Source organism: Georgenia satyanarayanai, assembly GCF_009193135.1.
GTDB classification, from domain to species: domain Bacteria; phylum Actinomycetota; class Actinomycetes; order Actinomycetales; family Actinomycetaceae; genus Oceanitalea; species Oceanitalea satyanarayanai.
This window is the reverse complement of the sequence record NZ_VUKC01000001.1, coordinates 167355-223874: the sequence shown is the minus strand read 5'-3', so window position 1 is coordinate 223874 and position 56520 is coordinate 167355. Positions and strand designations below refer to the sequence as shown.

The 56520-nt window shown below is 73.8% G+C and carries 56 protein-coding genes (2 of these 56 running past the window's edge); 12 read left to right on the top strand and 44 right to left on the bottom strand.

Annotated features, from left to right (window positions below; all coding sequences use genetic code 11):
* The 6 genes from GD632_RS01110 to GD632_RS01085 form a co-directional block, all read right to left on the bottom strand.
* Positions 1-705, bottom strand: partial view of a lipopolysaccharide biosynthesis protein gene (locus GD632_RS01110; protein ID WP_152187760.1) — the 5' portion only. It extends 564 nt beyond the left edge of the window; 705 of the gene's 1269 nt are visible here — the first part of the coding sequence; it begins with the start codon at positions 703-705; its stop codon lies beyond the left edge, outside the window.
* A gap of 20 nt (positions 706-725) precedes the next feature.
* Positions 726-2111: a polysaccharide biosynthesis tyrosine autokinase gene (locus tag GD632_RS01105; RefSeq protein WP_152187758.1), complete on the bottom strand. Its 1386-nt coding sequence runs from the start codon at positions 2109-2111 to the stop codon at positions 726-728.
* Between the two features lie 180 nt (positions 2112-2291).
* Positions 2292-3842, bottom strand: a complete 1551-nt coding sequence (gene aspA / locus GD632_RS01100) for an aspartate ammonia-lyase (RefSeq protein WP_152188353.1) — start codon at positions 3840-3842, stop codon at positions 2292-2294.
* A complete protein-coding gene (locus GD632_RS01095) occupies positions 3839-5236 on the bottom strand; it encodes a class II fumarate hydratase (protein ID WP_226924388.1) in 1398 nt (465 codons plus the stop codon). The genes aspA and GD632_RS01095 overlap by 4 nt, the downstream gene beginning before the upstream one ends.
* 48 nt (positions 5237-5284) lie before the next feature.
* Positions 5285-5554: an HPr family phosphocarrier protein gene (locus tag GD632_RS01090; protein WP_152187756.1), complete on the bottom strand. Its 270-nt coding sequence runs from the start codon at positions 5552-5554 to the stop codon at positions 5285-5287.
* 8 nt (positions 5555-5562) lie between these two features.
* Positions 5563-6696: a GuaB3 family IMP dehydrogenase-related protein gene (locus GD632_RS01085; RefSeq protein ID WP_152187754.1), complete on the bottom strand. Its 1134-nt coding sequence runs from the start codon at positions 6694-6696 to the stop codon at positions 5563-5565.
* Between the two features lie 38 nt (positions 6697-6734).
* On the opposite strand from GD632_RS01085, the gene GD632_RS01080 reads away from it, so the two are divergent.
* Positions 6735-7154 carry a QcrA and Rieske domain-containing protein gene (locus GD632_RS01080; protein ID WP_152187752.1) on the top strand — a complete coding sequence of 140 codons (420 nt, stop codon included), beginning with the start codon at positions 6735-6737 and terminating at the stop codon, positions 7152-7154.
* 82 nt (positions 7155-7236) lie between these two features.
* On the opposite strand, the gene GD632_RS01075 is transcribed toward GD632_RS01080, so the two are convergent.
* The 4 genes from GD632_RS01075 to GD632_RS16125 all read right to left on the bottom strand — a co-directional run bounded on the left by GD632_RS01075 (position 7237) and on the right by GD632_RS16125 (position 12076).
* Positions 7237-7971, bottom strand: a complete 735-nt coding sequence (locus tag GD632_RS01075) for an exonuclease domain-containing protein (protein ID WP_152187750.1) — start codon at positions 7969-7971, stop codon at positions 7237-7239.
* A 109-nt stretch (positions 7972-8080) separates the two neighbouring features.
* The gene (locus tag GD632_RS01070; RefSeq protein WP_152187748.1) at positions 8081-9583 is read right to left on the bottom strand and encodes an NAD-dependent succinate-semialdehyde dehydrogenase; all 1503 of its coding nucleotides are present in this window, start codon (positions 9581-9583) and stop codon (positions 8081-8083) included.
* 23 nt (positions 9584-9606) lie between these two features.
* Positions 9607-11115, bottom strand: coding sequence for an IMP dehydrogenase (gene guaB / locus GD632_RS01065; protein WP_152187746.1), 1509 nt, complete (start codon positions 11113-11115; stop codon positions 9607-9609).
* A gap of 43 nt (positions 11116-11158) precedes the next feature.
* A complete protein-coding gene (locus GD632_RS16125) occupies positions 11159-12076 on the bottom strand; it encodes a MerR family transcriptional regulator (RefSeq protein ID WP_226924386.1) in 918 nt (305 codons plus the stop codon).
* A 240-nt stretch (positions 12077-12316) separates the two neighbouring features.
* Here GD632_RS16125 and GD632_RS01055 point away from each other — a divergent pair, with 240 nt between their 5' ends.
* Positions 12317-12607: a WhiB family transcriptional regulator gene (locus GD632_RS01055; protein WP_152187744.1), complete on the top strand. Its 291-nt coding sequence runs from the start codon at positions 12317-12319 to the stop codon at positions 12605-12607.
* A 73-nt stretch (positions 12608-12680) separates the two neighbouring features.
* Here GD632_RS01055 and groES read toward each other — a convergent pair whose 3' ends face one another.
* Positions 12681-12977 carry a co-chaperone GroES gene (gene groES / locus GD632_RS01050; protein WP_152187742.1) on the bottom strand — a complete coding sequence of 99 codons (297 nt, stop codon included), beginning with the start codon at positions 12975-12977 and terminating at the stop codon, positions 12681-12683.
* Between the two features lie 196 nt (positions 12978-13173).
* Here groES and GD632_RS01045 point away from each other — a divergent pair, with 196 nt between their 5' ends.
* Both GD632_RS01045 and GD632_RS01040 read left to right on the top strand, forming a co-directional pair.
* Positions 13174-14382 carry a class I SAM-dependent methyltransferase gene (locus GD632_RS01045; RefSeq protein ID WP_152187738.1) on the top strand — a complete coding sequence of 403 codons (1209 nt, stop codon included), beginning with the start codon at positions 13174-13176 and terminating at the stop codon, positions 14380-14382.
* 55 nt (positions 14383-14437) lie between these two features.
* A complete protein-coding gene (locus GD632_RS01040) occupies positions 14438-15574 on the top strand; it encodes a glutamate--cysteine ligase (protein ID WP_152187736.1) in 1137 nt (378 codons plus the stop codon).
* Positions 15575-15678: 104 nt separating this feature from the next.
* Here the strand turns inward: GD632_RS01040 and tsaD are convergent, their stop codons facing one another.
* Entirely contained in the window at positions 15679-16722 is a 1044-nt protein-coding gene (tsaD, locus tag GD632_RS01035; RefSeq protein WP_152187734.1) for a tRNA (adenosine(37)-N6)-threonylcarbamoyltransferase complex transferase subunit TsaD, read from the bottom strand.
* Between the two features lie 96 nt (positions 16723-16818).
* Here tsaD and GD632_RS01030 point away from each other — a divergent pair, with 96 nt between their 5' ends.
* Entirely contained in the window at positions 16819-17427 is a 609-nt protein-coding gene (locus GD632_RS01030) for a malonic semialdehyde reductase (protein ID WP_152187732.1), read from the top strand.
* 4 nt (positions 17428-17431) lie between these two features.
* Here the strand turns inward: GD632_RS01030 and rimI are convergent, their stop codons facing one another.
* The 8 genes from rimI to glmS all read right to left on the bottom strand — a co-directional run bounded on the left by rimI (position 17432) and on the right by glmS (position 25020).
* Positions 17432-17893 (bottom strand): ribosomal protein S18-alanine N-acetyltransferase, encoded by a 462-nt coding sequence (gene rimI, locus GD632_RS01025; RefSeq protein WP_152187730.1) that lies wholly within the window; start codon positions 17891-17893, stop codon positions 17432-17434.
* Positions 17890-18594 (bottom strand): tRNA (adenosine(37)-N6)-threonylcarbamoyltransferase complex dimerization subunit type 1 TsaB, encoded by a 705-nt coding sequence (gene tsaB, locus GD632_RS01020; protein ID WP_152187727.1) that lies wholly within the window; start codon positions 18592-18594, stop codon positions 17890-17892. Before tsaB ends, rimI begins: the two co-directional genes overlap by 4 nt.
* 31 nt (positions 18595-18625) lie before the next feature.
* The gene (locus tag GD632_RS01015; protein ID WP_152187725.1) at positions 18626-19420 is read right to left on the bottom strand and encodes a hypothetical protein; all 795 of its coding nucleotides are present in this window, start codon (positions 19418-19420) and stop codon (positions 18626-18628) included.
* Positions 19417-19944 (bottom strand): tRNA (adenosine(37)-N6)-threonylcarbamoyltransferase complex ATPase subunit type 1 TsaE, encoded by a 528-nt coding sequence (gene tsaE, locus GD632_RS01010; protein ID WP_152187722.1) that lies wholly within the window; start codon positions 19942-19944, stop codon positions 19417-19419. Before tsaE ends, GD632_RS01015 begins: the two co-directional genes overlap by 4 nt.
* Positions 19941-21089 carry an alanine racemase gene (gene alr / locus GD632_RS01005; protein ID WP_152187720.1) on the bottom strand — a complete coding sequence of 383 codons (1149 nt, stop codon included), beginning with the start codon at positions 21087-21089 and terminating at the stop codon, positions 19941-19943. Before alr ends, tsaE begins: the two co-directional genes overlap by 4 nt.
* A 31-nt stretch (positions 21090-21120) precedes the next feature.
* Positions 21121-22662, bottom strand: coding sequence for an NAD(P)H-hydrate epimerase (locus tag GD632_RS01000; protein ID WP_152187718.1), 1542 nt, complete (start codon positions 22660-22662; stop codon positions 21121-21123).
* A gap of 157 nt (positions 22663-22819) precedes the next feature.
* Positions 22820-23173, bottom strand: a complete 354-nt coding sequence (locus GD632_RS00995) for a holo-ACP synthase (RefSeq protein WP_226924385.1) — start codon at positions 23171-23173, stop codon at positions 22820-22822.
* Positions 23170-25020, bottom strand: coding sequence for a glutamine--fructose-6-phosphate transaminase (isomerizing) (gene glmS, locus GD632_RS00990; RefSeq protein ID WP_152187716.1), 1851 nt, complete (start codon positions 25018-25020; stop codon positions 23170-23172). Before glmS ends, GD632_RS00995 begins: the two co-directional genes overlap by 4 nt.
* Before the next feature lie 92 nt (positions 25021-25112).
* Between glmS and coaA the strand changes: the two genes are divergently transcribed.
* Complete coding sequence (gene coaA, locus GD632_RS00985) at positions 25113-26084, top strand: type I pantothenate kinase (RefSeq protein ID WP_152187713.1); 972 nt, start codon at positions 25113-25115, stop codon at positions 26082-26084.
* Here the strand turns inward: coaA and GD632_RS00980 are convergent.
* The 6 genes from GD632_RS00980 to GD632_RS00955 form a co-directional block, all read right to left on the bottom strand.
* Positions 26081-26785 carry a DedA family protein gene (locus tag GD632_RS00980; protein ID WP_193311279.1) on the bottom strand — a complete coding sequence of 235 codons (705 nt, stop codon included), beginning with the start codon at positions 26783-26785 and terminating at the stop codon, positions 26081-26083. The genes coaA and GD632_RS00980 overlap by 4 nt on opposite strands.
* A 96-nt stretch (positions 26786-26881) precedes the next feature.
* The gene (glmM, locus tag GD632_RS00975; protein ID WP_152187709.1) at positions 26882-28234 is read right to left on the bottom strand and encodes a phosphoglucosamine mutase; all 1353 of its coding nucleotides are present in this window, start codon (positions 28232-28234) and stop codon (positions 26882-26884) included.
* A 203-nt stretch (positions 28235-28437) separates the two neighbouring features.
* On the bottom strand, positions 28438-28929 hold the full coding sequence (rpsI, locus tag GD632_RS00970) for a 30S ribosomal protein S9 (protein ID WP_152187707.1): 492 nt from the start codon (positions 28927-28929) through the stop codon (positions 28438-28440).
* Positions 28930-28973: 44 nt separating this feature from the next.
* The gene (gene rplM / locus GD632_RS00965) at positions 28974-29417 is read right to left on the bottom strand and encodes a 50S ribosomal protein L13 (RefSeq protein ID WP_110851899.1); all 444 of its coding nucleotides are present in this window, start codon (positions 29415-29417) and stop codon (positions 28974-28976) included.
* A 224-nt stretch (positions 29418-29641) separates the two neighbouring features.
* Positions 29642-30109: a DUF5709 domain-containing protein gene (locus tag GD632_RS00960; protein ID WP_152187704.1), complete on the bottom strand. Its 468-nt coding sequence runs from the start codon at positions 30107-30109 to the stop codon at positions 29642-29644.
* A 45-nt stretch (positions 30110-30154) separates the two neighbouring features.
* Positions 30155-31039 (bottom strand): tRNA pseudouridine synthase A, encoded by an 885-nt coding sequence (locus tag GD632_RS00955; RefSeq protein ID WP_152187702.1) that lies wholly within the window; start codon positions 31037-31039, stop codon positions 30155-30157.
* Positions 31040-31068: 29 nt separating this feature from the next.
* Between GD632_RS00955 and GD632_RS00950 the strand changes: the two genes are divergently transcribed.
* The gene (locus tag GD632_RS00950) at positions 31069-31866 is read left to right on the top strand and encodes an ROK family protein (protein WP_226924384.1); all 798 of its coding nucleotides are present in this window, start codon (positions 31069-31071) and stop codon (positions 31864-31866) included.
* Here GD632_RS00950 and GD632_RS00945 read toward each other — a convergent pair.
* A complete protein-coding gene (locus GD632_RS00945) occupies positions 31844-32581 on the bottom strand; it encodes an alpha/beta fold hydrolase (RefSeq protein WP_226924383.1) in 738 nt (245 codons plus the stop codon). The genes GD632_RS00950 and GD632_RS00945 overlap by 23 nt on opposite strands.
* A 171-nt stretch (positions 32582-32752) precedes the next feature.
* Here GD632_RS00945 and GD632_RS15835 point away from each other — a divergent pair, with 171 nt between their 5' ends.
* On the top strand, positions 32753-32917 hold the full coding sequence (locus GD632_RS15835; protein WP_193311278.1) for a hypothetical protein: 165 nt from the start codon (positions 32753-32755) through the stop codon (positions 32915-32917).
* Between the two features lie 12 nt (positions 32918-32929).
* Here GD632_RS15835 and GD632_RS00940 read toward each other — a convergent pair whose 3' ends face one another.
* Complete coding sequence (locus GD632_RS00940; RefSeq protein ID WP_152187700.1) at positions 32930-34066, bottom strand: nucleotidyltransferase domain-containing protein; 1137 nt, start codon at positions 34064-34066, stop codon at positions 32930-32932.
* 290 nt (positions 34067-34356) lie between these two features.
* Between GD632_RS00940 and GD632_RS00935 the strand changes: the two genes are divergently transcribed.
* Genes GD632_RS00935 through GD632_RS00925 form a run of 3 tightly spaced genes read left to right on the top strand, consistent with a single transcriptional unit; the run spans position 34357 to position 37090 of the window.
* Entirely contained in the window at positions 34357-35691 is a 1335-nt protein-coding gene (locus GD632_RS00935) for an asparagine synthase-related protein (RefSeq protein ID WP_152187698.1), read from the top strand.
* Positions 35688-36137, top strand: coding sequence for a lasso peptide biosynthesis B2 protein (locus GD632_RS15830; RefSeq protein ID WP_193311277.1), 450 nt, complete (start codon positions 35688-35690; stop codon positions 36135-36137). The genes GD632_RS00935 and GD632_RS15830 overlap by 4 nt, the downstream gene beginning before the upstream one ends.
* Entirely contained in the window at positions 36134-37090 is a 957-nt protein-coding gene (locus tag GD632_RS00925) for a phosphoenolpyruvate carboxykinase (ATP) (RefSeq protein ID WP_152187696.1), read from the top strand. The genes GD632_RS15830 and GD632_RS00925 overlap by 4 nt, the downstream gene beginning before the upstream one ends.
* Here the strand turns inward: GD632_RS00925 and GD632_RS00920 are convergent.
* From GD632_RS00920 to GD632_RS00850, 15 genes are all read right to left on the bottom strand, one after another.
* Positions 37078-38952, bottom strand: a complete 1875-nt coding sequence (locus GD632_RS00920) for an ABC transporter ATP-binding protein (RefSeq protein ID WP_152187693.1) — start codon at positions 38950-38952, stop codon at positions 37078-37080. The genes GD632_RS00925 and GD632_RS00920 overlap by 13 nt on opposite strands.
* Before the next feature lie 19 nt (positions 38953-38971).
* Positions 38972-39223 carry a PqqD family peptide modification chaperone gene (locus GD632_RS00915; protein WP_152187691.1) on the bottom strand — a complete coding sequence of 84 codons (252 nt, stop codon included), beginning with the start codon at positions 39221-39223 and terminating at the stop codon, positions 38972-38974.
* Positions 39224-39461: 238 nt separating this feature from the next.
* The gene (rplQ, locus tag GD632_RS00910; RefSeq protein WP_405002511.1) at positions 39462-40022 is read right to left on the bottom strand and encodes a 50S ribosomal protein L17; all 561 of its coding nucleotides are present in this window, start codon (positions 40020-40022) and stop codon (positions 39462-39464) included.
* Positions 40023-40109: 87 nt separating this feature from the next.
* Positions 40110-41129, bottom strand: a complete 1020-nt coding sequence (locus tag GD632_RS00905) for a DNA-directed RNA polymerase subunit alpha (RefSeq protein ID WP_152187686.1) — start codon at positions 41127-41129, stop codon at positions 40110-40112.
* Positions 41130-41270: 141 nt separating this feature from the next.
* The gene (rpsK, locus tag GD632_RS00900; RefSeq protein ID WP_152187683.1) at positions 41271-41678 is read right to left on the bottom strand and encodes a 30S ribosomal protein S11; all 408 of its coding nucleotides are present in this window, start codon (positions 41676-41678) and stop codon (positions 41271-41273) included.
* A gap of 73 nt (positions 41679-41751) precedes the next feature.
* Positions 41752-42126, bottom strand: a complete 375-nt coding sequence (gene rpsM, locus GD632_RS00895; RefSeq protein WP_110851946.1) for a 30S ribosomal protein S13 — start codon at positions 42124-42126, stop codon at positions 41752-41754.
* Positions 42127-42261: 135 nt separating this feature from the next.
* Complete coding sequence (gene rpmJ / locus GD632_RS00890; protein ID WP_110851912.1) at positions 42262-42375, bottom strand: 50S ribosomal protein L36; 114 nt, start codon at positions 42373-42375, stop codon at positions 42262-42264.
* Between the two features lie 58 nt (positions 42376-42433).
* The gene (gene infA / locus GD632_RS00885) at positions 42434-42655 is read right to left on the bottom strand and encodes a translation initiation factor IF-1 (RefSeq protein WP_110851913.1); all 222 of its coding nucleotides are present in this window, start codon (positions 42653-42655) and stop codon (positions 42434-42436) included.
* Between the two features lie 329 nt (positions 42656-42984).
* Positions 42985-43737 carry a hypothetical protein gene (locus GD632_RS00880; RefSeq protein WP_152187681.1) on the bottom strand — a complete coding sequence of 251 codons (753 nt, stop codon included), beginning with the start codon at positions 43735-43737 and terminating at the stop codon, positions 42985-42987.
* A complete protein-coding gene (locus tag GD632_RS00875) occupies positions 43734-44438 on the bottom strand; it encodes a hypothetical protein (protein WP_152187679.1) in 705 nt (234 codons plus the stop codon). Before GD632_RS00875 ends, GD632_RS00880 begins: the two co-directional genes overlap by 4 nt.
* Entirely contained in the window at positions 44435-45049 is a 615-nt protein-coding gene (locus tag GD632_RS00870; protein WP_152187677.1) for a hypothetical protein, read from the bottom strand. The genes GD632_RS00875 and GD632_RS00870 overlap by 4 nt, the downstream gene beginning before the upstream one ends.
* The gene (locus tag GD632_RS00865; RefSeq protein ID WP_152187675.1) at positions 45046-45624 is read right to left on the bottom strand and encodes a signal peptidase I; all 579 of its coding nucleotides are present in this window, start codon (positions 45622-45624) and stop codon (positions 45046-45048) included. Before GD632_RS00865 ends, GD632_RS00870 begins: the two co-directional genes overlap by 4 nt.
* Before the next feature lie 84 nt (positions 45625-45708).
* A complete protein-coding gene (locus GD632_RS00860) occupies positions 45709-46344 on the bottom strand; it encodes an alternate-type signal peptide domain-containing protein (protein ID WP_193311276.1) in 636 nt (211 codons plus the stop codon).
* 87 nt (positions 46345-46431) lie between these two features.
* Positions 46432-48648, bottom strand: a complete 2217-nt coding sequence (locus GD632_RS00855) for a DUF7507 domain-containing protein (protein ID WP_152187671.1) — start codon at positions 48646-48648, stop codon at positions 46432-46434.
* Positions 48649-49188: 540 nt separating this feature from the next.
* Positions 49189-54633, bottom strand: coding sequence for a DUF7927 domain-containing protein (locus GD632_RS00850; protein ID WP_152187669.1), 5445 nt, complete (start codon positions 54631-54633; stop codon positions 49189-49191).
* A gap of 241 nt (positions 54634-54874) precedes the next feature.
* Here GD632_RS00850 and GD632_RS15825 point away from each other — a divergent pair, with 241 nt between their 5' ends.
* Entirely contained in the window at positions 54875-55795 is a 921-nt protein-coding gene (locus tag GD632_RS15825; RefSeq protein WP_193311275.1) for a glycosyltransferase, read from the top strand.
* Here the strand turns inward: GD632_RS15825 and GD632_RS00840 are convergent.
* On the bottom strand, positions 55749-56520 hold the 3' portion of the coding sequence (locus GD632_RS00840) for an O-antigen ligase family protein (RefSeq protein ID WP_226924381.1). 698 nt of this gene lie beyond the right edge of the window; the window shows 772 of its 1470 coding nt (coding positions 699-1470); the start codon falls outside the window, past its right edge; its stop codon occupies positions 55749-55751. The two genes, GD632_RS15825 and GD632_RS00840, sit on opposite strands and share 47 nt — an antisense overlap.

Below are 56520 nucleotides of genomic sequence, written 5' to 3'. Positions count from 1 at the left end.
GACGGAGCGGGCGAGGTTGAGGGTGGTCGGCCGGACGAACTGCTGCAGCGCGCGCCAGGAGCCGTACCCGACCACCGCCCGCCAGTTCCCGGCGCCGCGCAGCCGCAGCCGGCGTTCCACGGCCGGGAGCCGGGCCACCGCGAGCAGCCCGGCCACCGTCTGCCCCACCGCCAGGGCCCCGAGGACGTGGTCGAGGGTGAGTCGCCCGGTGAGACCGAAGCCGGCGAGGAAGGCGAGCAGCGCGACGAGCCCGGCGGCGTCGACGAGGACGAGGCTCCAGAACCGCAGGGTGGCCATGAGCAGCCGCCGGCACAGGTCGGCGAGCACGAACGCCGTGAGCGCCAGGGCGAACACGAGCGCCGTGCCGGCGCTGAGCACCGGGAGCGAGGCCGCGAAGCCGGCTGCCGCGAGGACGGCGACGAGCAGCAGCCCGATCCGGGTGAGGGAGGCGCGGACCCCGGGGTCGTGCCGGTCGAGGACGGTGAGCGAGTCCCCGAGCAGCCCGGTGGTGACCGCCGTCGCCATGACGACGGCGCCGAACAGCAGCGCGTACGTCCCGAACCCCGTCGCACCGAGAGTCCGGGCGGCCACGACGGACAGCACGAAGCTGCCCAGGGCGAGGGTGACCTGGCCCGCGAGCGCGCCGAGCGCCCGGTGGGGCAGGCGCGCGAGCCTCCCGCGCCACCTGCCCGGTGCTCTCGCCATGTCCCCGGCCGCCCGTCCCGTCACACGCTCGGGCTGAGCTCGCTGCGCGGGTGCGCCGGACGGCGCCGGCCCTGGGCGCCGTTCCCGCCGCGGTCGGCGCGCCGCCTCACCCGCACGCCGGCCCGGACCGTGCCGAGCACGGTGAGCCGTGCCGCGCGCACGGTCTCCAGGCAGTCCGCGAGCTCGTCCCTCCTCGTCGTGCCCGCACGGACGACGACGACGACCCCGTCGAGCGTCCGCGCGGTGACCACCGCGTCCGCCACCTCGGTGGCCCCGACGTCGTAGACGACGAGGTCGAACCGGGACCGCAGCTCGGCGGTCAGGAGCGCCATCGCCTCCGAGCCGAGCAGCTCGGCCGGGTCCTCCGGCGTGAGACCCGCGGGCAGGACGGTGAGCACGCCGTCCCGCCAGGGGGTGAGCGCCGTACCGAGCTCGACGTCACCGACGAGCACGTCGGCGAGGCCGACGCCATCCCCGACCTCGAGGAGCCGGGAGAGCGCCGAGTGCCGCAACCCGGCGTCGACGAGGCACACCCGCGTCCCGGCCAGCGCCCAGGTGATCGCGAGGTTGGCCGTCTCGCCGGCCCTGCCCTCCCGCTCCGTCGGGGAGGTGACGGCGATCTGCCGGAGCACCGCCCGGGGGTGGCCGACCTTGAGCGCGGTCCTCACGGCGCGGTACCGCTCGGCCGCCACCGACCGCGGCTGCAGCGCGGCGAGCGGCTCACCGTCGCGGGGGGCGAGGGTGGACCCGAGAGGGGTCGCGCCGGTGACGGCGAGGACGTCGGCGACGCTCCGCACCCGACGGTCCGCGTGCTCCCGGACCAGGGCGAGGAGCACACCGGCCGCCGCCCCCACGAGCCCGCCGAGGATGAGGTTGAGCCGCGTGCGCGGCGAGGACGGTTCCACCGGGACGGCCGCCGGGTGGGTGAGCACGACCTCGACCGAGGAGGCCGCGAGACCGCGGGGCGTCTCGAGCTCCTCGATGAGCGTCGCGAGCCCGAGCGACATCGCGTCGGCGACGGCCGCCGCCAGCGCGGGGTCGGCGTGCTCGACGGACACCTCGAGCATGACGGTGCCCGTCGGGCTGGTGACGTCGACCATCTGGCGCAGCTCGCGCGGGGTGACGTCGAGCTCCAGCTCGTCGATCACGCCGTCGACGACGGTGGGGCTCGTGCTCAGGGCGGCGTAGGAGACCATCCGCTGGGTGACGAACTGGGACCCCTGGAAGACCTCCCCCGCGCCGGCGGCCTCCTCGTCGGCGACCGTGACGAAGGAGGTCGCCACGGCCACGTAGCGCTCCTCGGCGAGGAGGCTGAGCCCGAACCCGAGCAGGAGCCCGATGACGATCATCGATACCCACGCCCGCCAGCGCCGCTGCAGCAGCGCGAGGTACTCGAGGAACGTCATCGCTCTCCCTCCTCAGCGGTCCGTTCCGCTGACAGGCGGGCGCCCGGTCGTGGAGGGGGCGCCTGCGCCGAGGGTACTCCCGACTCTCCGGCCCGAGCGGGTGTTTGCGGGGGATCAGCACCTGACGCCGCGCTGCCACGCGGGTGAACGGGCCCGACGGTGGCCCCGGGTGGCAGGGGCTCAGCCCGTGGCCGCCGACCCCTCCTCGAGCTCGCCGCCCTCGGTCTCCTCGACGTCCGCGCGCAGGCCCGCCCGGGCGCCGCCGTCGGACGTCACGTCGTCGGCCGTGGGGGCGATGACGGCGGGGTCCTCCCCGTAGAACGCGCCCCGGTAGCGCGGACGCATGAGGTTCTCCACCGAGAGCAGGTCGTCGAGCTCCGCCTCGGTGAGCAGCCCCCACTCGAGGACGATCTCGCGGACGCCACGGCCGCTGCGGGCGGCCTCACGCCCGACCCTGTCCCCGTTGTGGTGCCCGATGATCGGGTTGAGGAAGGTGACCAGCCCGATCGAGCTCATGACGTTGCGGCGGCACACCTCCTCGTTGGCGGTGATGCCGGCGACGCAGCGCCGGTCGAGGGTGTCGCAGGCGCGGGTGAGCAGCGAGATCGACTCGAAGAGCGCCGTCGCGATGACCGGCTCCATGACGTTGAGCTGGAGCTGGCCCGCGGCCGCCGCCATCGTCACGGTCGTGTCGTTGCCCATGACGCTGAAGCACACCTGGTTGACGACCTCGGGGATGACCGGGTTGACCTTCGCCGGCATGATCGAGGAGCCCGCCTGCATCTCGGGCAGGTTGATCTCCCCCAGGCCGGCGCGCGGGCCGGAGGACAGCAGGCGCAGGTCGTTGCAGATCTTGTCGAGCTTGACCGCCACCCGCTTGAGTGCGGCGTGCATCGACACGTAGGCGCCGGCGTCGGAGGTGGCCTCGATGAGGTTCTCCGAGCGCACGACCGGCAGGCCGGTCACCTCCGCGAGGTGGGCGACGGCGCGCACGGTGTACCCGGGCGGGGTGTTGAGCCCGGTCCCGATCGCCGTCGCCCCGAGGTTGACCTCCAGGAGCAGCGCCTGCTGCCGGGAGAGGTTGAGCAGCTCCTCGCCGATGAGCGCCGCGAACGCGCTGAACTCCTGGCCCAGGGTCATCGGCACGGCGTCCTGCAGCTGCGTGCGGCCCATCTTCAGGACGCGGGAGAACTCGTGCCCCTTGCGGGTGAAGGTCGCCGCGAGCGCCTCGAGGCGTGCCTTGAGCCGGTCGACGGCCTGGTGGGTCGCGATGCGCAGACCCGTGGGGTAGGCGTCGTTGGTCGACTGGCTCTTGTTGACGTGGTCGTTGGGGTGGACGACGTCGTAGCGGCCCTTGGGCAGGCCGAGCCGCTCGAGGGCGAGGTTGGCGATGACCTCGTTGACGTTCATGTTGACCGAGGTGCCGGCCCCGCCCTGGTAGACGTCCACCGGGAACTGGTCGAGGCAGCGGCCGGACTCGAGCATCTCGTCGCAGGCCCAGACGATGGCGTCGGCGATGTCCACCGGCAGCGTGCGCAGGTCCCGGTTGGCCAGTGCGGACGCCTTCTTGACCAGGACCATCCCGCGCACGAGGTCGGGCAGGTCGCGCACCCGGGTGCCGGACAGGGCGAAGTTCTCCACCGCACGCAGCGTGTGGACGCCCCAGTAGACGTCGTCGGGGATCTCGCGCTGGCCGAGGAGGTCCTCCTCGGTCCGGGTGGTGGCCATCAGTTCGGGCGGGTCATCGCGACGACGTCGAGGGAGCTGTCCAGCTGCTCGGGGCTGACCTCCCCGCGCTCGACGTAGCCCAGCTCCTCGACGGCCTCGCGGATCGTCGTGCCGTTCTTGACGGCGTGCTTGGCGATCGCCGCGGCGGCCTCGTAGCCGATGACCCGGTTGAGCGGCGTGACGATGGACGGGGAGGACTCCGCCAGGGCGCGGGCGCGGTCGACGTTGGCGGTGACGCCGTCGACCGTGCGCGTGGCCAGCGCGACGCTCGCGTTCGCCAGCAGGGTGATCGACTCGAGGAGGTTGCGGGCGATGACCGGGAGCATGACGTTGAGCTCGAAGGAGCCGGAGGCGCCCGCGAAGGCGATCGTCGCGTCGTTGCCGATGACCTGCGCGCACACCATGAGCGTGGCCTCGGGGATCACCGGGTTGACCTTGCCGGGCATGATCGAGGAGCCGGGCTGGAGGTCGGGGATGGCGATCTCGCCGAGCCCGGTGTTGGGGCCCGAGCCCATCCACCGCAGGTCGTTGCAGATCTTGACGAGCGAGACCGCGACGGTGCGCAGCGCGCCCGACATCTCGACCGCGCTGTCCTGCGCGCTCTGCGCCTCGAAGTGGTTGGTCGCCTCGGTGAGCGGCAGGCCGGTGTTCTCGGCGATCCTCGCGATCGCCGCCGGCGCGAAGCCGGCCGGGGTGTTGATCCCGGTCCCGACGGCGGTGCCCCCGAGCGCGAGCTCGGCCAGGCGCGGCAGGGCGGCCTCGACCCGGGCGATGCCGTAGCGCAGCTGGGTGGCGTAGCCGGCGAACTCCTGCCCCAGGGTCACCGGGGTGGCGTCCATGAGGTGGGTGCGGCCGGACTTGACGACGTCGGACAGCTCCTCGGCCTTGCGCTCGAGGGACACCGCGAGCGTGTCGAGCGCGGGCAGCAGGTCGTGGACGACGGCGGCCGTGGCGGCGATGTGGATCGAGGAGGGGAAGACGTCGTTGGACGACTGGGAGGCGTTGACGTGGTCATTGGGGTGGACGCTGCGTCCGAGCAGCGTGCTCGCGATGTTCGCGACGACCTCGTTGGTGTTCATGTTCGACGACGTGCCCGAGCCGGTCTGGAAGACGTCGACCGGGAAGTGCTCGTCGTGCTCGCCGGCGATGACCTGCTCGGCGGCCTCCGCGATGGCCCGCGCGAGGTCCTCCTCGAGGACCCCGAGCTCGGCGTTGGTGAGCGCGGCGGCGCGCTTGACCTGCGCGAGGGCAGCGATGTGGTGCCGCGACAGCCGCGTCCCGGAGATCGCGAAGTTCTCCACGGCGCGCTGCGTCTGGGCGCTGTAGAGGGCGCCGCGCGGGACCCGCACCTCCCCCATGGTGTCGTGCTCGATGCGGAAGGCCTCGTCCTGCGTCACTGCTGCTCCAAAGCTCGGTTGGCGGCGGGTACTCGTGGTGCGGTGGTGCTACTTCTCGTCCAGGTCCTTGCTCAGCAGCTCGGCGAGGGAGTCGAGGACCTCCTCGGCACGCTCCCCGTCGGCGGTGAGGACGACGTTCTCCTGGTACTTCGCGCCCAGCGTCATGACCCCGAGGATGCTCGCCGCGTCGACCGGTGCGCCACCCTCCTTGGCGATCTTCACCGGGATGCCGGCCTCGCCGGCGGCCTTGACGAAGAGGGAGGCCGGGCGGGCGTGCAGCCCGACCTTCGAGCCGATGGTGACGGTGCGCTCTGCCATGGGAACTCCTACCGGTTGTTGTTGGGCGTGTAGGGGGAGACGACGACCTCGACCCGCTGGAACTCCTTGAGGTCGGAGTACCCGGTCGTGGCCATCGCCCGACGCAGGGCGCCGATGAGGTTGACGGTGCCGTCGGGCGTGTCGCTGGGGCCGTGGAGGATCTGCTCGAGGGAGCCGACCGTCCCCACACGCACGCGCTCGCCGCGCGGCAGCTGCGGGTGGTGCGCCTCCGAGCCCCAGTGCCAGCCGCGCCCGGGCGCCTCCTGGGCGCGGGCGAGGGAGGAGCCGAGCATGACGGCGTCGGCCCCGCACGCGACGGCCTTGACGAGGTCGCCGGAGCGGCCCACCCCGCCGTCGGCGATGACGTGGACGTAACGGCCGCCCGACTCGTCGAGGTAGTCGCGGCGCGCGGCGGCGACGTCGGCGACGGCGGTGGCCATCGGGGTGTGGATCCCCAGGGAGGTGCGGGTGGTGTGGGCGGCCCCGCCGCCGAAGCCGACGAGGACGCCGGCCGCGCCCGTGCGCATGAGGTGCAGCGCCGCGGTGTAGGTGCCGGCGCCGCCGACGACGACGGGCACGTCGAGCTCGTAGATGAAGCGCTTGAGGTTGAGCGGCTCCGCGGTGGAGGAGACGTGCTCGGCGGAGACGGTGGTGCCGCGGATGACGAAGAGGTCGACACCGGCCTCGACGACGGTGCGCCAGTGCTGCTGGGTGCTCTGCGGGGAGAGCTTGCCGGCCACGGTGACCCCGGCGGCGCGGATCTCGTGCAGGCGCTGGGTGATGAGCTCGGGGACGATCGGCTGGGAGTAGATCTCCTGCATCCGGCGGGTGACCTCGGCGCCCTCGAGGGTCGCGATCTCCTCGAAGAGGGGCTCGGGGTCCTCGTAGCGGGTCCACAGGCCCTCGAGGTCGAGGACCCCGATGCCGCCGAGCTTGCCGAGGAGGATCGCCGTCGCCGGGCTCATCACCGAGTCCATCGGCGCCGCGAGGACGGGGATGTCGACGTAGTAGGCGTCGATCTGCCAGCCGACCGAGACGTCCTGCGGGTCGCGCGTGCGGCGGGAGGGCACCACCGCGACGTCGTCGAAGGAGTAGGCCCGTCGTCCCCGCTTGCCTCGGCCGATCTCGATCTCGTTGCTCACAGGCGCCAGGTTACCCGGCGGTCGGTAGATTGCGGCCCATGGTCTGCGCGCACCCCCTCGGCCCCTCCCGTCGGCAGGTCCTCGCCTGGGCGGGGGTGGGCGCCGCCGCGCTCACGGTTGCCGCGTGCTCCGGCGAGGAGGACACCTCGCCGCCTCCCGAGCCCGGGGAGGCCCTCGCCACGCTCGAGGACATCCCCGTCGGCGAGTCGGTCCAGGTGCGCACGAGCGCGGGCGCCGAGGTCGTCGTCACCCGGGTGAGCGAGGAGGAGGTCGTCGCGCTCAGCGCCGTGTGCACCCACCAGGGCTGCACGGTCCGCCGGGAGAGCACCGAGCTCGCCTGCCCGTGCCACGGGTCGCGCTTCGCGGTCGCCGACGGTGCCGTCCTCCAGGGGCCCGCGGAGGAGCCCCTCCCCCGCGTCGAGGTCCGCATCGAGTCCGGCACCGTCGTCGCCGTCTGACCGGTCCCCGCCCCGTCCCCCTCCCGGCCGACCGCAGACTTGTGACCCGGGACCAGCTCGGCACTCGAGGCGTGGCGCAGCGCTAGGCGGGCAGGGTCCGGGCGGCCGCGTGGTCCACGGACGGGAGCCACTCGACGTCGACGCCCGGGCGGTCGAGCCCCTCGGCGGCCCGCCGCGTGTTGACGGCGGTGGCCCAGTCGCGGTGGCACTCGCGCTGCCACTCGTGGAGGTCCGGCAGCTCCCGGGCGCCGAGCTCGGGGAAGGCGCCGACCAGGCAGTCGAGCAGCTGGAGCGTGGCGAGCACGTCGACCTCGGCGGTGTGGAGGCTCTCGCGGACCTCCACCCGGTAGTGCCCGCACAGGTCCCCGAGCCTGCGAGTGCCTTGCCGGTCGTGGTCGAGGGCGCGGTCGATGACGAGGGGGTCGAGGACCGGGCCGGGGGTGCGGCCGAGCCGCTCGGCGAGGGTGGGCAGGTGCCACCGCGCGAGCTCGTGCTCGAGCAGGGTGAGGTCGAAGCAGGCGTTGTAGGCGACGAGGGGCACGCCGTCCTCGACGGCCCGCACGAGCTCGTCCGCGATCTCCGCGAGCGCGACGCCCGGCGCGGCACCCTCGGCCCGGGCACGGTCGGTGGTCACGCCGTGGATCGCGCTGGCGGGCTCGGGGATCTCGACCCCGGGGTCGAGGAGCCAGGTGCGCTGGCGGGTCCCGCGGGCGTCACGGGTGACGAGCGCCGCCGTCACGATGCGGTCGTGGCGCGGGTCGACACCGGTGGTCTCGGTGTCGAAACCGAGGAACGGGCCCGCCGTCCAGGTGCGCATGGCCGCTCCTCCCGGGGTGCCGCGCGGCCGCGCGGCGTCGTCGTCGATGTCCCCCACGGTGCCAGACAGCACCGACATCCCGAGCCACGCGCACGGCGCCCGGCCGGGATCACACCGGCAGCGCGACGTAGACGGTCTCGAGGTACTCCGCGATGCCCTCGGCACCACCCTCGCGGCCGACACCCGAGTGCTTGACCCCCCCGAAGGGTGCGGCGGCGTTGGACAGCAGGCCGGTGTTGACCCCCACCATGCCGACCTCCAGGCGCTCGCTGAGTCGCAGCACCCGGGAGAGGTCCGCGGTGAACAGGTAGGCGGCGAGTCCCACGTCGGAGGCGTTCGCGAGGCGGACGACCTCGTCCTCGTCGCGGAAGGTCGCCACCGGGGCGACCGGGCCGAAGATCTCGTGGGCCATGACGGGGCTGTCGGGAGCGACGCCGGTGAGCACGGTGGGCGGGTAGAAGTAGCCCGGGCCGGCGACCGGCTCCCCTCCCGTGAGGACCCGCGCCCCGGCGTCGCGGGCGGCGGTGACGAGCCGGTGCACGCCGTCGCGCTGCCCCTCGGAGACGAGGGGGCCGACGTCGGTGCTCTCCTCGACGCCCGGGCCGACGGTGAGGCCGGCGAAGTCCTCGGCGAGCCGGCGCGAGAACTCCTCGGCGACGGACTCGTGCACGAGGAAGCGGTTGGCCGCCGTGCACGCCTCCCCCATGTTGCGCAGCTTCGCCTGGCGGGCGCCGACGAGGGCGGCATCCAGGTCGGCGTCGGCGAAGACGATGAACGGCGCGCTGCCGCCCAGCTCCATCGACGTGCGCAGCACGTTGTCCGCGGCATCCCTCAGCAGCGCCCGCCCCACCTCCGTGGAACCGGTGAACGAGAGCTTGCGCAGCCGCCGGTCCCGGAGCAGCGGGCCGGTCACCGCCCGGGCCGCGGACGTCGGGAGGATGTTGACGACGCCGTCGGGGACACCGGCGTCCAGCAGGATCTGGCCGAGCGCCAGCGCGGTGAGCGGGGTCAGTGCGGCCGGCTTGAGGATGACCGTGCAGCCGGCGGCGAGCGCCGGGGCGATCTTGCGCGTGGCCATCGTCAGCGGGAAGTTCCACGGGGTGATGAACAGGCACGGACCCACCGGCCGCTTGGCGACGAGGATCCGCAGCGTGCCCTCGGGAGCCGTCTGGTAGCGGCCGTTGACGTGCGCGGCCTCCTCGGAGAACCACCGCAGGAACTCCCCGCCGTAGGTGACCTCGGCCCGCGCCTCGGCGAGCGGCTTGCCCATCTCCAGCGTCATGAGGGTCGCGAGCTCCTCTGCCCGCTCCCCCACGAGGTCGAACGCCCGGCGCAGGACCTCCGCGCGCTCACGCGGCGACGTCGCCGCCCAGGCGTCCTGGGCGGCCGCGGCGGCGTCCATCGCGGCGGCACCGTCCGCGGCCGAGGCGTCCGCGACCGCGGCGATCACCTCGCCGGTCGCCGGGTCGTGGACGTCGAAGGTCGTCCCGCCGTCCGCGTCCCGCCAGGCTCCCCCGACGAGCAACGACGTCGGCGTGGTCTGCAGGATGGCGGTGGCCGCGCGGGTGAGCGTCACGGGGCACCTCCTCGTCGATCGGGGTCGTGCTCCCATCGTAGGCGGGCGCCCCGCGGCGGTCAGCGGGTGTAGTTGGGCGCCTCGACCGTGAGCTGGACGTCGTGCGGGTGGGACTCCTTGAGCCCGGCGGAGGTGATCCGGACGAACTTGCCCTTCTCGGCGAGCTCGACGAGGTCGTGCGCACCGACGTAGAACATCGACTGGTGCAGCCCGCCGATGAGCTGGTAGGCCACGGCGGACAGCGGCCCGCGGTAGGGCACCTGCCCCTCGATGCCCTCGGGCACGATCTTGTCGTCGGTGTCGACGTCCGCCTGGAAGTAGCGGTCCTTGGAGTAGGACACCCGTCCGCGGGAGGCCATGGCCCCGAGGGACCCCATGCCGCGGTAGTGCTTGTACTGCTTGCCGTTGACGAAGACGAGGTCGCCGGGGCTCTCGTCGCAGCCGGCGAGGAGCGAGCCGAGCATGACGGTGTCCGCGCCGGCGACGAGCGCCTTGGCGATGTCCCCGGAGTACTGCAGACCGCCGTCGCCGATGACCGGGACGCCGGCCGGCCTGCACGCCTGGGCGGCCAGGTGGATGGCGCTGACCTGCGGCACCCCGACGCCGGCGACGACGCGGGTGGTGCAGATCGAGCCCGGACCGACACCGACCTTGACGGCGTCCGCGCCGGCGTCGACGAGCGCCTGCGCACCCTCACGGGTGGCGACGTTGCCGCCGATGACCTGGACGTGGCTCGTGGCGGGGTCCTTCTTCAGCCGCGTCACCATCTCGAGCAGGAGCCGCGCGTGCCCGTTGGCGGTGTCGGCGACGAGGACGTCGACGCCCGCCTCGACGAGAGCCGTCGCGCGCTCCCACGCGTCACCGAAGAAGCCGATCGCCGCGCCGACGCGCAGCCGGCCCTCGTCGTCCTTGGTGGCGAGCGGGTACTGCTCGGACTTGACGAAGTCCTTGACGGTGATGAGGCCCTGCAGCACGCCGTCGCCGTCCACGAGCGGGAGCTTCTCGATCTTGTGCCGGGCGAGCAGCGCGGCGGCGTCGTCACGGCTGATACCGACGGGACCGGTGACGAGCGGCATCGGTGTCATGACGTCCCGCACGAGGCGGCCGTCGAACTCCGCTCGGTCGATGAAGGCGGTGTCGCGGTTGGTGATGATGCCGAGCAGGACACCACGCTCGTCGACGACCGGGAGGCCGGAGACGCGGTAGCGCGCGCACAGCGCGTCGAGCTCGGCGAGGGTGGCGCCGGGGCCGACGGTGACCGGGTCGGTGATCATGCCCGACTCCGAGCGCTTGACGGTCTGCACCTGCTGCGCCTGCTGCTCGATGGAGAGGTTGCGGTGCAGGATCCCGATCCCGCCCTGCCGCGCCATGGCGATCGCCATGCGCGCCTCGGTCACGGTGTCCATGGCGGCCGAGAGCAGCGGCACGCGCAGGGAGATCTCCTTGGTCAGCCGCGCCGTCGTGTCCACCTCGGAGGGGATGACGTCGGTGGGTCCGGGGAGCAGGAGGACGTCGTCGTAGGTCAGGCCGGTGAAGCCGAAGGGGTCCGTCACGTGGGAGTCGCTCACCCTCCGATCCTACGTGCGCGGACCGGTGCTGGTGCAGGTGGGTCTAGTCACGGACGGTGGCGGCGATCTCCGCCACCGCCGCCGCGGGCGTCCGCACCCGGTGGACGTGCGGCAACCACAGCGAGGGGCTCTCGTCGCCGAGGAGGAAGACGTTGACGTCCCCGCGCTCGGAGGACCGGGTGACGACCTCCTCCGCGCCCGGCGGGTTCCCGATGACCGCGAGCACGGCCACCTCCCCCTCGGGCAGCCACGCCAGCGGGTCGGTGTCGACGGGCAGGTGCTCGGCCGGGACGACGAGCGCACCGACACCGGCCTCGGCCAGCCCGCCGGCGATGACGTGCGCCGACACGCGGTCGGCCGCGGGGGCGAGGACCCGCACCGGCGCTGGTCCGGGGACGGCGAGCTCGCGGATCGCCTGCATGAGGCCGAGGCGCATGACTCCGTGCGGGTCGCTGCCCGGCCGCTGGGCGAGACGGTGCCGGCCCTGGTCGACCATCTCCGCCGCGGGCTGCACGAGGTCGGCCCACACCGCCACGACCCCGGCCTCCCGGGTGGCGCGGCTGAGCATCCGGTGCACGCGCCGCAGGTCCGGCTCGACGGCGGCCGCCGCGAGGGTGAGCGGGTCGAGGGCGAGCGAGCCGTCGTCGGCCTCCTCCGCGGGGCCCGTCTCCTCCCCGTCGCGCGAGTCGCCGGTGCCGGGCTCGGTCGCGATGCGGGCGGCGTCCACGGGCGCGACACCCCGCAGGGTGAGGCGCCGCATCGTCTGGAGGCGGGCGACGTCGTCGGGCGTGTAGCGGCGGTGGCTGCCGGCCTGGTGCGACGAGGGGCCCAGGCCGTAGCGGCGGTCCCACGTGCGCAGGGTCGACGCGGCCACGCCGAGGGTTCGCGCAACGGCCGCCACGGTGAGGGGAGCAGCGTCCATCCGGGAGTCCCCGCCGGTTCCGGGGGTCGCTCGAGCCACCAGTCCTCCTTCGTCGGCCTCGATTCTGCACCCGGGCGCCCGTGCGGGCACGTCCGCCGCGCCAGGGGGCCGTGACCACGCGTCCGCGGACCCGTTCACGGCGCGGTCGACGCCCGCTTCCGCATCGATTCGTGAACTACTTTCGCGAGGGGCTTGAACAATGCCTGCATCGGTTGCTAGGTTCACCCCATGGCCCCGCGGCACCGAGGTCGCGCACCACGGATGTGAAGGAGTACGACGATGGCAGAGCTCAGCAGGCTTCCCGGCCCGGTCATGGACCTCTGGGAGTGGCAGTACCAGGGCGCGTGCCGCGACGCCGACCCGAACCTCTTCTTCCACCCCGAGGGTGAGCGGGGCGGCACCCGCCGCCGCCGCGACGAGGCGGCCAAGGCCGTGTGCGCCGATTGCCCCGTCATCCAGCAGTGCCGTGAGCACGCGCTGAAGGTCCGCGAGCCCTACGGCGTCTGGGGCGGCCTGTCCGAGGACGACCGCCAGCAGATCCTCACCACCCCCCTGCGCCGCGCGAGCTGACGCATCACGCCACGTCGTACGACGAAGGGCCCCGGTCTTGCGACCGGGGCCCTTCGCTTGTCCTAGGAGGACGTCACTTCTCGACGACGGCGAGGACGTCGCGCGCGGAGAGGATGAGGTACTCCTCGCCGGCGTACTTCACCTCGGTGCCGCCGTACTTGCTGTAGATGACGACGTCACCCACGGCCACGTCCACGGGGACGCGGTTGCCCTTGTCGTCCACGCGGCCGGGGCCGACGGCGACGACGGAGCCCTCCTGGGGCTTCTCCTGGGCGGTGTCCGGGATGACGAGGCCAGACGCGGTGGTCTGCTCGGCCTCGAGGGTCTGCACGACGATGCGGTCCTCGAGGGGCTTGATGGAGACCGACACTGCGGACCTCCCCTTCGCTTAGGTGAGTAACGGAACAAGGTCAGTCGCACCGTCACCGGCGGGCCGCCGTCGCGGGGGTCGGCCCGTGGTTCTGGTGCTGTCGCGGGGCCCGGGGGCCACCGCACGGCCAAATCTATGCCCGCGTTAGCACTCGGTCAAGGTGAGTGCCAACGGCGTCGCCGCCTACGATCGTCGGGTGGACGCCAGTGCGCTGAGCAAGCTGCTCTCCCCCGAGGGCTGGGCCCTGCTCGGCCAGCTGCCGCCCTACGACGAGGCGACCGCGCTCCCGCTGTCGATGGCGCTGCGGGACCGCGGGCTGGACCCCGACCTCGTCGCCGCCGCGATGACCCAGTCGCGGCTGCGCGCGAAGGGACGGGCGAAGTTCGGGGAGTTCGCCGACGGGATGGTCTTCACCCAGGCCGGGCTCGAGCAGTCCACCCGCCTGACGGTCGCCGCGCACCACGCCGCGCGCTTCGCGGCGGCCGGCGCCACGAGGGTCGCCGACCTCGGCTGCGGCATCGGCGGGGACGCGATGGCGATGGGCGCGCTGGGGCTGCCCGTGCTCGCCGTGGAGCTCGACGAGCTGACCGCCGCCGTCGCGACCGTCAACCTGCGCCACTTCCCGGAGGTCACCGTCGTCCACGGCGACGCGCTCGCCACCGACCTCGACGGCGTCGACGCCGTCTTCGCCGACCCCGCCAGGCGCACCCGCGGCGGCCGGCGCGTCTTCGACCCGAACGCTTACTCCCCGTCCCTCGACGACGTCCTCGCCCTGCGCGACCGGGTGCCCGCTCTCGGGCTCAAGGTCGCCCCGGGCATCCCGCACACCGGGCTGCCCGCCGACGCCCACGCCCAGTGGGTGAGCGTGGCGGGCGACGTCGTCGAGGCCGGTCTGTGGTTCGGGCCGCTCGCCCCGGAGGGGCCCGGGCGCGGCGCCCTCGTCCTCGACCGTGACGGCCACGCCCACCGCCTCGCCTCCGAGGTCGCCGCCGCCGACGCCCCCGTGCGGGCCGGGCAGGTCCAGGACCTCGACCGCTACCTCTACGAGCCGGACGGCGCGGTCATCCGCGCCGGTCTCGTGGCCCTCGCCGGGGAGGAGGTCGGCGCCGGCCTCGTCGCCGAGTCCATCGCCTACCTCACCGGGCCCCGACTGGCCCACTCCCCCTTCCTCACCGCCTACCGGGTGCTCGACTCCTTCCCGTTCGCGCTCAAGTCCCTGCGTGCCTACCTGCGCGACCGGCACGTGGGGACCGTGACGATCAAGAAGCGGGGTACGGCCGTGGAGCCCGGGCAGCTGCGCCGTCAGCTCTCCCCGAGCGGCCCGAACGCGGCGACGATCGTGCTCACGCGGGTCGCCGGCCGGCAGAGCGTCATCGTCGTCGAGCCGGTCACCGCCCCCGGGTAGACGCCGGGTCGGCCCCGTGCGGGCGCATCACGCCGACGGACGGCATCATGTCCCCATGGAGATAGACTTCGCCCCGTCGGCGCGATCGACGGTGGGGATCGAGTGGGAGCTCGCCCTGGTCGACGTCGACTCCGGCGACCTGCGCCAGGTCGCACCGACCGTGCTCGAGGCCGTCCGGCCGCCCGGCGCGGACGCGCACCCCAACATCCACCCCGAGCTCCTCCTCAACACCATCGAGGTCGTCTCCGGCGTCGCGACGACGGTGCGCGGGGCGGGCGCGGACCTCGCGCGCACCGTCGACGAGCTGCGCACCGTGCTCGACCCGCTGCGTGTGGACCTCATGTGCGCCGGCACCCATCCGTTCGCGCGCTACGACTTCCAGCGGGTGACGAACAAGGAGCGCTACGCCACGCTCATCGAGCGCACGCAGTGGTGGGGCCGTCAGATGGTCATCTACGGCGTCCACGTGCACGTCGGCGTCGAGGACCGGCGCAAGGTGCTCCCGCTCCTGCGCGCGGTGCTGTGCTACCTGCCGCACCTGCAGTCCCTCGCGGCGTCCTCCCCGTTCTGGGCGGGGCGGGACACGGGCTACGCCTCCAACCGTGCGCTCCTCTTCCAGCAGCTGCCCACGGCGGGGCTGCCGCAGGTCTTCGAGGAGTGGCACGAGCTCGAGTCCTACGCCCGCGACATGCTCCACACCGGCGTCATCGACGACCTCAACGAGATCCGCTGGGACATCCGGCCCGCGCCGCACCTGGGGACCCTGGAGATGCGCGTGTTCGACGGCGCGTCCAACCTCACCGAGGTCCTCGCGCTCGCGGCGCTCGTCCACTGCCTCGTCGAGCACTTCTCGACCATGCTCGACAACGGTGAGGAGCTGCCCCGCATGCCGCAGTGGTTCCTTCACGAGAACAAGTGGCGCTCGGCGCGCTACGGCATGGACGCCATCGTCATCCTCGACGCCGCCGGCAACGAGCAGCTCGTCAGCGAGGCCGTGAGCGAGCTGCTCCCCCGCCTCGAGCCGGTGGCCCAGCGCCTCGGCTGCCTCGAGGAGCTCGACGGCATCCGCGCGATCCTCGCCAAGGGCGCCTCCTACCAGCGTCAGCGCCGGGTGGCGCGCCGCCACGACGGCGACCTCGACGCCGTCGTCGCCTCCCTCGTGGCGGAGATGAGGGCGGGCCGCCCCCTCTGACCGGCTGACGACGGACCGCCGCCGCGTGCGTCGCCCTTCTGGATCGTGCGTCGCACGTCCCACCACCCCATGGGGAGTGGAAGGGACGACCCAACGGCGGGCTGTCAGGCGCGGACGGTCGTGAGCGGCATCCCCGAGTCGGCCGCGATGCCCACCGCGGAGGGCGCGACACCCGAGCGGAGCATCGCGGAGCCGAGAGCGGCGATCATCGCCCCGTTGTCGGTGCAGTAACGGATCGGCGGGATGCGCACCTCGATGCCGTGCGCCGCGCCCCGCTCGGCGGCCAGCTCGCGCAGGCGCGAGTTCGCCGAGAACCCGCCGCCGATGACGACGGTCCGCGTCCCTGTTCGCTGGCACGCCGCGAGGGTCTTGCTCACGAGCACGTCGGCGACGGCCTCGGAGAAGGAGGCGGCGACGTCCGCGGCGGGCAGCTCCTCACCGGCATCCTCGACACCCTCGACGTACCGGGCGACGGCGGTCTTGAGCCCCGAGAAGGAGAAGTCGTAGGGGTGGCGGGCGACGTCCTTGCCCTTGGACAGGCCGCGCGGGAAGCGGATCGCGCTCCGGTTCCCCTGCTGGGAGAGGCGGTCGACGTGGGGCCCGCCGGGGTAGGGCAGGCCGAGCAGGCGGCCGACCTTGTCGAAGGCCTCCCCGGCGGCGTCGTCGAGGGTCTGCCCGAGCTCGACGACGTCGGTCGCGATGTCGCGGACCTCGAGCAGGCTGGTGTGACCGCCGGAGACGACCAGACCGACGAAGTGGTCGGGGAAGGCGCCGTGGACGAGCTCGTCGACGGCGATGTGCCCGATGACGTGGTTGACGCCGTACAACGGACGGTCCAGCGCCAGCGCGAGCGACTTCGCGGCAGCGAGCCCGACCGTGAGGGAGCCGACGAGGCCGGGCCCGGCGGTGACGGCGACGGCGTCGACGTCCTCGAGACGGCAGCCGGCCGCGTCGAGCGCCGCGTCGAGCGTGGGGACGAAGGCCTCGAGGTGGGCGCGGCTGGCGACCTCGGGGACGATGCCGCCGAAGCGGGCGTGCTCGTCCATGGAGGAGGCCGTCACGTCGGCGAGCAGCTCGCGGCCCCTCACCAGGGCGAAGCCCGTCTCGTCGCAGCTCGTCTCGATGCCGAGGACCAGGGGTTCACTCACCCCCACAGGGTAGTCCGCTCCCCACCCGGCAGCGCCTGTGGCTGACCTCACAGCCCCGGACGGATGCTTCCTCACGGCCGCGGGGTTGCCGTCGGCATGACCACCGACGCGATCCCCGTGACCAGCCTGCCGCGCGCGATCTTCCACGACGCGCGCACGACGAACGCCTTCACGCCGGAGCCGGTCGACGTCGCGCTCGTGCGGGAGGTCTACGAGGCGGTGCGCTGGGCGCCGACGGCGATGAACGGGCAGCCGCTGCGGCTCGCGGTCGTCGAGTCCGCCGAGGCCCGCGAGCGCCTGGTGGCACACATGTACCAGGGGAACCAGGCGAAGACGCTCGCTGCGCCGCTGAGCATCGTGGCGGCCTACGACCCCGCCTTCCACGAGCACCTCGAGGTCCTCGCCCCGCACCGCGCCGGTGCGCGCGAGAAGATGGCGGGCGACCCGGGGTTCCGCGAGACCTTCGCGCGGACGAACGGGCTCATCCAGCTCGGCTACCTCATCCTCGGCCTGCGCGCCGCCGGCCTGGCCGTGGGCCCGATGACGGGCCTGGACGCCGCCGGCCTCGACGCCGAGCTCTTCGCCGGGTCCGGCTGGCGCACCCTGGCCGTCCTCAACATCGGTCACGCCGCGAGCGACGCGCCCGACGCCGTCCGCCCCCGCGCGGGCCGGCTCGACTTCGAGACGGCGGCCGTCGTCCTCTGACGCGTCACGGGTGCGCGGTGAGGTCGCCCTGACCCCGCCGCAGGGTGAGGCGCATGACGACGGCGTCCTCGTCGCCGTAGTAGCGCGGGCGGGTGCCGATCGGCAGGAAGCCGGCACGCTCGTACAGCCGTTGCGCGGTCCCGTTCCCCGCCCGCACCTCGAGGAAGACGTGGCGGGCCCGTGCGGCGCGCGCCTGCCCGAGCAGGTCGTCCAGCAGCGCGGCGCCGATGCCCTGGCCACGGTGGCTGCCGGCGACGCCGACGGTCATCACCTCGCAGTCCTGCCCGAGGGCGATCCCCGCGTAGCCGACGACGACGCCGTCGCTCTCCGCGGCGACGTAGTACCGGCCCGGCTGACGGAGCTCGGACAGGTAGGCCGCCCGGGACCACGCGCCCCGACCGAAGAGCTCGTGCTCGAGCTCGTCGACCCGGTCGAGGTCGTCCTCCCGGAGCGGCCGGAGGGTCACGAGGCGCGCTTGCGCGCCGCCGCCGGGGTGACGTCGGGGCGGCGAAGGTAGAGCGGCTCGGTGCCGAGTGCGACCTCCTCGCCCTCCGCGGCGCGCGCGAGGCGGGCCCGCACGATGCGCGCGAGGACGGCGGCGTCGACCTCGTCCGGCGCGCCGGGCGTGGGGGGAAGGACGTCGGCGTACAGGAGGGACCCCGGACCGGCGACGACGACGGGTCCCTCGTCCACCGCGGCGTCCAGCGGGTCGGTGGCCAGCTCGGCGGCCGGCCCGACGCGGGGGCCGGACAGGACCTCGACGTCGTCGTTGCCGAGCTCGCGGTAGCGGGCGGAGTAGACCTCCTTGCGTCGCGCGTCCCCGAGGACGAGCACCGTCGAGCCGGGGCGGAGGTCGAGCACCTGGCGGGCGAGGACGTCGAGGCTGGAGACGCCGTGGACGGGCACTCCCCGGGCGCGGCCGAAGGTCAACGCGGTGACGAGCCCCACCCGCAGACCGGTGTAGGGCGCTGGGCCGGTGCCCACGGCCACCCGGTCGACGTCGGCGGCGCCCAGCCCCGCGGTCCCGAGGACCTCGGCGACGAGTGCGGAGAGGCGCTCGGCGTGACCGCGGTGGTCGGCGCTCCGGGCGCGGGCCAGCACACCCGCCTCGTCGTCGTGGAGGGCGACCGCACTACCGGCGGAGGTGTCGATGCACAGGGTTCGCACGGCACCCAGGGTAGTCCGCCCTCGGCGGCGCTCACCCGCCGGGCTGCTCCGGGCGTGGCCCCTCCGCGTCGGAGTCCTCGGGCCGTGGCGCCATCCCGGCATGGACGTCGGCGACGATCCGCGAGTCCGCCCGCCGGTACTGGCGCAGCAGGAGGATGGCGACCCCCACGCCGGCGAGCACGATGACGCCGATCGGGATGAGCGGGGACAGGGTGTCGTCGTCGTCCTGGGCGGCGCCGGGGACGGTCGCCGGTGGCGCCTCCCCGCGCCACGCGGCGAGGAAGCCCTGGAAGACCTCGGCGGGCAGGGCGCCCTGGAGGACGTTGCGGGCGCCCTCGGTGAGCGGCCACACCTCACCGTCGAGGAGCCCGAACCAGCCCTCGACCGTGTCGTCGCGGATGAGGACGGTGCCGGAGGGGACCTCCTGGAGGGCGACGGCGAGCTCGGTGTCCTCGGTGACGTCGAGCAGCTGGAGGGAACCGTCCGCCGCACCCGCACGGACCACCCCGACCGGCTCGGGCGTCTCCGCGCGCCGGACGACGGCGGCGACCCACTCCTCGAGGGGGGCGGCGGGGGCGTCGGGCGCCTCACCGGCGACGTACTCCTCGTTCCACGTCGCGACGCGGCGCGGGGCGCCGAGCGTGAGGTCATCGCCGAGGTCCGCGACGGCGTCGTCGCCCTCCTCGGCGAACCATGCGGAGACCTCGGCGGGCACGCCGGTGGCCGGTGCGCCGGGCGTGGGCTCGTCCGTCGCCGCGGCCGCGGCGCCCGGGTGGAGCAGGATCGCCGCGGCGAGGAGCAGTCCGGTCAGCCGGCGGCTGCTCACCGTCCGGTCCCCGACGCGTCCACCGGGTCCCCGAGCGCGGCGCTCAGGTCGACGCCCTCCCACCGTGGCCCGTGGGCGTGGACCGTCACGGTGCGGGCCCCGGCGTCGGCGACCTCCTCCGCGTCCCGCAGGCCCCCGCGCGGCCGGCCGACCATGACCTCGAGGCGGTCCTCGGCCAGCCCCTCGACCATGCCCTCTCCCCACTCGACGACGGTGACGGAGTCCTCCAGCGAGCTGTCGAGGTCGAGTGCGTCCACCTCGGCGAGGGACTGGAGACGGTAGGCGTCGACGTGGACGAGGTCGGGCCCCTCCCCCAGGCTGGGGTGGGCGCGAGCGATGATGAAGGTCGGCGAGGCCACCTGCCCGCGCACGCCGAGCCCGGCACCGATGCCCTGCGTGAGGGTGGTCTTGCCGGCGCCGAGGTCCCCGGTGAGGACGACGAGGTCCCCCGCGCGCAGGACGCCGGCGAGCCGGCGTCCGAGCTCGCGGGTGGCCTCGGGGTCGGCGGGCTGCCAGGTGCTCATCGGGGGTCCTCCTGCGAGACGTGGGTGCGTGGGATGCGGCTGCCGAGCCGGGTGACGATCTCGTAGCTGATGGTGCCGGCGGCGTCGGCCCAGTCCTGCGCCGTCGGGACGCCGTCGCGGGCGTCACCCAGGAGCACGGCGACGTCACCGACCGACACGTCCGTGCCGCCCGGACCGAGGTCGACGACGACCTGGTCCATGCTCACCCGCCCGGTCACGCGGCCGCGGTGGGCGCCGACCTGGACCGGTCCGGCGTTGCCGGCGTGGCGCGGGATCCCGTCGCCGTAACCGAGCGGCACGAGCGCCAGCCGTCCGGCCGACGGTGTCGTGTAGGTGTGACCGTAGCCGACGGGTGTGCCGGCGGGGACGTCCTTGACGTGGATGACCTCCGCCTCCAGCCGCATCGCCGGGCGCAGCCCGAGCGCGACGGCGTCGGCGACGTCCGGGGCGGGCGAGAGCCCGTAGAGGGCCAGGCCCGGGCGGACGAGGTCGAGGTGGGTGTCGGGGTGCAGGAGCGTGCCGGAGGAGGCGGCGAGGTGGCGGACGGCGGGCCGCAGGCCCGCACGCTCGGCGGTGGCGACGGCGTCACGGAAGGCGGCCAGCTGCGTGGACGTCGTCGGCTCGGCCGGCTCGTCACCGCGAGCGAGGTGGGACCACACGCCGACGACGTCGACGGTCCCCTCCGCCGCGAGCCCGGCGGCGTGGTCGACGAGCTGGGCCCACTGCTCGGGCCGGGCGCCTCCCCGCGCCATGCCGGTGTCGGCCTTGAGGTGCACCCGGGCGACCCGGCCGGTGGCCCGGGCGGCGGCCGCGAGCTCGTCCAGGGCCCACGGCGCCGACGCCGAGACGTCGAGGTCCGCGGTCAGCGCCGCGGTGAGCGGGGCGCCGGGGCCGTAGATCCACGTGAGGAGCGGCGCGTCGACGCCCGCGGCGCGCAGCTCGAGGGCCTCGCCGAGCTGGGCGACGCCGAGCCACGTCGCACCGGCGGCCAGCGCCGTGCGGGAGACCGGCACGATGCCGTGCCCGTACGCATCGGCCTTGACCACGGCCATGACCTCCGCGGCGCCCGCGGCGGCACGCAGCCGCTCGACGTTCGCGCGGATGGCGGCATGGTCGACGACCGCCCGTGCCGGGTAGTAGCTCACGGTGCCGAGTCTGCCACGGAGCCGCGCGGCCTCAGCGGTCCGCGAGCAGCGCGGCGACCACGCCGGGTACCGCGTCGGCGACCCCCGTGGCGGTGACCGGTCCGCCGCCCGAGGCACGGGCACCCGCGCGACCGTGGACGAGGGCTGCAGCGGCCGCGAGCTCGGCGGTGAGGGTGCCTGCGGGGTCGTGCCCGGCGGCGAGGTCCTCCCCGCGCTGGGCGAGCAGCGCGCCGAGCACCCCGGCCAGGACGTCACCGGTGCCGGCGGTGGCCAGCCAGGGGGTCCCGTCGGCCTGGCTGAGCCCGGCGCCGCCCGGCGCGGCGACCACGGTGGTCGGCCCCTTGAGGAGGACGACGGCACCGGTGAGGACGGCGGCGCGGCGGGCCAGGTCGAGGGGCGCGGCCTCGACGTCCGCGCGGCTCGTCCGCTCACCGCGGGTCGACAGCAGGCGGGCGAGCTCCCCGGCGTGCGGGGTGAGGACGGTGGTGGCGGTGAGCCGCTCGGGTGCGAGGGCGAGGGCGCCGGCGTCGAGCACGGCGGGGACGCCGTCGTCGAGGGCCCGCTGGAGGGCGTCGCGCACGTCGTCGGCGCGGGCGTCGTCGGCAGGGTCGACACCGCTGCCGAGGGTCCAGGCCTGGACGCGTCCGCTCCCGACCACCACCTCGGGGAAGCGGTCGTGGATGAGCCGGGCGACGGCGTCGGGGCCGAGGTAGCGGACCATGCCGAGCCCGGTGCGCAGGGCGCCGGCGGCGGCGAGGACCGCGGCGCCGGGGTAGGTGGTCGAGCCGGCCACGAGACCGAGCACGCCGCGGGTGTACTTGTGGTCGGTGGCGACGGGTGCGGGGAGGAGGTCGGCGACGTCGGCCGGGGTGAGGCGGCGCAGCGCCGGCTCACCGAGGTGGGGGCCCAGGCCGATGTCCACGACGACGACCCTCCCCGCCAGGGCCGCCGCCGGCCGCACCAGCAGGCCGGGCTTGGCCGCGCCCATCGTCACGGTGACGTCGGCGCGCAGGACCGGGCCGGGGACGGTGCCGTCGTCGACGCCGGTGCCGGAGGGGACGTCGACGGCGACGACGGTCGGCTCGTCCGGCATGACGGCCCGCCGGTCCTCGAGGGCGGTGACGATCCCGGCGAGCGGCTCGCGCAGGGCGCCGCGGGCACCGATGCCGGTGAGTCCGTCGACCCACACGCCGGCGCGGTCCGCGAGCGTCGCGAGCACCTCCCAGCGGGGAGCGCCGGCGCCGTCGAGGACCTCGCGCACGCGCACGCCGGCGCCGCGGGCGGCGGCGAGCGCGCGTACGTGCGGCCGGTCGGTGCACAGCGCGGCCACGACCTGCAGGCCGCGCCGGGCGAGGTAGCCGCCGGCGTACAGGGCGTCCCCGCCGTTGTTGCCGCCGCCCACGAGGAGCAGCACCGTGCTGCCGCTGCGGCGTGCCCCGAGCCGGCCGAGCTCGCGCAGCACCTCGGTGGCGACCGCGAAGGCGGCCTGCTTCATCAGCTCGTCCGGTGCGGTGGACGCGAGCAACGGCGCCTCGGCCGCCCGGACCGCCTCGGCCTCGTACGCACGGATCATGGCCCCATTGTGTCCCGCCCGCGCCCCCACCTCCCGCCGACAACGGAGCTGTTCCCCACCCACCCACCGGAGCGGTGAGGCGAGCTGGCGCCGACAACTCGGCTGTCGACGACAACTCGACTGTCGGCGGTAAGTCGGCTGTTGGCGGGAGGGACGGTCAGCTCTCGGCGAGGACCATGGCGGAGGCGATGCCGGCGTCGTGGGAGATCGTCAGGTGCCAGGTCCGCACCCCGAGCTGCTCGGCCCGCGCGAGGACCGAGCCGCGGACGTGGACGACCGGCGCGCCGCCGACCACCCGCTCGACCGTGCAGTCCTGCCACGACATCCCGCCCGGCGCCCCGAGCGCCTTGGCGATCGCCTCCTTCGCCGCGAAGCGCGCGGCGAGCGACGCGGGCGGCAGCTCGCGCTCCTCGGGCGTGAAGAGCTTCTCCCGCAGCCGCGGGGTGCGCTCGAGCGTCCGCATGAAGCGCTCGACGTCGACGACGTCGATGCCCACCCCGACGATGCTCACTCGACGGTGACGGACTTCGCGAGGTTGCGCGGCTGGTCGACGTCGTAGCCCTTGGCCCGGGCCAGCTCGCCGGCGAAGATCTGCAGCGGCACGACCGAGACGAGCGGCGTCATGAGCGTGGGGGTCGGCGGGTAGCGGAAGACGACGTCGGCGTAGGGCGAGACGTCGTCGTCGCCGTCCTCGGCGATGACGAGGGTGCGGGCGCCGCGGGCCCGGATCTCCTGGATGTTGGAGATGACCTTCGCGTGGAGGGTGGGCCGGCGCGGGGTCGGGACGACGACGAAGACCGGCTGGCCCTCCTCGATGAGCGCGATCGGGCCGTGCTTGAGCTCACCGGCCGCGAAGCCCTCGGCGTGAATGTAGGCGAGCTCCTTGAGCTTGAGCGCACCCTCCAGGGCCACCGGGAAGCCGACGTGGCGGCCGAGGAAGAGCACCGAGGTGGTGTCCTTCATCGCCCGCGCCACCTCGCGGACCTCCTCCTGGCGCGCGAGGACCTCCTCGATCCGCGCGGGGATGCGGCCGAGCTCGGCGAGGTAGTCGGCGACCTCGTCGATGTACTTGTTGCCACGGAGCTGGGCGAGGTACAGGCCCAGGAGGTAGGTCGCGGTGATCTGCGCGATGAAGGCCTTCGTCGAGGCGACGGCGACCTCCGGGCCGGCGTGCGTGTAGAGCACGGCGTCGGACTCGCGGGCGATCGTCGAGCCGTAGGTGTTGACGACGGCGAGCACCTTGGAGCCCTGCTCGCGGGCGTGGCGCACCGCCATGATCGTGTCCATCGTCTCCCCGGACTGGGAGATCGCCACGACGAGCGTCTTCTCGTTGACGACCGGGTCGCGGTAGCGGAACTCGTGGGCGAGCTCGACCTCGACGGGGATGCGGCACCAGTGCTCGACGGCGTACTTGGCCACGTGCCCGGCGTAGGCGGCGGTGCCGCAGGCGACGACGATGATCTTGTCGATGCTCCGCAGGATCGTCTCGTCGATGCGCAGCTCGTCGAGCTTGAGGCGCCCGAGCTCGTCGGTGCGGCCGAGGAGCGTGTCGGCCACGGCCTGCGGCTGGTCGTGGATCTCCTTGTCCATGAAGGAGTCGAAGCCACCCTTGACCGCTGCCGCGGCGTCCCACTCGACGGTGAAGCCACGCGGCTCCACCGGCTGCCCGGCGGCGTCGACGACGCTCACCGAGTCCCCGGTGATGGTGACGACCTGGTCCTGGTCGACCTCGAGCGCCGACTTCGTCTGCGAGACGAAGGCGGCGACGTCGGAGCCCAGGTAGTTCGCGCCGTCGCCGAGGCCGATGACGAGCGGGGAGTTGCGGCGCGCGGCGACGATCGTGCCCGGGTGGTCGGCGTGCACGGCGAGGAGCGTGAAGGCGCCCTCGAGCCGCTTGGTCACCTCGAGCATCGCGGCGGTGAGGTCGCCGGCGTAGGTGCGCCCCAGGAGGTGGGCCACGACCTCGGTGTCGGTCTGCGAGGCGAAGACGGCGCCCTCCGCGAGGAGCTCGTTCCGCAGCGACGCGTAGTTCTCGATGATGCCGTTGTGGATGAGCGCGAGGCGCCCGTCCCCGGACAGGTGCGGGTGGGCGTTCTCGTCGGTCGGCGCGCCGTGCGTGGCCCACCGGGTGTGCCCGATCGCGGCGTGCGTCGCGGGCAGCGGCTCGCGCTCGAGCTCGTCGAGCAGCCCCTGCAGCTTGCCGGCCTTCTTGCGCACCGCGAGCGCGCCGTCGGCGACGGCGGCGATGCCTGCGGAGTCGTAGCCGCGGTACTCGAGACGGGCGAGCCCGTCGAGGACGACGTCGGCGGGCGGGGTGCCCGCGGCCGCAACGGAGACTGCTCCCACGATTCCACACATGGGCAGCAGCCTACTTGCCGGTTGTCGGCCTCACGCACGCACCCGGCCGGCGCCGGTGCGCAGCACCTGCCGCCGTACGAGAGACTGGTGCCGTGACGTCCCCGCAGGCAGCGACGTCGGCGACGCAGCCGGCGACCTCACCCTTCCTCGAGTTCGACCGCGCGGCGTGGAGCCGACTGTCGGCCGCGACACCGCAACCGCTCACCTCCGCGGACATCGACCGGCTGCGCGGCCTGGGTGACCCGGTCGACCTCACCGAGGTCGACACGGTCTACCGGCCGCTGTCGCGCCTGCTGTCGCTGTACGTCGCCTCCTCGCGCCGGCTCGGCTCGGTGACCTCGACGTTCCTCGGGGAGCGGATGGGGCGCACGCCCTTCGTCATCGGGGTGGCGGGGTCGGTCGCCGTCGGGAAGTCGACGACCTCACGGCTGCTGCGGGAGATGCTGCGCCGCTGGTCGGGGATGCCACGGGTGGACCTCGTGACCACGGACGGCTTCCTCCACCCCAACGCCGAGCTCGAGCGCCGCGGCCTCATGTCCCGCAAGGGCTTCCCGGAGTCCTACGACCAGCGCGCCCTCCTGCGCTTCCTCAGCGCGGTGAAGTCCGGTGTCCCCGAGGTGACCGCACCGGTCTACGACCACCTCACCTACGACATCGTGCCGGGCCGCGAGATCACCGTGCACCGCCCCGACGTCCTCATCGTCGAGGGCCTCAACGTGCTGCAGCCCGCCCGCACGACGGCGGACGGCGCCCCCAGCCTCGCGGTCAGCGACTTCTTCGACTTCTCGATCTACGTCGACGCCCGCACGAGCGACGTGCGCCGCTGGTACGTCAACCGCTTCCTCTCACTGCGGGAGACGGCCTTCGCCGACCCCCGCTCCTACTTCCACCGCTACGCGGCGCTGAGCGACGACGAGGCGGTCGAGACGGCCACCCGCATCTGGGGCTCGATCAACGAGCCGAACCTCGAGGAGAACATCCTGCCCACGCGCGGGCGGGCCTCCCTCGTGCTCACCAAGTCCGGTGACCACCGGATGCACCGGATGCGGCTGCGCAAGATCTAGCCAGGGGTGCTCGAGCACTCGTCCCAGCTCTGCTCGCTGGCCTCACCCTCCGGCGGGGCGACGTAGTCCGGGGCGAGGACCTCGAGGCTCTCGGGGAGCTTGCCGCCGAACCGACGGTGCACCCACCGCAGCCCGGCGTCGACGACGAACCCGATGAGCACCCCACCGGTGACACCGACGGCGATCGCGACGAGCGGGTGGTCGTGGAGGAACACGCCCGCGCCGATCCCGAGCGCGGTGGAGTACCCGCCCCACACGATCGCCGCGATCGCCGCGATGAGGATGAAGCGGGGCCGCGGGAAGGCGACCGCCCCGGCCGTCATGTTCACCGCCACCCGGCCGATCGGGATGAACCGGGCGGAGAGGATGAGCACGGTGCCACGCTGGGCGAGGGCGCGCCTGGCCCACGCGAGGCTCGCCCTCCCCCGTCTTCCCTGGAAGATGCGGAGCCGGTCGATGGGGACCCTGCTCCCGATCGTGTACGCGATGAGGTCACCGGTGAAGGCGCCGACGGCCGCGACGAGGATGAGCAGCCACAGGTTGGGGCCCTCGCCCGTCATCGCGAGCACGGCGACGCCGATGACGACCGACTCGCTCGGCACCGGCGGGAAGAAGCCGTCGATGGTGGCGAGGGCGAGGACCGCGACGAGCAGCCACGGGGAGTCGGCCATGCCGAGCACCCACGACTCGATCGCCACCATGGCCGCCGTCATCGGGCACCGGTTCGTGTCACCGGACCATTAGACCGTGCCGGGCACCCCGGTGTCACCGGGGTATGACCCCGACGACCCCCCGAGTCAGCCGAGCGCGAGGCGGGTGCGCACGACGTCGGCCAGCTCCCCGGCGACGGCGTCGGCCTCCTCCTGCGTGGCGGCCTCGACCATGACCCGCACGAGCGCCTCGGTGCCCGAGGGGCGGAGCAGGACACGGCCGGTGTCGCCGAGGCGCTGCTCCGCGGCGGCGACGGCGGCGCGCAGCCCGTCGTCGGTACCGGCCCGGGCCTTGTCGACGTCGGGGACGTTGACGAGGGTCTGCGGGAGGCGGGTGACGATCGAGGCGAGGTCGGCGAGCGAGCGCCCGGTCTCGACCACCCGGGCGGCGAGGAGCAGCGCGGTGAGGAGGCCGTCGCCGGTGGTGGCGTGGTCGCTGGCGATGATGTGGCCGGACTGCTCCCCGCCGAGGCTGAAGCCGCCGGCGCGCATGGCCTCGAGGACGTACCGGTCCCCGACCGCCGTCTGGACCGTGCGGATCCCGGCGTCGCGCATGGCGAGGAGGAGCCCGAGGTTGCTCATGACCGTGACGACGAGCGTGTCCTCGGCGAGCCGGCCCTGCTCCTTGAACGCGGTGGCGAGCACGCCCATGATCTGGTCGCCGTCGACGATCGTGCCCTCGTGGTCGACGGCGATGCAGCGGTCGGCGTCTCCGTCGAAGGCGACCCCGAAGGCGGCACCGGAGGCGACGGTGACGGCCTGGAGCTGCTCGGGGTGGGTGGAGCCGCAGTCGTCGTTGATGTTGCGGCCGTCGGGCGAGGCGTTGATGACGACGACGTCGGCGCCGGCCTCCCGCAGCGCGAGCGGTGCGATGTCGCTCGCCGCGCCGTTGGCGCAGTCGATGGCGATGCGCAACCCCTCGAGCGGCCGGCCCGCGGCGGCGACGAGGTGGTCGATGTACGTGCGGTCGGCGGCGCGCGCGTCCTCCTCGATGCGGCCCACGCCGTCGGCGGTCGGGCGGTCCCACACGGCGCCGAGGCTCTCCTCGATGGCGTCCTCGATGGCGTCCTCGAGCTTGAAGCCGCCGTGGGCGAAGAACTTGATGCCGTTGTCGGGCATGGGGTTGTGCGAGGCGGAGATGACGACGCCGAGGTCGACGTCCGTCGTCGCGGTCAGGTGCGCCACGCCCGGGGTGGGCAGCACGCCGACCTCGACGACGTCGACGCCCGCGCTCGTGAGACCGGCGGCCAGGGCGGCGGAGAGGAAGTCCCCGGAGATGCGGGTGTCACGGCCGATGACGGCGCGCGGGCGGCGCCCCTCCGCGCCGGCCGTGGCGGTGAGCACCCGCGCCGCTGCGGCACCGAGGCCGAGGGCGAGCTCCGCGGAGATGTCCCGGTTGGCGAGTCCGCGCACGCCGTCGGTTCCGAACAGTCGGGGCATGGGGGTTCCTTCGTCTCGAGGCCAGGGGGCCGAGGGCCCCGCCCCATGGTGCCAGAGGACCACACCACCGCCATCCGCCCACGTGGTGAGTTGGGTGACGTTCGCGGTGCCCGTCCTGCGACGCACCGGGTGCGGTGTCCGGGGAGGTGCGGGAACGCGAAACGGCCCCGTCTGTCGACGGGGCCGTTCCACTCGGCGCTGGATCAGCGCTTGGAGTACTGCGGGGCCTTGCGGGCCTTCTTGAGGCCGGCCTTCTTGCGCTCGACGGCGCGGGCGTCGCGGGTGAGGAACCCGGCCTTCTTCAGCGCCGGACGGTTCGACTCGGCGTCGATCTCGTTGAGCGCGCGGGCCACGCCGAGGCGCAGCGCACCGGCCTGGCCGGAGATGCCACCGCCGTGGATCCGCGCGACGACGTCGAAGCGGCCCTCGATGTCGAGCAGCGAGAACGGCGAGCTCACCAGCTGCTGGTGGAGCTTGTTCGGGAAGTAGTCCTCCAGCGAGCGACCGTTGATGGTCCACTGGCCCGTCCCGGGGACGAGTCGGACGCGCGCAACCGCTTCCTTGCGGCGGCCGAGCGCCTGCCCCGGGGCGGTGAGGCTCTGACCGGCACCCGCGGCGGGTGCGTCGGTCTCGGTGGTGTAGCTGCTGGGGACGTTCTCGTCGTCCAGCTCGATCTCGGGAGTGGTCTCAGCCACAGTTCTCCTCGTGTCCTGGTGAGAGGGTGCCGCGTCCTTGCGGACTACTGGGCAACCTGGGTGATCTCGAAGGCCTGCGGCTGCTGCGCGGCGTGGGGGTGCTCGGGGCCTGCGTAGACCTTGAGCTTCTTCAGCTGCTCGCGACCGAGGGTCGTCTTGGGCACCATGCCGCGGACGGCCTTCTCGATCGCGCGCTCCGGGAAGCGCTCGAGGAGCTGGGCGTAGCTCGTCGCCTTGAGGCCGCCCGGGTAACCGGAGTGGCGGTAGGCGAGCTTGTCGTCGAGCTTGCTGCCGGTGAGGGCAACCTTCTCCGCGTTGATGACGATGACGAAGTCACCGTTGTCGACGTGCGGTGCGAAGCTCGGCTTGTGCTTCCCACGGAGCAGGGTGGCGACGTGGGTCGCCAGTCGGCCGAGGACGACGTCGGTAGCGTCGATGACGTACCAGTTCTTCTCGACGTCGCCGGGCTTCGGTGTGTACGTGCGCACGGGCGTAGCCTTCGTTTCTCTGTCGTCGGGCGGCGTCGTGCGCGTAGGCGCAAGGGCCGTCCATGGTCTGGTGGTGCTCGTTGCGCGCATCCGCGCCGCTGCGCCGGCGAGTGGGAGCACCGGGGAGCGCAAAGGGATGCACAACGACATCCAAGAGTACCGCCGCCCGCCGCGCTGGGTCAAAAGGCGGCGGACGGCGACACGAGTGAGACGTGCCACCCGGGTCAGCCGGGCGTGCCGCCCTCACCGGTGAGCCCGATGGGCTCGTCCTCCTCGCGGATCCGCATCGCGGCCTCCTCCGCCGAGGCGGCGCCGCCGGCGACGCCGACGTCCTCGGCCATGACGTCCTGCTCGCGCTCCCCGAGCGGCCCGGCGGCCTCCTCGGAGACGGCCTCGATGCGGCCGGCGCGGTCGGGCTCGCGGGCGGCGTCCGGCTCCTGGCGCTCCTCCCAGACCTCCGGCTCCTCCTGCTCGAGCCGCTCGGTGAGGGTGTCGCCCTCGAGGAGCTCCGCCTCGGTGAGGTTCTTGCCGCGCAGCGGGTCGCGCTCGGGCGGGGAGTACCCCTCCTCGATGAGGTCGTCGACCGCGCGGTTCTCGAGGGTGTCCTCCTTGGGCAGCTGGTTGTGGTCGCCCTCCCCGGGCCACTGGGGGTCGGAGCTGGTGGCCGGGGTGTCCTCTGCTGGCTCTGTCATGCGTCCCAGGCTGCCACCGGCGCCGGGCGCTCGCACGAGGAGCCGTCAGGGCAGCGTGCGGACGTTGCGCGCCTGCACGGCCCGGCTGGCGAGCGCGTCGTCGGCGGGGTACCCGACCTCCTCGAGCGTGAGCCCGTGGGGGGCGACGACGGCGACGCCCGGGTCGCGGCGGCCGGCGGCGAGGACGGTGGCGGGCCAGTCGACGGGCCGCCGTCCCTCCCCGACGGCGAGGCTCGCCCCGACGAGGGCGCGCACCATCGAGTGGCAGAAGGCGTCGGCGCGGACGGTGGCGACGACCAGCCCGTCGGCCCGCCGGTGCCAGCGCAGCTCCTCGAGGGTGCGGATGGTCGTGGCCCCCTCCCGGGGCTTGCAGTACGCGGCGAAGTCGTGCTCCCCGCGCAGCCACTGGGCGGCGAGGTCCATGGCCGCGACGTCGAGCGGGCGCCCGTGCCACAGGACGTCACGGCGCCGCAGCGGGTCGCGCGCGCCCGGGGTGTCCGCCACCCGGTAGGCGTAGCGCCGCCACACCGCGGAGAAGCGGGCGTCGAAGCCGGGGGGCGCCACACGGACGCGGTGGACGACGACGTCCCCCGCCCCGCGGGGGCGTGCGTCGCGGCCGAGGACGCCGGCGAGCCGGGAGACCAGCGCCTCCTCCGGCGGACGGTCGCTGCGCCCGGGCACGGCCCGCCACGCGGCGACGGGCACGTCGAGGTGGGCGACCTGGCCGCGCGCGTGGACGCCGGCGTCGGTGCGCCCGGCGACCGTGAGCCGCGCGGGCACCGGCAGGCGCAGGACGGTGGTGAGCGCCCCCTCCAGGACGCCCTGGACGGTCCGCAGACCCGGCTGGGTGGCCCACCCGAAGAAGTCCGTGCCGTCGTAGCGGAGGTCCAACCGGAGCCGGACCGTGTCTCCGTCAGGGGCTGCGCTCACGCCCCGAGGCTAGTAGTAGCGTCGCGTTCGTGGACCCACTGAGCACCGCGCGCCGCGGCCCGACAACCCTGGCCGTCGACTGCGGCGGCGGCGGCCTCAAGGCCTCGGTGCTCGACGCGGCGGGCACGATGCACGCCCAGCCGGTCCGGGCGGCCACCCCCTACCCCCTGCCGCCGCAGCGGCTCGTCGACACGATCCGGTCCCTGGCCGAGCAGCTGCCGCCCGCCGAGCGCGCCACCGTGGGGATGCCGGGGATGATCCGGCACGGCGTCGTCGTCACCACCCCCCACTACGTGACACGCGCCGGGCCGCGGACGAGGGTGCTGGCGGACCTCGTCGAGGCGTGGGAGAACCTCGACCTCCAGGAGGCCCTCACCGCGGAGCTCGGCATGCCGGTGCTCCTCCTCAACGACGCCGAGGTGCACGGCGCAGGCGTGGTCGCGGGGGCCGGCCTCGAGCTCGTCGTCACGCTCGGGACGGGCCTGGGCAACGCCCTGTTCGACGGCGGCCGGCTCGCCCCGCACCTCGAGCTCTCGCGCGCCCAGGCCCGGTGGGGGCTGACCTACGACGAGTACATCGGCGAGCACGAACGGCTGCGGCTGGGGGATGCGATGTGGTCGCGACGCGTGCGGCAGGTCGTCGACTCCCTGCGTCCGGTCGTCCTGTGGGACCGGCTCTACCTCGGGGGTGGCAACTCCCGCCGCATCACCGCCACGACGCTCGACCGCCTCGGTGACGACGTCGTCATCGTCCCCAACAGCGCGGGGATCATCGGCGGGGTGCGCGCCTGGGAGCTCGGCGGCATCACCCCGAGCGGGGGGCCCTGACCGAGCCGGGCGCGACCTCCTCGACGAGGCCGAGCATGATGCGGTTGAACTCCTCGGGTCGCACGAGCGAGACGAGGTGGGTCGCGCCGGGGACGATGTCGAGCCGTCCGTCGCGGCAGGCGGCGAGGAAGCGGCGCTCCTCGGTGCGGAAGTGGTCCCAGCGGCCGTTGACGAGCCGCACCGGGGCCTCGATCGCGCGCAGGTCGGCGATCGGGTCCAGGCCGCCGACCGCCGCGAGGGCGGCGTCCATGACCCCGAGCTCCATGCCGCCGTCGTGGAGGTCCGCGAGCGCCGCGGCCGGCAGCGCCAGTCGCGCCAGGGTGTCGTTGAGCCACCGCCCGCCGTCGGGCAGCCGTGCGATGAGCGCGGCGACCCTCCGGTACGCGACCAGGCCGGGGCCACGCGGCCGGGTGGAGCAGCCCGCCGCCAGCACCCCGACGACGCGCTGCTCGGTCCGCGCCGCCCAGTCCAGGGTGAGGTAGCCACCGAGTGAGAGACCGACGACGACGACGGCGCCCCCGGCCGAGCGGGCGGCGTCCTCCACCGCCGCGCGGGCGCCGTCGAGGGTGAAGGGCTCCCCCGCGCGCCGGCCGTGGCCGGGGAGGTCCGGGGCGAGAGCCGGCACGCCGGCCTCCTCGAGCGCGGCGAGCTGCGGGCGCCACATCGTGCGGGAGGCGCGGATGCCGTGGACGAGGACGACCGAGACGGGGCTCACGCGCCCACCCTGCCACGCGCGGCGAGGGTGAGCGTCGCCGTCAGCCGTAATCACCCGCCGAGCCCCCGGCTCGTCCCGTCCGCCGGCGTCCGAGCGCCCGTAGTCTCCCCTCACACCGGCGCCCGGGCCTCCACCTGCCGCGCGTCGCCACCACCCAGGAGAGGAGGACACATGGCCTACACGGCACCTCGCCTCGACGAGGTCGGCACCGTCCACGGACTGACGCTCGGCCGTCAGACGCCGGGGCCGAAGAAGGACAACTCGGTGTGGTCCGGCTACGCCGGGCCGCCCGACGAGCCGCCGACGGGTCCGCACCCGCCGGTCGGCTCGCGCTGACGAACGGGGGCCTCACCGGGAGACCGGTGGGGCCCCCGTCCTCGCGGTGCCCTCCACCGCCCGGAGGTAGACCTCGAGGGCCTCCTCCCCTGCCGTCACCCTGGCCGCGGTGACGCCCGCGTGCGGCGCCAGCCTGTCGACGACTCCCTGGCCCGCGTTCCGGGCGGCCTGTGCGAGCGTGCGGACGGCGCCCGGGCGCACCGCCCGGGCGACGAGCCGCGAGGGCGAGGCGTCCCGGCACTGCCGTGCCACCGGGAAGAGCCGGTCGACGGCGTCGAGGACCACCCGCAGGGGCAGCGACGTCCCCAGCATCCGGTAGACCTCCGGGGGCACCGGGGTGCCGAGGGTCGCCGTGGCCCGCCGCAGCGCGAGCGCCAGCTGCGCCTGGGCACCCCACTCCGTGGCCCGGGCCGCGACCGCGGGCCAGTCACCGACCTGCCGGCTCAGCTGGTCGACGTCGACCATCCACCCGAGCCTGTTGGCGCCGGCGAGCGCGGCGTGCAGCGCGACGTGGACGAGGGCGTCCGCCTCGTCCAGCGTCCACGCCTGCGCGAGGCCGATCCGCACCCGGCGCCGCCGCGCGAGGAGCGCGCCGGTGTCGATCCGGAAGAGCCGGCGGCGGGAGCCCATGTTGATCATCGCCCAGTGGAGGTCGACCTGGATCCCCGCGGGGGTGAACCAGTGCATCTCACCCGGCGTCTGCGGGTTCCGGAGCATGTCCTCGTAGTCGCCGACCTCCCACCCGGCCGCGAGCAGGGCGCGGCTGACCGTCCGCAGGTCCTGGGGCGCGACGAGCAGGTCGAGGTCGCCGTAGGGCCGCACACCGGGCACGGGGTGGGCGAGCTCGGAGAGGACCGGCCCCTTGAAGACGAGCCAGGGGACGTCGGCGAGCAGCTCGGACACGTGGGCGAGGAGCATGCCGGAGCGGATGTGCAGCGACTTGGCGGCGTCCCGGTCCGCCCGGAGCTCCTCGGCGACCGCCGGGGCGGCCTCCCGCAGGCGGACGTGGGCCAGCGGGGAGACCCGGTGGTGGCGGGCCGCCGCGACGACGGGGTCGGCCGGCAGCGAGAGCGCGGGGAGGTCACCGTCGCCGCACACGGCGCGCAGGAGCTCGCCGACCGCCCGGTCGTGGTTCGTGCGCGTCGTCATACCGATCCCGTCCTCGCCCGCCGTCTGGTCCGGCGCTACGGGGAGCGTAGCGACGCCGAGGTCGGACCACGGCGTGATTGCCCGAGTCTCTCCGGGGACGCACGGGGTGAGGGTCCGGGTGAGCGCGGCGCCCCGGGCCCCGTCATCCGGGGGTCACCCAGGTTCTCCCGCGACAACCGTCGTCACGGGGCGGGCCCGTCCCTAGGCTCGGTCCCAGCCGGCGGAACCCCCGTTCGTCGGTGCACGGCCCCTCCGGGCGTCATGGCTCATCGCTCACGAAGGAGAAGGACATGAAGTACGACGCACCCCGCATGACCGAGGTCGGCAGCGTCCGCGACCTCACGCTCGGCAAGCTCGCCTCCGGCCCCATGAAGGACAACCACATCTGGTGGGACATCTGGGGCGACCCGCAGCACGTCCCCCCGGCCCCGAGGAGAGGTCCCCGCGTGAGTGCACCGACGGCACAGGCCACCTTCTGCGGCCTCACCCGGGCCGAGACCCTCCTGGCCCTGCCCGCGGCCACCACCGTGCCGGTCCCCGTCGAGCGCACCGGGCTCGGTGCCCGGGCGACCCTCGAGGCGATCCTCCTCGACGCCCTGTCGACGCCGCCCTGCCACGTCCTCTTCTCCGGCGGCCGCGACTCCTCCGCCCTCCTCGCCCTCGCCGTCCACCTGGCCCGGCGGCACGGCCTGCCGGAGCCACTGCCCGTGACGGTCCGCCACCCCGCGGCGCCCGAGTCGGACGAGACCACCTGGCAGCAGCTCGTCCTCGCCCATCTCGGTCTCCGTCACCACCACGTCCTCGAGTTCGCCGGCGAGCAGCGGCTCCTCGGAGAGGTCGCCACCGCGGCGCTGCGCCGGCACGGCCCGCAGTGGCCCGAGGCCGTGCAGCTCCAGGGGGCCGTCTACCGCCGGCTCGAGCCGGGTGTCGTCATCTCCGGCGAGGGGGGCGACGCCATCATCGACGGGCAGCGGATGGGCGCGATCCGCGACGCCCTCGCGCTCACCCGTCCCCGCCGCCGCCACCTGCGCCAGGGTCTGCGCGCCGCCCGGCCCAACGTCCTGCGGCGCCGTGACGTCCGCGCCCAGGGTCCGTCGATCAGCCCGCCGTGGCTGCGCCGGGCCGCCGCCACCGAGTACCTCACGCGCGTCACCGCGCTCGCGCAGGAGCCGCTGCGCTGGGACCGCGCGACCCGCGAGGCGCTGCGCTCCCGGCCCATGGCCGTGGCGATGGCGAACTTTGCCGCCGGCATCGCGGAGTACGGCTCGCGCCCCGTCAACCCCTTCGCGGACCTCCGGTTCGCCGACGCCCTCGCGGCGGAGGCCGGCCCGCTGGGCTGGGGCGACCGGACGGCGGTCTTCCGGCGACTCTTCCACGACGTCCTGCCCGACCGCGTGCTGAGCCGGCGCTCCAAGGCCTCCTTCAACTCCACCCGCTGGGGGCCGGAGGAGCGTGCGTTCGCCCGCGCCTGGGACGGGTCGGGCCTCGACCCGGACTGGGTCGACGCCGACGCCCTGCGGTCCGCGTGGCTCGAGGAGGACCCCCACCCGGCGGCCGACTACCTCCTCCAGGTCGCCTGGTGCCAGTCCCAGGGCATCGCGACGGTGCTGGAGCAGACGCCGTGATCCGCGCCGTGCGGACGCTGCTGCGCCGCTCTCCCCGCACCTGGATCCGTGCCCTCCGCACGGCAGTGCTCGCGACAGCCGTCGAGATCGGGCTGCGCACCCTGCCACTGCCCCGCCTCGCCCACCTGTTGCGGGTGCGGCTCGTCCTCGACGGCACCGCCGGTCGGCGGACCGACCCCCGGCTGATCCGCCTCACCGAGGAGGAGCGCGAACGGCTGGACGTCACGTGGCGGGTGCTGCGGCACCGCCCCTTCAACGGGACCTGCCTGCGCCGCGCCCTCCTCGGTGCGCACGCGCTGCGGTACCGCGACCACGCGGTCCGCATCGGTGTGCAGAAGGTCGCCGGTGAGGTCAAGGCCCACGCCTGGCTGGAGATCGACGGGATCGTCGTCGACCCCGACGGCGTCGAGAGCTTCCGTACCCTCACGAGCGGAGTCCCCGCATGAGCACCGAACCGCCGCAGCGCCTCTACGGCCTCACCGTCGCCGCCGGCTTCGCCCTCCACCAGCACCGCCCGGCCCCCGCCGGGTCGCGCGTCGACGTCACCGTCGTCGACGGTGCGCCCATGGCGGAGGACCGGCGCACCCCGCCCGGCACCGTCCTGCTCGACTTCGGCACCGACCCCGACCGCTGGTACACGGTGACGCGCCGCGAGGACGGCACGCTGGTCCTGCGCGTCCACGGGGTCTGCGACTTCGTCATCAGCGCGGACCTGACCGAGGTGACCCTCCACCTCGTCCACGGCACCGCGCCGGGCATGCGCGCCATCATGACGACCGGGACCCTGCTCGCCCTCCAGCTCTACCTCCGGGGCAGCGCCGTCCTCCACGCGAGCGCCGTCGAGCGTGACGGGACCGCCGTCGCCTTCGTCGGGCACTCCGGGATGGGCAAGAGCACTCTGGCGGCCCTCCTGTGCGCGCAGGGTGCGCGCGTGGTGAGTGACGACGTCGTCCCGGTGACCACCGGTGACGTCCCCCTCGTCCCCCTGGGCGCGACGGAGCTGCGTCTGCGCGCCGGTGCCGAGGCCGTCACGGCCGGACTGCCCGACCTGCGCTCACGGGTGAGCGCCGACGACCGGACCGTGGTGGGGCTGCCCTCGCCCGGGACGGACGCGGTGCCCCTGGGCGCCGTCGTCATCCCCCGGCCCAACCGGGAGGGGCGGCTCGAGCTGGAGCCGCTCGACCACAAGTCGGCGCTCTTCGCGCTCATGAGCTTCCCGCGTCTCATGGGCTGGCAGGACCCCGCCGTCCTGGCGCAGGTCTTCACCCACGCCTCCTGGCTCGCGCGCACCGTCCCCGTCCTCGTCGGGCACGTGCCCTGGGGCCCGCCCTTCCGGGAGGACATCGCGCCGGCGATCTGGACGGCGGCGGACCGCCTGTCCCCCGCCTACCGGGCCTGAGGGACGCCGGGGTCGCCGAGGTAGGCGGCGGCCTGGAGCCGGAACAGCTCGGCGTACATGCCCTCGCGGGCCATGAGCTCGTCGTGGGAGCCGGCCTCGACCACGCGTCCCTGGTCGAGGACGTAGATGACGTCGGCGGCCCGCACCGAGGAGAATCGGTGCGAGATGAACACCGCGGTCCGCCCGGCGAGCACCGCGCGCAGCGACTCGTACAGGGCGCTCTCCGCGCGGGGGTCGAGGGCGGCGGTCGGCTCGTCGAGGATCATGAGCTGCGCGTCGCGGTAGAAGGCGCGGGCGATCGCCACCCGCTGCCACTGGCCGCCGGAGAGGTCCCGCCCGCCCTTGAACATGCGCGAGAGGATCGTGTCGTACCCCTTGGGCAGCGCCTCGAGGAAGTCCGCGGCACCGGCCCGGCGTGCCGCCTCGACGACACGACCGCCGTCGGGGTCCGCCGTGGCGCGACCGAACGCGATGTTCTCCCTCGCCGTGAAGGCGTACCGGACGAAGTCCTGGAAGATCACCGCGACACGGTCGCGCACGGACACCCGGGAGTACGTGCGCGTGTCCCTCCCGTCCCACCGCACGGCCCCGGCGCTCGGGTCGTACAGGCCGGCGAGGATCTTCGCGAGCGTGGTCTTGCCCGACCCGTTCTCCCCGACGAGGGCAACGACCTCTCCGCGGCGGATGCGCAGGTCCACACCCCGCAGCGCCTCGGTGACGCTGCCCGGGTAGCTGAAACGGACGTCGTCGACGGTGATCTCCCCGAACGTCGCGGGCGCCGGGTCACCGTCCTCCTCGTCCCGCGCCGTCGCCGCGAGGTCCATGAACTGGTCGACGTCGGAGAGGAAGAGACCGGCCTCGAAGATCGACTGCATGCCGCGGAGGAGGGCCTGGACCTGCCCCTGGAGCATCCTGATCGCGACGATGGCGGCGCCCGCCTCGGCGACGGACACCGCGCCTCGGCCGATGAGCACGACGAGGACGAGCAGGGTGCCGGTGAGGACCACGGCGGCCCCGAGGTTCCCGACGGTGCTCAGCGCCAGACGCCGCCGCAGGTGGCGGGCGAGGTCGGCGAGGTACCGGGCGTAGAGCTCGTCGAACCGTGTGCGGAACGGCCCGCCGAGGTCGAACGCACGGACCTCCTTGGCCTCGTCGCGCGTCGTGAGGAGGTAGCTGAGGTAGAACCGCTGACGCTGGGGCGGCGTCTGGGCCACGGTGAACTGGAACTCCCGCCGGCTCTCCCGGCGGTTGGTGAGGATCATCGGCAGGCCGCCGAGCAGGAGCAGCGGCAGGAGCACGGGGTGGATGCGCGCCAGCACGGCGCCGACGCCGATCGTCGCGGTGAGGCCACCGACGATCCCGAGCAGGGCCTGGGTCACCTGGAAGGGCCGGCTCGTCGCGCTGGCCTCGACGCGCTGGAGCCGGTCGTAGAAGGAGGCCGACTCGAAGTGGCGCAGGGAGACGCCGGTGGCCGCGTCGAGGACGTCCTGGTAGGTGCGCCGCGCGACGGACTCCCCGAGGAAGCGGCTCATGCTGCTGCGCAGCGAGTCGAGCAGCGCGGCCGCGGCCATGAGGCCCGCGAGCCCGAGCGTCGCGGCCACCAGCACGGTCGGCACGCCGCCGCCCGGCCCGAGGTCGAGCACACCGGACAGGAAGGACTCGACGACGAGCACCTGACCCGCCAGCACGAGAGCCGCGACCACCTGGACGACGAGGAGCCCGGTGAACAGGAGACGGCCCGAGCCCCACACCAGGCGCGTCGATCGTCGGACCAGCTGCCACAGCCGGCCGACGGAGCGCCGCTGGTTACGGCTCTCGATCTGGAGGTCGAGCGGGTCGAGCGGCTCGGGCTCCTCCGTCATCGCCCGGCCCCGGGGCGGGTCACCGCAGCAGGCCCTTCTCCGCGAGGTCGGCCGCGAAGGCCGCCGCGTCCGCCTGGGCAGTCGCGCGGTCGATCCCGTACTCCACGACGAGCGCGTCGGCGAGCTCCTCCACGGAGCGCTCCTCGGTCAGCAGCTTGGCCAGGTGGGCACCGGCCACGTTCGTCGTGAGGTAGACCGAGCGCGCGGTGTCGAGGATGACCAGCTCGTCGTCGATCTCCTGCCAGGTGATGCCCTCGGTCCGCAGCTGCACGTGCACTCCTCCCAGGTCCCGCGGCGCCGCCGACGACGGTGCCGCGACCACGCGCGCAGCGGTGCGGCGGGTCGGTGCCAGCGTAGTGCCGGCGTGGGGCCCGCACGGGGCGCACGGGCGGACGATCGTGGGTGCACGCGAGGCCCCACACCCGGGTGAGGGTGAGGGGCCTCGCGATTCGCCGGGGTGACCTCGTGGGCTCCCCGAGCTGGTGGGCCGGCCGGTGGCCGGCCAGGAGTCAGCCGCGCGGGTTGGCGTGACCGGTGTCGGTCGCGCCGGCCTGTGCGTCCGTGGCCGCGTCCGTCGCCGCCTGGGCGGAGGACTCGGCGGCAGCCTGCTGCGCCTCGGTGGTCTCGGTCGCCTTGGCGTCCTCGACGGCGTCGGCCGCCTCGTCGGACACGGCGGTCTCGGGGGCCTCGACGGCGGGCGTCGTGGCCTCCTTCGCGGCGCGCTCGACGGCCTTCTCGGCCTCACGGACGGTGGCCTGCTTGGGGCTCACCGGCTCCATGACGAGCTCGATGACCGCCATGGGGGCGTTGTCGCCCTTGCGGGGAGCGGTCTTGGTGATCCGGGTGTAGCCACCCTGGCGCTCGGCCATGGCCGGCGCGATCTCCGCGAACAGGTCGTGCACGACGCCCTTGTCACGGATCGTGGCCATCACCTTGCGGCGGGCGTGCAGGTCGCCTCGCTTGCCGAGGGTGATGAGCTTCTCGACGACGGGACGCAGGCGCTTGGCGCGGTGCTCCGTCGTCGTGATGGCGCGGTGCTCGAGCAGCGCCGTGGCGAGGTTCGCAAGCATGTGACGCTCGTGAGCCGGGCTGCCACCAAGACGGGGGCCCTTAGCGGGAGTGGGCATGATCTCTCCTGTTGTGAATCGTTGGTGGCGTCAGTCGCGCGCGTCGTCGCTGAACTCGACGTCGCCCTCGAAGTCCGACTCGTCGTCCTCGACCTGCGAGATGTCGAAGTCGACCGGGCTGTCCTTGAGGCCCAGACCGAGAGCAGCGAGCTTCTCGCGGATCTCGCCGATCGACTTGGACCCGAAGTTGCGGATGTCGAGCAGGTCGGCCTCGCTGCGGGCGACGAGCTCGCCGACGGAGTGGATGCCCTCGCGCTTGAGGCAGTTGTACGAGCGCGACTGCAGCCCGAGCTCCTCGATCGGCAGGGCAAGGTCGGCGGCGAGGGCGGCGTCGGTCGGCGAGGGGCCGATCTCGATGCCCTCGGCCTCGACGTTGAGCTCCCGGGCGAGGCCGAACAGCTCGACGAGGGTCTTGCCGGCCGAGGCGAGCGCGTCACGCGGGGTGATCGCGTTCTTCGTCTCGACGTCGACGATGAGGCGGTCGAAGTCGGTGCGCTGCTCGACACGGGTGGCCTCGACCTTGTAGGTCACCTTGAGGACCGGTGAGTAGATCGAGTCGACCGGCACGCGACCGATCTCCGAGTCGAAGCTCTTGTTCTGGCTCGCCGAGACGTAGCCGCGGCCACGCTCGACGGTCAGCTCGACCTCGAGCTTGCCCTTGGCGTTGATCGTCGCGAGCTGCAGGTCGGGGTTGTGGACCTCGACGCCGGCCGGCGGGGTGATGTCCCCCGCGGTGACGACGCCCGGGCCCTGCTTGCGCAGGTACATCACGACGGGCTCGTCGTGCTCCGAGGAGACGACGATGCCCTTGATGTTGAGGATGATCTCGGTGACGTCCTCCTTCACGCCCGGGACGGTCGTGAACTCGTGGAGGACACCGTCGATCCGGATGCTCGTGACCGCAGCACCGGGGATCGAGGAGAGCAGGGTGCGACGCAGGGAGTTGCCGAGGGTGTAGCCGAAGCCGGGCTCGAGCGGCTCGATGACGAACCGGGAGCGCTGCGGGCTGACGACCTCTTCGGTCAGGGTGGGGCGCTGTGCGATGAGCACGATGTGTTCCTTTCAGCAGGCATCCGCTATATGACGCCGTGCAGGGCACCCGCCGACCATCGGTCCGGCCGGCGGGAGGGTGGGGCGGGGCCTCACGTGGTGCCGCACGCCGCCCCGTGGGGGCGGCGTGCGGCGGAAGACTCAGACGCGGCGGCGCTTGGGGGGACGGCAGCCGTTGTGGGCCTGGGGGGTGACGTCCTGGATCGAGCCCACCTCGAGGCCGGCGGCCGTGAGGGAGCGGATCGCGGTCTCACGGCCGGAGCCGGGACCCTTGACGAAGACGTCGACCTTCTTCATGCCGTGCTCCTGGGCGCGACGCGCCGCGGCCTCGGCAGCCATCTGGGCGGCGAAGGGCGTCGACTTGCGCGAGCCCTTGAAGCCGACCTGGCCCGAGGAGGCCCAGGCGATGACGGCGCCGGAGGGGTCGGTGAGCGTGACGATCGTGTTGTTGAACGTGCTCTTGATGTACGCGTGACCGTGCGTGACGTTCTTGCGCTGATTCCGGCGCGGCTTGCGAGCCGTGGACGCCGAACGGGTCTTGGGGGGCATGCGGTGCTTCTCTCCTGGTCGTCGGACCGGTGGCAGTCGGCGCGGTGAGCGCCGGGACGTGCGACCGGACTACTTAGCGGGCCTTCTTCTTGCCGGCCACGGTGCGCTTGGGGCCCTTGCGGGTACGCGCGTTGGTCTTCGTGCGCTGACCGCGGACGGGCAGCCCTCGACGGTGACGCAGGCCCTGGTAGGAGCCGATCTCCACCTTGCGGCGGATGTCGGCCTGGACCTCACGGCGCAGGTCTCCTTCGACCTTGAAGCTGCCCTCGATGTAGTCACGGAGAGCGACCAGGTCGCTGTCGGTCATGTCCTTGACGCGAAGGTCGGGGCTGACGCCCGTCGCCTCGAGCGCCTGCTTGGCGCGGGTGCGCCCGACGCCGTAGATGTAGGTGAGCGCGATCTCAAGCCGCTTCTCGCGGGGGAGGTCGACGCCGACGAGTCGTGCCAACTTGTGCTCCTTGTGCTGCTCGGAGGTCTTCCGCACCACCCTCCCGTCCGAGCCGGACGGGCCCCGGCCTCCGAGCCGGGGGTTGCTCCTGGGAGCTAGCGGTGCGCTTGGCGGCAGGACGCCGCCGTCGTCAGATCAGCCCTGACGCTGCTTGTGACGAAGGTTGGTGCAGATCACCATCACGCGGCCGTGACGACGGATGACCTTGCAGTTGTCGCAGATCTTCTTGACGCTGGGCTTGACCTTCATGGCATTCCTCCGCCGCCGCGCCGGCGCACTGGGCACCGCGACGGCGATTGTCGAGTGGTTACTTGTAGCGGTAGACGATGCGACCCCGGGTGAGGTCGTACGGGCTCAGCTCAACGACGACCCGGTCCTCGGGGAGGATCCGGATGTAGTTCTGACGCATCTTGCCCGAGATGTGCGCGAGCACCTTGTGGCCGTTGCTGAGCTCCACCCGGAACATCGCGTTGGGCAGCGCTTCGACAACGCTGCCCTCGATCTCGATGACGCCGTCCTTCTTCGCCATATCCTCCGCTAACTCTTCTCTCCTGCATGGCCGCCGTCGTCTGACGACTCCGGCGGGGCGTACCGTGGAACACGCCCGTCCCCCAGGTTCCAGGCAGGGAAGTGGCAGGCACGCTCGTCCAGCGCTCCATCATACGACATCGCACCAGCAGCCGCGTGCATGACGTCCCTCACAGGGGGCACGGGCGGGGCCGCCTGGAGACGGCCCCGCCCGGCTGGGGAGTCGGGTCGCGCGGCTCGCCCCCGGGACCGATCACAAGCACCGGGGATCCGCGCGCCCCTGCCTCCCCCTGCACCCCGGCCGGCCGGGCAAGGCCGGCCGGGGTGGGTCTAGTGGCCGGGCGGGTGCCCGGCGGTCCCGGTCCGGCGGCGGGCCAGGACTGCGAGGCCAGCGCCGAGGGCGGCCGCGAGGCAGGCGAGGGTGACCAGCGGCCCCACGCCCGCGCCGGTCTCCTGCAGCCGCCCCGTGCCCTGCCCGCCCGTCGGCGGCACGTCGACCTCCGACAGGCCGTCGCTCTCCGTCGGCTCCGGCTCCGGCTCCTCGGGCAGCTCGGCGCCGATCTCGAGCAGGACGTCGAAGGACGCCCGGCGCGGCGCGACGTTGGCCCGGTTCCCCGAGGTTGCCGCGACCGGCAGCTCGTACCCGACCGTGACGGGCACCTCCCCGCCCTTCGCGAGGTCGACCTCGAGGACGGGCGTCACCCCGTTGGCGTCGAGCTCGGCGAAGGAGGCCGAGCCCCCGGGCCAGCGCAGGACGAGGTCGTCGTAGAAGCTCCCCTCGTCCTCACCGCTCTCGTGGTGGACGTCGGCAGCCGCGGGGTCGAGGAGGTCGACGTTGACGATGCTGGCGCGCAGCGTGCCCGTCGCGGGGCCGTCGTTGCGCACGAGCACGGTCCGGCTGGCGGCGTCGCCCGGCACGGCCACCGGCGACCCGAGGAAGCTCTCGGTCGTCACGCCGCTGTACGTGGCACCGTCCCACGACAGGTGGATCGACTCGTCGTAGGGCACGGCCGCGTGCGCGCCGGCCGCGCCGAGACCGACGGTGAGCGCCGCCGTGGCGACGGTGCTGAGGACTCGGCTCACGGCTGCTCCCCGGGACGGAAGGTGGTGGAGGTGAAGGTGATGGCGTGGACCGGCTCGTCGGCGGGGTCGAGCCGGTCGAGGACGGCGGCGTCCCACGTGTCCTCCGCCTGGACGGCCGGCCCCTCGGGGGGACGGGCGGTGACCCGCGCCGTGTTGGCGTAGTCCCCGACCTGCGGGGGACCGTCATAGCTCGCGTAGAGGCACCAGTACTCCCGGACGGGTTCGGTGGCCGCGGTGTACGCGCTCGGGACGGGCGTGGACTCGTACCCGCTCGGCTCGGGAGCGCTGCCCGGGGAGAGCCGCGCGACGTCGCACGCGTCCGGTGAGTCGACGGCGAAGAGGGCCGGGCGGGCGTGGCCGAGGACACCCGCGCCCCAGTCCGCCGGTGGGCTGACGACGTAGTGCAGCCCCTTGTTGCCCTGGCTGAGGGAGTCGACCTGGACGGGGACGGCGAGCTCACCGTCGCGGACGAGCCGGGCGGCCTCCTGCGGGCCGACGGTGAGGACCGCGGTACCGGTCGGGGCCGCCACGGTCGCGCCGGGCGTCCCGACGGCGAAGGACTGGTAGCCGGCGGCGACCGCGCCGCCCAGCTCGGTCGAGTCGCTCCACAGGGCGAGGGACACGCCCCCGATCCCGAGGCAGGCACCGGTGAGGCCGACGACGGCGGCCGTGAGCACGGTGCGGCGTCGTGTCGTGGTCATGAGGTGAAGCCCTCTCCGGTCCGGACCTGGTCGAGGTCGACGACCACGGTCCCGAGGTCCGCGAGCTGAGGGGCGGCGTCCGCCCCGACCCGGTCGCTGGTGCCCTCGCCCAGGGCGACGGCGACCTCGAGGGTGAGTGCGCCGCCGCCGTCGAGGGTGACGAGCCGCTCCTCGCCGAGCGGGGCGCCGATGACGAGGTGGTCGCCGGCCGCGTCCAGCACCGAGTAGGTGGCGGTGACGCCGTCGGGGAGGGCGGGCTCACGCTCCCAGCCGACGGAGAGCCGGCCGAGCATGTTGTCGCCCTCGAGCGCCGTGGTGAGACGCTGGCTCATGAGCAGCGAGTCGCCGGGGCGGGCGAGGAAGGTGGCCGGGTCGATGCGTCGCGGCGAGCCCGGCACGTCCGGCGACGTCTCCTGCCACACCGCCCCACCGACGGTCTCGATGTCGAGGTTGCCGGCGGTGACGGTGCCCAGGGGCAGCTCGGCGGCGGTGTGCCAGAGGGCGACGGTGCCGCCTGCACCGACGGCACCCGCGAGGAGCGCGACGCCGGCGACGATGGGGAGGGACCCGCGGCGCCGGCGAGGCCGGCGAGGGGTGGGGCGAGGTGTCACGACTCTCCTGTGGTGATCAGCCCGGGGCCGCGACGGCGGCCGGCACGGGAGTCTGCGATGACGAGGTAGCTGCCGTACCCGATGAGGAGGCAGGCGACCGCGGTGACGACGGCGCTGCGGTGGGGTCCCACGGCGCCGGCGAGGTGACCGACGTGGGGGACGTGGTAGACGACCCGGCCCATGACCTGCTCGGGTGAGACGGGGTCGTCGTCGGCGCCGTTCGCGTCACCTCGGGTGACGTAGGCGGTCTCGGCGCCGAGGCTGACGCCGACGACGCGGTGGGTGATGAGGGTGGGGTCCCCGGGGACCGGCTGGAAGGTGACGACGTCACCGACCTCGTACCGCTCCTGCGGGACCGACACGACCATGTCGCCGGGTGAGTAGGTCGGCTCCATGGAGCCGGTGAGCACCGTCAGCGCCGCACCGCCCAGCACACGGGGGACGACGGCGACCGCGCCGGCGAGGAGGAGCAGCGCGACGAGGAGGACGGCGGTGGTCCCGCTGAGGACCGCCCGCCGGAACGAGCCAGGGCGGGCCGGCGTCGTCGTGCCGGGGGCCGCGACGGTCGTGGCCATGGTGCTCCTTCCTCTGGTGGCGGGTCGTCGGTGCGTGGGGTGGGTGGGGGCACGCCGGGGGTGCGGGCCCCCACCCGGGGGCGCTCAGAAGCCGCCGACGCCTCCGTCACGCACCTGCGTGAGGGTGACGTCGAAGGCCTTGAGCGCGGCCTTGGCCTCGACGAGGTCGCGCTCGGCGACGTCCTCGTCGAAGGTCACGCTGAGGACGACCTCGAGGTTCGGGGTGCCGGTGAGCGCGGCGGGCAGCGTGTGGAGCGGGGCCTCGTTCTGCGAGTTGTCCGCGGAGGCGAAGCGGAGGGGGTGCGCGGCGGCCAGCGGGGTCGCGTCGACGATGGTCTCGCCGTCGAGACGGACCTCGTAGGTGGCGTGCTCGGCGAGCTCGGCGAGGAGCTGGCCGTTGCCGGTGACGCCGAGGCGGTCGAGGGAGAGCTCGGCGACGAGGTTGTCGCCCTGGAGGGCCGCCGTCAGGGGCAGGGTGCCCTCGATGGTGTCGCCGGGGACGATGCGGAAGGTGTCGAGGGTGATCTCGTGGTCGCCCTGGGTCCGGTCCGCGGAGACGTCCTGCCAGGACACGGTGCCGGCCTCGACGTCGAGGTTGCCGGAGGTGATCGCGCCACCGGCGACCTCGGCGCTGTCGTTCCACAGCGCGAAGGTCGCGCCGCCCACGAGGAGGGCCGCGCCAGCGGCTCCGGCGACGATGCCCGTGGTCTTCTTGCTCATGTTCATGTCCTTAGCTGTCGTGATCGGTGACGGCACGTGCGCGCTGTCACCTGACCGAGCGGAGGGCTCGGGCAGTGGGAGGGAGGGTCAGGGACGTGCGGTGACGGGCCCTGAGCCCGTGCAGACCATGTGGTCGCCGACGGCGAGGTCTGCGCGTGGGCACCGGACGTCCACACCCTGGTCGTCGGTGACGACGACGTCGGTGAGGGGGGTCTGACCGGTGTTGCGGACCGTGTAGGTCCAGGTGACGGTGGCGCCGGTCGTCACGGTGGAGCCGGCGCTCAGCTCGCGGGCGCCGTCGAGCTGCGCGGCGGACGTGACGTCCCACGCCCGCTTGACGATCTCGACGCCCGGCTCGCGGGTCTGGGTGTTGGTGAACGTGCAGGTGACGTCGTCGCCGGGCGCGACGTCGAGGGTGAGGCCGTCACCGTCGCGGGCCACCGCGACCGACCGCCCGTTGGCGGTGCAGCTCAGCGCGGACAGTGCCCAGCCCTGGGACCGCTGCGCGGAGGTGAGGCGCTCCTCGAGCCGGACCGTCGCGGCGGTCGCGTCGGGACGGGTGAAGCGGACCGTGTAGCCGACGGAGCCGGACTGCCCGGTCACCTGCACCTCGCCGGGGGCGAGCGCGCCGCTGCCGGCCGTGCGGGTGGCGGTGAACGTCCAGCCGGCCCCGGGGCCGGCGCTCGCACCGTAGGGCTGCGCGACCTTGTCGACCGTGATGGTGGCCTGGCAGGTGGCGCCCTTGGCGAGGTTCTGGAGGAGGGGGGCGAGCTGACGCCAGCCCGTCTGGAAGTAGTCCGCGGTGTTCGCGGAGGAACCCGTGACATACCTCGTGGGGCCGGAGACCGCGCGCAGGTTGGCGGCGTCGCCACCCACGCCCTCCCCGACGCCGACGGCGAGGACTCTCGTCCCCTCCGCCTTGAGCGCGTTGGCGGAGAAGATCGCCTGCTCGGTCTCGACGAAGCGGGTGACGTTGCCCGGCCCGGTGACCGGGGAGCCGGCGTAGGTCGCCATGCCGTCCGTGACGACGATCGCGAGGTCGAAGGCCTGCCCGTTCTCGGCCACCTGGTGGATGCCGCGGTCCCAGTTGGTCCCGCCGCCTGCGGTGTAGGCGTTGATCCGCGAGCGGATCGTCGCGAGGTTGCCGTCGATCGGGAGGAGGTCGGGGTAGTTGCGACCGTTCGCGCTCGTGGAGCGCGGGGCGTTCTGCGCGAAGGTGAAGAGGGACAGGCGCGAGCCCGTGCCCTCGAGCGCCTCGGCGAAGGCGATGGCCGAGGCCTTGAGGTCACCGACGGCGCCCGCCTCCGAGACGGAGCCCGACAGGTCGAGGACGAGCGCGACGTCGATACCGGCGGCGCAGGTCTGCGGCAGCTGCGGGTTGGCGCGCGAGCTCTGCCAGCGGGCCCCGGAGACCGTCCGGTCGGAGCTCCCACCGGAGCTCGTCATGAAGTCACGGCCGGCCGTGTACGTGCTCCCTGCCCTCAGCTGGGTCCCCGTCCGGAAGCGGTAGGACGTCGCCTCCTGGGAGACCGCCCCGCCCGTGACGAGCGCCGGGCTCGTGTACCAGCCGCCGGGAGCCGCCTCCTGGACCACCCAGAACTGGCGGTCCCGGTTGACGCCCGCCGGGGAGACGAGGACCTGCTCGTACTCCAGGCACCAGAAGAACCAGGAGATGCACTCGCCGGTGCGCGTGACGGCCTGCTGGGTGTCGGGGACGACGAAGCTGCAGTCGCCCTGTGCGTCGGACACGCACGACGCCCAGCTCGCCGCGACGGGGGAGGTCGGTCCCGAGGCGCCGCCGTCGTGGAGGCGCAGGCGCACACCGGCGAGAGGGGCGACGGCGGAGGACGAGGTGCGGTCACCGCCCGCCTTGACCGTGATGACGGCCGAGGCACCGGCCGGGCTGGGGACGGCGAGAGGGGCGACGCCCCGGGTCACGCCGGGGCGGGTGACGTCGCCGACCGGCGCGGGGGCGACCGGTGCGTCGTCGGCCGCGGGTGCCGTCTCCTCGACGGCGAGGGCCCCGTCCTCGACGGACGCTGCCGGCTCCTCGACGGAGGGTGCCGGTTCCTCACCGGCAGGCACCTCGCCCTCGACGGCGGGGACCGGCTCGTGGACAGCACCCTCCTGCGGAGGCAGCTGGGCGGTCGCCGGCGCGCCCACGGCCTGCGCGGTGGCGTCGCCGGGCTCGCCGCTCGCGCCGGACCCCGTCCCGCCGACGACGAGCGCCAGGGTGACGAGGGCCGACAGGCCCAGGCGCGAGGTGCGCCCGGCCCGGCTGCCGGTAGAGGCTCGGTGCTTCATGGTGTCGTGCTCCGCCCGTGATCGATGACGAGGGGAAGCACACCAGCCGCGACAGCCGCTGCGGGGGCGGGCCACGAGTGACCGGCAGAGGACCGCCACGAGGGGCGCGGGCTAGTCTCCCCGCACGTCGAGCGCCCGGGGGTGAGGGGAGCCGCGGCGGCGCCGGCGGCTGCCGCGCGCAGATCCGCGCGATCCTGCGAACGGAGGAGTGGTCACCCCACTTTCGTAGGACTCACCCCTGTCTCACCCTCGGTCCCGGACGGCCCACCGGGGTGGTGGTCGGCGGGTCCCCCGCCCGGCGCCGGGCCGCGGCCCGTTGTCCACATGTCGAGAGCAGAAACGCGCGAACGGGGCCGTCCCGGAGGACGACCCCGTTCGCCGGCCACCGAGCCGGTGCGGGACTTACGCCTGGCGCCGATCACAAACGCCCTGCGGTCCCGGCGGCCATGGGGGCCGCCCGCGTCCTCACCTGCCGGGCGGAGCCGATGGGGACGCGGTGCGGGAGGTGTCGGTCGCGTCAGCGACCTCCACCGGCTGGTGTCAGGCCTCCTTCCGGCGCCTGGTCGTGCCGAGGGCGAGACCGCCCGCGGACAGGAGCACCGCCAGCAGCGCGGTGCCGGCGACGGCCGCACCGGTTGGCGGCAGCCCGGGCTTGCGCGGCGGGGTGAGGTGCGTCGTCGAGCACTCGATGCAGAGCGGCGGGGGCGTGCCCTCACCGGTGACGACGTTGCGCAGCCGCACGCCCCAGGCGTCGTGGTCCACCTGCACCCGGTAGGTGAGGGTGGCCGTCTCGCTCAGGCGCGGGATGTCCCACACGAGGTCCTCGCCGTCCCAGTCGACGCTGCCCACGCTCGCCACGACGGCGCCGGTGGTCCGGGCGTGCTCGAGGACGTCGGACAGGTCGTCGGTGATGGTGAGGTCCATCGGGTCGACGTCACCGGTCGGGGTGGCGGTCACCGTGTAGGTGATCGTGTCGCCCGGGTCGACCGTGCCGCCCGACGCGGGGTCCGAGCTCTTCGTCAGCGTCCAGGACGGCTCCCCGATCGGGCCGCAGTCCTCGGCCGTGAGGACGTCGAAGCCGCTGTACAGCGCGGCCCGGTTGACGTAGCCGTACCCGGGGCGGCCGTCGGGGTCGCAGACGAGGTTCTCGTCCGGGATCCCAGCGCTCACCTCGACGACGAAGACGACCTCGTACCGGTGCACGTCCCCGCCCTCGACGGCGACGAGCTCGACGATCGGCCCCTCACCGTCCCACGCGAGGTCCTGCGGATCCTCCGGGTCGCTGACGTCCCACGCCTCCTGGTCGAGGATCGTCACGCCGTCGGGGAAGGCGGGGACGTCGACGAGGTCGTAGTAGATGCGGGCGTCGCTGGCCGAGTTGTCGACGACGAGCGTGTAGCTCACCGCCCACGTGCCGTCCTCCTGCCGGACCGCCGAGCCGAACTCCTTGTCGAAGTCCACCTCGCTCGGCGGGAGGCAGTCGCGGTCGGTGCTCTCCTCGCCGTGGGCGGTGATCGTCGCGGCGTTGAGGAACCCGCCGCCGTCGGTGCCGTCGTCGCCGGTGCACCGCGCGTCGCTGTCCTCGTCCCCGGCGATCCCGGCGGCGACGAACGCGTTGACGGTGACGACGAAGGTGTCGCTGGCACCTCCGGCGAGCGGCCGGTCGTTGGCGAGGGTCGCGGTGAGCTCGTCCGGCAGGTCGGCCCACTCGCCCGCGACCCCGGTGCCCTCGAGGGTCCAGGTCGCGGTGATCGGCGTGATGCCCTCGCCGTACTCGAGGGTGTCGGTGAGGTCGTAGACCCCGCCGACGCTCGAGTCGTTGGAGGCGACGACCTCGTAGACGACCTCCCAGGTGCCGTCGGGCAGCTGGTCGGCGGAGACGGCCGTCTTGTCGACCGACATGTCCGGGTCCGGGACCGGCACGCAGGCGTCGTCGTCGTACTCGTCGTTGCCGGAGACGATGGTGGCCAGGTTGAACAGCCCGTGGCCGTCGTCGGAGCCGTCGAGGCCGCACTCCCGCAGCCCGCCGTCGTCGGTCTCGACGACGTCGGTGAGGCTCACGGTCGCGGTCACCGTGTAGGTGTGGGTGGTGGCGGCGGGCAGGAGGACGCCGCTGACGACCTGCGTCTCCGTCACCCCGTCCCAGTCGTCGTAGACCGTGCCGTCACGCTCGACGGTCGCGTCGAGGATGTCGACGCCCTCGACGACGTCGAACGCGTCCGACAGGTCGTAGCTGACGGCCTGGTCGGCGTCGGGGTTGACGACGTCGATGGTGTAGCTGACGTCCCAGGTGCCGTCGCCGTTGTCGACGAGGTCGCCGGCCGTCTTCTCGACGGTCGGGGCGACGGGCTCGGCGCACGCCCGATCGGTCTCGTCCTCACCGTAGGAGGTGAGGGTGGCGGCGTTGAGGAACCCACCGCCCTCGCTCGGCTCCTCCTCGTCGCACAGCCCGGCCTCGGTGCCGATGACACCCGCGGCGACGTCCGCGATGACGACGACGACGTAGGTGTGGGTCGTGCCCGCCGCGATCTCGGCGTCGGTGGCGAGCACCGTCGTCGGGTTGTCGGCCACCGGCTCGTCCCACTCCCCGCCAGCGTCGGGCTGGCCCGCCGGGAACCACGCGGCCGCCGTCGGCGTGATCCCACCGCTGTACTCGATCGTGTCGCTCAGGCTGTAGACACCCGGGTAGGCGTCGGGGTTGACGACGTCGATCTCGTAGGTGACGAGCCAGTCGCCACCGGGCAGCTGGTCGGCCGAGACGGCCCGCTTGGCGACCTCGAGGTCCGGCACGCAGACCTCGACGACCTCCTCCGCGGACTGCTGCGTCTGCGCGATCCACGCCGTGTTCGTGTACTCGACGCAGCCCTGCGGGACTCCCTCGAGCTCGAGGGAGTAGGTGAAGACGGTCGGCGTACCGGCCGCGTCCCACGTGGCGGTGCCGAGATCCACCGGGTTGGCCGGGTCGGTCTGGTCGTCGACGACCGTGATCGTCTCGTTGACCGGCGTCTGCGCCCAGTCACCGGGCTCGATGTCGGCGGTCCCGGTGGCCGTGCTGCTCGGTGTCGGCACGGTGCCCGCCCACGTGGCGGTCGCCGTGTTCGTGCCGGAGTAGGCCGGCTGGGTGACGAAGGTGCACGTGTAGCTGAGGTCGACGCTCTCGCCGGCCTCGACGAGCACGCCGGCCCCACCGGCGACGGTGCACAGCGCCCCACCCCCGACGTCGACGGTGTCGGTGACGTCGGCGGTGATGTCGAGCCACTCGTTCGGGTTGGACACCGTGACGGTGCCCTGCATGGCCCAGCCGGCGTCGCTGCTCCCCGTGGGGGTCGCGGTGACGGTGTAGCCGACGGTCGCGGTCCCGGTGGCGGGGTCGGGGGTCACGGTCGTCTCGTCGGCCTCCTTGTCGATGTCCCACAGGTAGGTGCGGTCGAAGGAGAGGACGACGTTCTTCTCGACCTCGAGGTCCAGGCCGGCGCAGAGCGTGACGACCTCGATGCTCGACTCGTTGACGACGAGCGGAGCGACCAGCGGCTCGGGCGAGTTGACGATGGTCGCGGTGTTCTCGAACTCCACGCACCGGCCGGCGGTGCTCGGCCACTCGAGGTCGTAGGTGAGGACGGCCTCGCCGTCGGTCGCGTCGAGGGCGTTGCCACCGGGAAGCTCGGACAGGTCGTACTCGGAGTCGGTCACCGTGACGTACCGGTCGGTCTCCGACACGGCCGCTGCAGCGAAGTCGAAGGGCGCGGTGGCCGTGGCGCTGCCGCCGGTCCCGGGGAAGGCCGCGGCGTCCCAGGTGACGGTGGCGGTGTTGGTCCCCGTGGTCGTCCCCGTGGCGTCGACGAGGTCACAGGTGTAGCTGAGCGTGACGGAGTCACCCGCGGGAACGGTGACGTTCGTGCCCCCGGGCACCGAGCACGTCGAGTCCGGCAGGCTGTCGACGACGTCGACGCCGGTGAAGGGGACGTCGTTGGGGTTCGTCACGACGATCGTCCCGCCCACCGTGTAGCCGGAGTCGACCGGCCCCTCCGGCGTGACCGTGACGTCGTAGGTGAAGGTCCCGTCCTCCCCCGCGGGCACCTCGAGCCGGTCCTCCCGGGCCACCTTGGTGATGCCCCACTCCCAGTCGCGGACGAGGCTCGGCTCGGCGGTCTTCGACACGAGGAGGTCGTCGTAGTCGGGCGGGACGAGGGCGTTGCGGACCGTACAGCTGACGATCTCCTCGGCGGCGACGTCGACGGTGAAGCCGAGGTCCCCGCTGTCGGCGACCGGCAGCACCTCACCGGTCCCCGTCTCGACGCACCGGGCGTTGGCACCGTCCACCGGGACGAGCTCGTAGCCCTCCTGCTGCGTCTCGGTGACCGTCACGCTGCGGCTCTGCACCGCCGGGGTGTGGTCGACCGTGAAGTTGACGGCGCTCGAGTCGTCGGTCGTCGCCGTCGCGGGCGAGACACCCTCCGTCGTGGTGCCGAAGGTCCACCCCGCCCCGCCGGGCACGACCTCACCGTCCGCGTCCACGACCTCCTTGACGACCGTGAGCGTTCCGGCGCACTCGGCGTTGGCGATCTCCTCGAGGGTCGCCGCGAGGTCCTCGAGGTTCGTGCGGTAGAAGTCCTGCCCCTCGTCGGGGCCGGAGACGAGCGGGATGCGGATGCTCGCGCCGGGCAGGAAGGCCTCGGGCCCGAAACCGACGAGGACGACCTGGGCGCCGGTCGCCTTGACCGCGTTGGCGGAGAGGATCGCCTCGTTCACCTCGGCGATCGTCGAGACGTCGCCGGGGCCCTGGCGGTCGCGGTGGAAGGTCGGCTGGCCGTCGGTGAGGAACAGGACGACGTCGTAGGTCACCCCGGACTCGACGACCTGGTGGAGGGCACGGTCCCAGTTCGTCCCGCCACCGCCGCTCGGCGTCGCCTGGTACCCGTTGATCCTGTCGATGATCTGCTGCGCGCCGCCCGGCGTCGCCACGCTGGTCAGCGGCAGGCCCCCGTTGGTCGGGCCCGCCGCGGGCGCCTCGCTGCCGAAGGTGAAGAGCGCCACCTGCGACGGCGTGCCGGTGATGGCGTCGATGAAGTCGTTCGCGGCGGCCTTGTGCTCGTCGAGCAGCTCCTCGGTCTCGGTGACCGAGTTGGACAGGTCGAGGACCATCGCCATGTCGAGGCCGCACTGTGCCGGGGCCACGTTGTTGGGCCGGACACTCGCCCAGCGCGGCTCCGTCACGGTGTCGCTGTACGCGAGGGGAAGCTCGATGGTCCGCTCGGCGACGGAGTCGTCAGCGGCGACGGGCCCGGTGGCGAAGATGTAGTCGTTGTCCGGGGCCCACTGGGCCGGGGCGACCCAGCCGTCGGGGGCGTCGGTCTGCACGGCGTAGAAGGCGTCCACCCCACCGAGCGCGCCCACGAGGTCGGCGAAGATGCCGCACTCGCCCGTCTCGTCGGTGGTGCAGCTGCCGACGAGGACACCGTCGGGCTCCCCCTCCGTCGGTAGCTCGGTGAACCGGTAGAACTCGTAGCTCACGCCCGCGAGCGGCGTGGCCGTGGTGCTCGTGGCGCCCGTGCCCGTGCGGTCGGCACCGGACCGCACGATGAGCTTGACCTCGCCCGGCCCGGGGTCGCCCGGGGGCACGAGGAAGGGGGTGGCCTCCGCCTCTTCGGCTGGCGGCTCCTCGGCGGCGGCCTCCTCGACCGCGGGCTCCTCGACCGCCGACTCCTCGGCGGCGGGCTCCTCGGCGGCCGGCTCCTCGGCGGCGGGCTCCTCGGCGGCGGGCTCGTCAGCCTCGCCGGCGGCCGCCGGCTCCTCGACCGCGTCGGCGGTCTCGAGGGTGGGGTCCGGGCTCAGCTCGCTCAGCAGCTCGGCGACCTCAGCGTCGCCCTCGGGCGAGGCCAGGGTCGCGGTGCCGCTGAGGACGAGCGTGAGGCTCGTGAGCCCGACGAGGATGGCGCGCGACCGGCGCCGCCAGGGGGATGCGGTGCTGCGATGACGACGAGGCATGGCGACGCTCCTTGTGATCGGTAGGGCGCTGCCCAGCCCACCACCACGGCCGCGCACGGGGAGGGGCGAACCGGGATGATCGCCGGTTGATTTGCCTCCTGACCGGGGTGACGGCGTCGTCCTCGTGAGGGCGCCGATCCGCGCCCCCGCGCGGATGCGGCCGGTGCGGGCGTGAGGAGGTCCGGACATGGGCGAACCAGAACGGCCACGGCAGGCCTGCCCCGTGCCCCACACTGTGGTCGTGCACGCTCAACCACGGGTGTCGGTGGTGGTCCCGGTCCGGGACGACCCCCGGCTGTCGGCCTGCCTCGAGGCGCTGAGCCGGCAGAGCTACCCCGCCGGGCTGGTCGAGGTGATCGTCGCCGACAACGGTGACGACCCCGCCGTCCGGGCGCTCGCCGACACACATCCGGGAGTGCTCTACGTCGCCGAGCCCGCCGGTGGCTCCTACACCGCTCGCAACGCGGCGGTGCTCGTGAGCACGGGCGAGGTCCTCGCGTTCACCGACGCGGACTGCCTGCCCGAGCCGCAGTGGCTCGAGCAGGCGGTCCGCGCCCTGGTCGACGGCGCGGACATTGTCGCGGGGCGGGTTGCCGTGTACGCCCGCGACGCCGCACGCCCCCACCCCGTCGAGGCCTACGAGCTGGTCCACGCCTTTCCCCAGGAGACCTACGTGTCCCGCAGCGGGGCGTCGGTCACCGCCAACATGTGCACGACGCGCGCCGCCTTCGACGCAGCCGGCCCCTTCCGCTCCGAGCTCCTCTCCGGCGCCGACATCGAGTGGGCGCAGCGAGCCAACCGCCTGGGGCTGCGGACGGTCTACTGCGCACACGCCGTCGTCCACCACCCGGCCCGCGACTCCTACGCCGCCCTGCGCACCAAGCTGCGCCGGGTCATCGCCGGCCGGCACGAGCGCGACGTCCTCGACGGCCACGACGCGCCGGCTCCCTGGCCGGCACCGCGCTCGCTCGTCCCTCCCGTGGGGGCGGTCCGGCGGGCGCGCGAGGCGCCCCAGCTCCTCACCGGCCGCGCCCGCGCCGCCTTCCTCGTCGGCGAGGTCTACCACCGGTACGTCGCGGCCTGGGTCGCGACCGAGCTCGCCGTCCGGGACCGGCTCAGGCGCCGGCGGGCGCGCGCAGCCGCTCCCGCAGGTTCGCGGTGAGTGGCGTCGCCACCACGGTGTCCGCCTCCCCGGCCACGCGCAGCGGCAGTGCGGGGCTCATCGCCTCCAGCCGCCACAGGGTGCCGATCGCGCCGATCACGACGAAGGTGACTCCCACGAAGGTCGCGAAGCTGAAGGAGTCGAAGGTCGCGCTGGCGAGCAGGCCACCCGGCATCACCACCGCCAGGGCCTGGCCGAGGTGGCGGGTCTCCTCGGTGCTCCCGCGCAGCCGGATGCTGCGTGCCAGGACGTAGGGGACGAGGAAGAGCGCGAGGAGTGCGGACAGCCCGAGCAGGCCGCCGGCCACGAGCGTGCCGTAGACCTGGTTGTCGAGGAGGATGTAGCGCTCGGGGATGACCGTCCCGGCGCCGCGTCCGAGCCAGGGACGCTCCTCGAACATCCGCTGGACGAAGTCCTGGTCCGCGATCCGGTTCTGGACGCTCGGATCGTTGTCCATGTTGGTGAACAGGGCACGGATGGTGCCGAGAACCCCGCGGTTGACCACGTGGAACGCGGCGGTCCCGACGAGCGCCACGACGAGCACGTTGTACCGCCGCCGCCACGGCCACACCACGCCGAGCAGCACCATCGTCACCGCGACCGTGAGGATCGCCGACCGCGAGATCGACAGCGGGATCGCGGAGGCGATGAGCACGACGCACACCCACTGGCCCACGCGCGTGCGCCCCGCCGGCGCGAAGAACGCGTAGTGGAGCGCGAGGGGC

What these genes read in the sequence shown, in the direction of transcription:
- GD632_RS01105 (WP_152187758.1), bottom strand. Translation starts at nt 2,111, where the DNA reads ATGACGTTCCTCGAGTACCTCGCGCTGCTGCAGCGGCGCTGGCGGGCG.
- GD632_RS01090 (WP_152187756.1), bottom strand. Translation starts at nt 5,554, where the DNA reads ATGGCAGAGCGCACCGTCACCATCGGCTCGAAGGTCGGGCTGCACGCC.
- GD632_RS01080 (WP_152187752.1), top strand. Translation starts at nt 6,735, where the DNA reads ATGGTCTGCGCGCACCCCCTCGGCCCCTCCCGTCGGCAGGTCCTCGCC.
- GD632_RS01075 (WP_152187750.1), bottom strand. Translation starts at nt 7,971, where the DNA reads ATGCGCACCTGGACGGCGGGCCCGTTCCTCGGTTTCGACACCGAGACC.
- GD632_RS01070 (WP_152187748.1), bottom strand. Translation starts at nt 9,583, where the DNA reads ATGGGAGCACGACCCCGATCGACGAGGAGGTGCCCCGTGACGCTCACC.
- GD632_RS01055 (WP_152187744.1), top strand. Translation starts at nt 12,317, where the DNA reads ATGGCAGAGCTCAGCAGGCTTCCCGGCCCGGTCATGGACCTCTGGGAG.
- GD632_RS01040 (WP_152187736.1), top strand. Translation starts at nt 14,438, where the DNA reads ATGGAGATAGACTTCGCCCCGTCGGCGCGATCGACGGTGGGGATCGAG.
- GD632_RS01030 (WP_152187732.1), top strand. Translation starts at nt 16,819, where the DNA reads ATGACCACCGACGCGATCCCCGTGACCAGCCTGCCGCGCGCGATCTTC.
- tsaE (WP_152187722.1), bottom strand. Translation starts at nt 19,944, where the DNA reads ATGAGCACCTGGCAGCCCGCCGACCCCGAGGCCACCCGCGAGCTCGGA.
- GD632_RS01000 (WP_152187718.1), bottom strand. Translation starts at nt 22,662, where the DNA reads ATGATCCGTGCGTACGAGGCCGAGGCGGTCCGGGCGGCCGAGGCGCCG.
- glmS (WP_152187716.1), bottom strand. Translation starts at nt 25,020, where the DNA reads ATGTGTGGAATCGTGGGAGCAGTCTCCGTTGCGGCCGCGGGCACCCCG.
- GD632_RS00980 (WP_193311279.1), bottom strand. Translation starts at nt 26,785, where the DNA reads ATGGTGGCGATCGAGTCGTGGGTGCTCGGCATGGCCGACTCCCCGTGG.
- glmM (WP_152187709.1), bottom strand. Translation starts at nt 28,234, where the DNA reads ATGCCCCGACTGTTCGGAACCGACGGCGTGCGCGGACTCGCCAACCGG.
- GD632_RS00960 (WP_152187704.1), bottom strand. Translation starts at nt 30,109, where the DNA reads ATGACAGAGCCAGCAGAGGACACCCCGGCCACCAGCTCCGACCCCCAG.
- GD632_RS15835 (WP_193311278.1), top strand. Translation starts at nt 32,753, where the DNA reads ATGGCCTACACGGCACCTCGCCTCGACGAGGTCGGCACCGTCCACGGA.
- GD632_RS00940 (WP_152187700.1), bottom strand. Translation starts at nt 34,066, where the DNA reads ATGACGACGCGCACGAACCACGACCGGGCGGTCGGCGAGCTCCTGCGC.
- GD632_RS00935 (WP_152187698.1), top strand. Translation starts at nt 34,357, where the DNA reads ATGAAGTACGACGCACCCCGCATGACCGAGGTCGGCAGCGTCCGCGAC.
- GD632_RS00925 (WP_152187696.1), top strand. Translation starts at nt 36,134, where the DNA reads ATGAGCACCGAACCGCCGCAGCGCCTCTACGGCCTCACCGTCGCCGCC.
- GD632_RS00920 (WP_152187693.1), bottom strand. Translation starts at nt 38,952, where the DNA reads ATGACGGAGGAGCCCGAGCCGCTCGACCCGCTCGACCTCCAGATCGAG.
- rplQ (WP_405002511.1), bottom strand. Translation starts at nt 40,022, where the DNA reads ATGCTTGCGAACCTCGCCACGGCGCTGCTCGAGCACCGCGCCATCACG.
- rpsK (WP_152187683.1), bottom strand. Translation starts at nt 41,678, where the DNA reads ATGCCCCCCAAGACCCGTTCGGCGTCCACGGCTCGCAAGCCGCGCCGG.
- rpmJ (WP_110851912.1), bottom strand. Translation starts at nt 42,375, where the DNA reads ATGAAGGTCAAGCCCAGCGTCAAGAAGATCTGCGACAACTGCAAGGTC.
- infA (WP_110851913.1), bottom strand. Translation starts at nt 42,655, where the DNA reads ATGGCGAAGAAGGACGGCGTCATCGAGATCGAGGGCAGCGTTGTCGAA.
- GD632_RS00875 (WP_152187679.1), bottom strand. Translation starts at nt 44,438, where the DNA reads ATGACCACGACACGACGCCGCACCGTGCTCACGGCCGCCGTCGTCGGC.
- GD632_RS00865 (WP_152187675.1), bottom strand. Translation starts at nt 45,624, where the DNA reads ATGGCCACGACCGTCGCGGCCCCCGGCACGACGACGCCGGCCCGCCCT.
- GD632_RS00860 (WP_193311276.1), bottom strand. Translation starts at nt 46,344, where the DNA reads ATGAGCAAGAAGACCACGGGCATCGTCGCCGGAGCCGCTGGCGCGGCC.
- GD632_RS00855 (WP_152187671.1), bottom strand. Translation starts at nt 48,648, where the DNA reads ATGAAGCACCGAGCCTCTACCGGCAGCCGGGCCGGGCGCACCTCGCGC.
- GD632_RS00850 (WP_152187669.1), bottom strand. Translation starts at nt 54,633, where the DNA reads ATGCCTCGTCGTCATCGCAGCACCGCATCCCCCTGGCGGCGCCGGTCG.